Source organism: Vibrio sp. 10N.261.46.E11, assembly GCF_041472735.1.
Taxonomy (GTDB): domain Bacteria; phylum Pseudomonadota; class Gammaproteobacteria; order Enterobacterales; family Vibrionaceae; genus Vibrio.
On sequence record NZ_JBFRQW010000024.1, the window covers coordinates 57672 to 99447 of the forward strand.

Sequence of the window (41776 nt, forward strand, 5' to 3'; positions counted from 1 at the left end):
GTAGCGGTGGTCAAGAACTGCTTACGTCTTCGATTTCGGTGCCTATCATCGTTGATGATGTGGCTATTGGTTTTTTGGGCATCGACTTAAGGCTCGATGGTTTAACCAATGTTGTCACTCAATCGGATCAAAGTTTATTTGATGGTGCAGGTGCGGTTTACGTCGTTAGCTTAGACGGTTCGGTTATCGCTTCGGATGATTCAAGTATTGCGGTTGGTTCGAGTTTTCAAAGCAACAATACAAGTAACGATCTAATGACGGACTTTATCTTTGGTGGTGAGGTCACGACTCAATGGAGTGAGAATGGTGAGTGGTTACTCGCATTTGCCCCTGTTGTTGCCGCCAACCAAACTTGGGGGGTGCTGTTTGAGATCCCAAGAGAGAGTGTGGTCGCTGATGCAAACCAGTTGGATGCCATAATTAGTACTAAGTTAAGTGAAGGCATTAAAACAGAAGTGATCGCAGGTACTGTGTTTATTTTCTTTGGCTTAGCTATTATCGCATTTGCTTCGCTGTCCATCGTTAAGCCTATTCGACAGGTAGTTGAGAGACTGAACGATATTGCTTCTGGTGAAGGTGATTTAACGCAACGCTTGGAAGTGAAATCTCAAGACGAAATTGGTCAGTTGTCACAAGGGTTTAACCTGTTCTTAGACAAGCTTCAACACACTATTAAAGAGGTGATTCAGACCACTGAGCAAGTGGCGAGCACGACAAGCCAGGCGAAGGCCTCTGCATCAAGCACTCGTGAAAGTAGTGAGTCTCAGTTTAAAGAAGTGGATCTTGTGGCGACCGCGGCAGAAGAGATGACTCAGACTTCGGGCTTAGTGGTACAAAATGCTGAAATAGCCGTTGATGCCGCTTGTGAAGCGAATCGTTCTGCTCAGCAAGGCCAACAGGTTATCGAACTTTCTGCCGGTGAAATGAGAAAGCTGGTGGATCGTATGTCGAGCGCCGTGCCTATTGTTGAAGAGTTGGCTAAAAATAACGGTAACATCACTGAGATCTTAAGTGTGATTGAAGGGATCTCTGAGCAAACCAACTTACTGGCATTGAATGCCGCGATTGAAGCGGCTCGTGCAGGTGAGCAAGGTCGAGGTTTTGCCGTCGTTGCTGATGAGGTAAGAAACCTCGCAAGTCGTACACAGTCATCGGTTGGTGAAATCAGAGCGGTGATCGACAAAGTCCACGCGGGTACTCAAGATGTCGTTGAAGCGATACAAGAAGGTAATATTCTCGCTAACGACACGGCATTACATGTTCAAAAAGCGGTCGAAGATCTGGGTTCGATCTTTACTTCTATAGAAGCGATCAGTGATATGAACAACCAGATCGTGAGAGCGGCAGAAGAGCAACAATCGGTTTCCGGTGAAGTGAACCAAAGTGTCGTTAATATCCGTGATTTGAGTGCGAAGATCTTGGATCAAGCCGCAGCTTCTGAACAAGTGGGTAGCGAAATTGACCAACTGTCCCAACAGCAGCAGAAATTGGTTAATCAGTTCAAGGTTTAGTCTAGTTGTTCACTGTATAGCTTTTAAGCTTAGTTAACAATTGAATAGAAAAAGGGACAAATGAAGATTTCATTTGTCCCTTTTATTTTTCTTGGGCTCTAACGCTCTAGGGCTTGGCGATATCCGCGAAACCGATTAACGAAGTTAGTCTTCGATAAACCAGTAACCTTTATTCACCAATTCCGTCACGACTGTTACACCTGAAGGAGAAAGGTTAGTTGTTGAGTTAATTACCGAATCATCACACAGTACGTTTAGTAGCGACGAATCAGCCTGTTCAACTTTAACGACTTCCCCATTGATGTAAGCTGTGTTGCTTTCATTCTCATGGTATAGCGCCTTTAACCCCGATACTCGACAGATCTCGCCTTCTGACTCTAAGTGTTGGGCGATCTCTTCTTCTGTCCATAATGGCTCAGGAGCGACTATATCTAGCTGGTGGCGTGATTGGCTTAGCAGACACCCCATGAATTCACTGATGGTTTCAGGTTGCTCTAGTGCAGATTTCAACATGTCAGTGAGATTGCTTAAATCCGATGAACGAATTTTGCCGTAGCCTTCTTGCGTTTTGAACTCTGGATCATGCAGGTGAATATCACCCATATCATGAGCAAGTACAAAGTCGGCAAAGTTGCTGATCAGCTCTTGTTCTTTAGGGGAGCGGTAGCCAATAGAGTAGCTCATTGACGGCTCTAAAGTGTTCCCTTCATGCGGGAAACCTGGTGGGATATAAAGGATATCGCCCGGCTCTAAAGTTTCATCAATGATCGGGTCAAAACCTTCGATTTGACGAAGTGCAGAAGCTTGAACGGTCTCTTTGTATTGGCCAATATCTTTTGCGCCGACTTTCCACTGGCGTTTACCTTGGCCTTGAATGATGAATACATCGTATTGATCAATATGGGGGCCTACGCCACCTTCTGGCGCTGAATAGCAGATCATTAGATCGTCGAATAACCAGTTTGGTAACGCTTGAAACGCTTCGGTCAGCTGATTGGCTCCTTGATGCCAGTGGTTCGCTGCTTGAACGATCAATTGCCAATGTGTTTCAGTGAGTTCGCCAAATTTCTCTTCTGAGAATGGACCATGTTCTGCTGTCCATTGATTGTTGAGGTTAGAGACAAAGCGAGAATCCACTTCTTCTTCCATCGATAAACCAGCAAGTTCTTCCGGCGAAATTGGGTCGATGAAGTTTTGGAAGCCACCTTTCAAGATGGTTGGTTTTTTATGCCAGTAGTTTTCAAGAAACTCGGGCATAGAAAAGCTAAGTTGGTACATGTGAATCCTGTATGTTTTTATGCTAGATGCTAGATGCTAGATGCTAGATGCTAGATGCTAGATGCTAGTTTGGCTTGTAAATCTTGTTGGACAATCTTAATTGCTTCTAACGCAACCTTTGGGTCGATTTCGTTGCTTTCGAGCAGATAGATCAGGTCGACAGCTAACTTAACTTCTTCCGGGGCGTTATCCAGTGGTGATGATGGGTTATCAGTGTTCATTTCGCTTGGGGTTCTCTAAGTTAATCAGTCTCTCAATATTTTTCATTGAGTCTTCGCAGCGTTCTAATCGTTCTTTTGCTAATTGCCAAGCCTCGTCCGCTTTTTTCTTACTGTGGCGAGGCGCAGAATCAAACGCTAACTTGCGTACTCGTACTAAATCGACCAGTCGCTTTTGCCAATCTTGGTGCTGAGCGAGTTCGTTGTATAGGTCGTTAAGGTTTTTTCCTGACTTACTTTTTCGATCTAACCTTAAATCATGGTTGGCTAGTTCTCTTTGGATTGCAGCTATCTGATTAGTGAGTTTTTCTGTCAGGTAGTTTGCCCGAGAAGCAGTAAGTTGGTTTGTCGCTTGTTCTCGAACAATAGTGTTGTACGTTGCCTGAGTTTCGAGTGCGTAGGGCAGTAAAATAGAAGAGCTGCACTTAAACAAGGTTCTATCGAACAAGGCTTGATGATAAGCCCCTCGAGATTTATCAACCTGCGAGCAATGGCCAATTAAGGTATCAATGACGCTTTTTAATTTAGAGAAATGATTCATTTTACTTACCTTGGGCGACTGGGCTATAAGGTTACAAACCAAGCTTCGTAAGCCAGCTTAATCGCAAGTACGCTTACAACAGTAACAAAAACAGGTCGTATAAATGTAGCACCGAAACGAATAGCAGAATGTGCTCCAACAAATGCACCAGCCATCAAACAAAGCCCCATAGTTAAACCAAGAACCCAATCAATATGACCAAGAATTGCGAAGGTCACCAAAGACGTAAAGTTACTGGTAAAGTTCATGGCTTTAGATAGACCAGAAGCAAGTAAGATATTAAGACGATAAAGCGCCATCGAGCTCACAGTCCAAAAAGCGCCGGTTCCTGGGCCTGCAACACCATCATAAAAGCCGAGAATGAATCCTTGGTACTTTTGCTTTCTCTTGAGTACCGGGCACGGTTTAGGAGACACATTATGGCTCACATCTGGAGTCTTATGAAAAATGGTATAGACCGCTGCCGCAAGAATGACTAGCGGTAATACCTTCTCTAACCACTCTGTGCTTATGGCATCAACAGTCAGGGTGCCGATTGTTGCACCTATTAAAGTAGATATGAAAGCATTGACCCAACATTCAGGTTTGAACAGCTTCTTGCGATAGTAAGTAAAAGCGGCTGTTGATGAGGCGAATGTTGCGGCCAGCTTATTAGTACCGAGTGCAATGTGTGGTGGTAAACCAAGCGATAGCAAAGCTGGTACAGTTAACATTCCTCCGCCACCGGCGACAGCATCAATAAAGCCTGCAGCAAATGCAACCAAGGCAAGTATGACCAACATGGTTGGTTCAATCATTTCCATAAATAGCTAGTGTTCTCGTTATCGGCTGATAGGGCAGCCACATGAAAAACCAATGGATTAGTCATGCTGGGTTGTGAATGCAAGGGCCTAGCGATGGCAGGCCCATAACTACCACGAGGGTAGGAAAATTAGTATTTTATTGTTCTTTTAAAAGGCGGTAGCGAATCGAGTAGGGACTTTCCGTATCGCTTCGTGACTATGCGTCTATCAAGGATCGTGACTTTACCAGAATCTCGTTCTTTACGCAGCAATCTACCCACCGATTGAATGAGCTTTTTACTCGCTTCTGGAACAGTAATCTGCATAAAAGGATTACCGCCACGAGATTCAATATATTCTGAATGTGCCCGCTCTACAGGTGAGGTAGGAACCCCAAAAGGAATCTTGGTAATAACAAGGTTTTCAAGCAGCTCGCCAGGCAGATCAAGACCTTCAGAAAAGCTACCCGTTCCAAAAAGAACACTGGTTTTACCTTGGTCTATGAGCTTTTTATGTTTTTTTAGGATTTCAGTTCGTGAGGTATCCCCCTGAACCTGTAACGCCCACGACTTTTTAACGAAATCTGTTGCCAAAGCCTCGGCCACTTGGTTCATTTGCCAATAAGAAGAGAATAGAATGAGATTGGCTTTGTTGTCTTCTATTACCTTAGGCAAAATTTCAATAAGATATTCGGTAAACTGAGGTGCTTGTGGTTCGTACTTCATTGCTGGCACGACTAACTCCGCTTGGTTCTGATAATCAAACGGCGATGCCAAAGCAAGAAATTGTACGCCATCTTCTGCTTTTTGGCTGATACCTGATTGATGACAAAAAAAGCTGAAAGAGTTGAGCGCCCTCATGGTCGCAGATACTAACACTGCACCAACACAACGACTCCAAATCTGTTGGTCCAGTTGCCAACCGACTTCTAATGGTGAGACATTAACAACAAAGTCCCCCTCGCTTTCTTTGCTTAATTCAAGCCAACGAGCCAAAGGCGCCCCTTTTTCTCTCTTAGGTTCAGCCATTAATCGCCAAACTTGAGCAAGGTTTTCTGTTCTTTGTATATAGAAGCCAATTTCTGCAAGCGCAGGCTCTGCAAGCTTTGCTGAAAGCTCTCCGTCTTTAACTCGTTCTGCAATCAAGTCTGCAATTTTTGCTACGGCTTGGCTCGCCTTTTGCGTTAATTGCTTGAGATCTTTCGATTCACTTTCTAACCATTCAGGTAAATCGCCATGCTCGAAGCGATACAAGCCATCTTCAAAGTGGTTAGCGTCAAACTGTTTGCTCATTTGAGTCAGAGTCGGGATCAGTTGTTGTACTGAGTCTTGCAACTCATTTCTAAATCGATGGACACGCTTTTCGTCTGCTAGCCCCGAAAGCTTAGTGACCGATTGATTCAAACGCTCTAACCAAGAGGCAGCACCTTTTAAGCTTGCGGCAGCAGAGGAGTGATCTCTCGCTACGTGTGGCAAGTGGTGAGCTTCATCAAAAATATATATGCTATTTTCTGGCTCTGGCAGTATCACACCGCCGCCTAGGTCCGCATCAGCCATCACTAAACTGTGATTGGCGATAATCACGTCTGCTTTATCTAGCTCTGAACGCGCTTTTTGGAAAGGGCAGTCTCTGTGCGTAGGCATACTGTTGTTACAGCTGTGCTTATCACTGACAATCATCTGCCAAATCATGTTGTCGATAGGTTTTGGCCACGAATCACGGTCGCCATCCCATTTACCTTGGGTGAGGCTGCGGTACATGGTTTGGAGTTGCTCGATGTCTTTCTTTTTTGGTTTGGACTCGAACATGGCCATTTGACCGCCATCAACCCCACACGCAGCGGCCAACTTCTCTGTACAACAATAACGCTGTCTTCCTTTCGCTAAGATGAAAGAAAACTCTCTATCAGTAAGTCGTCTATATAGAGGGAGATCTTTATTGACGAGTTGTTCTTGAAGCGCAACGGTCGCTGTTGAAATGACGATTTTACGATTGTTGAGCACGGCGACAGGGATTGTTGCCATTAAATAAGCCAGTGACTTCCCGATCCCGGTACCTGCTTCAGCAACAATCATGCGATTACTTTTGTGGTATTGACCACAAAGTGTCTTCGCTATTTCTGCAACAAGGTAATTTTGAGCACGTCGAGGTACAAAGTTATCCAACTGATCTTGGAGGTTTTGATAACTGGTGCGTATAGAATTTTGAATTTTAGTAGTTAGCATACTGTGACCTACGTAACGGAGCGAGGATAGTAGCACATATCACTAGTCGGTACATTTACCGCAAAATAGCTTGCTTTTGAATCAAAGGTAGATCTCGTTCACAAAAAAAAACTGAACCTTCAGGAACTTAACGATTTTATTTATGTTACGAAATATATATATTAAAAAATAGCACGATGCAGGTGTTAAGTTCTGTGAATTGCACTTAAAGCCTGGATGGGTGGAGTATTGTACTGAATTGTTCTTTATTTGGGCTATTATATTTCCCTTTAAATTTAAGGGTAAGTTGCTCGTAAAATGATGAAAAAAAATGTAAACCTATGATTTTTATGTATTTTTGTTTTTTTAGGTTTGTTTTTAGTTTATTTGACACGCAGGATAATCTTTTGCAATCTAGACCACGAAATTTAGTGGCGGTGATTAACTACCAAAGAGTAGTAATGACCAGTCATAAAAAATAAAAGGGAACCGGGCAAGGATCTCCCATTCTTAGAAAAGGCAGTGGATTTATTATGAAAAAGACTCTATTAGCTCTAGCAGTTATGACAGCAGCTGGTTCTGCAAATGCAGCAATCGAAATTTACAACCAAGACGGCGTTTCTGTTGACCTTAAAGGCGACATCGAAGTTGTATACAGCAACGAGTACAAAAAAGGTTCTTCAATGGAACAAAAAATCGAAGATGCTGACTTCGGTTTTGATATCAAGTACATGGTAAACGAAGAGTGGAAAGTTGGCGCTTACTGGGAATTCAACGGTTCTGAGAACGCAAATGCTGAAAAAACTCGTAACGGTGATACATACGTAGCAGCATACAACGATACTCTAGGTTCAATTAAGTTTGGTCGCCTATGTACTGCTGTTGATGATCTAGGCATTGGTAAAGATGAAGCTTACGGCATCTCTACACTTCTAGATAATGCAACTAACGAGTGTGCTGACGAAGCTGTTCGTTACGACTACGACAATGGTGCTCTTTACGCAACTCTAGGTTACGTACAAGACAAAGTAAATGGCGCAAACAACAAAGAAGAGAAAGGTAAAGATACTGAGTACTTCGACGCTCGTATGGGTTACCGTTTTGCTGATTTTGATATTTCTGCTTTCGTTGCTGATTTCGACACAAACGTTGCAAAAGGCGATCACCAAGGTTACGGTGCTGAGCTAGTATTCTCTGGTATCGAGAACGTTTACCTATCTACAGCATACTACGGTGTAAACTCTGATACTGCGAACGATGACAACTCTGTAATCGCATTTGCTGCAGGTTACACTATGGGTCTTTGGGGCTTCAACACTGGTTACTCAATCGGTGACCACGACGATAAAGTTAAAGAAGAAGATCGTTGGTTCGTTAACTCTACTTACGCAATCGCACCAAACACTAAAGTGTACGCGGAAGTTGGTGGTATTGACTACGATTCAAAACGTCTTAACGACAAAGGTGCAAAATACTACAAAACAGATACTGGTCTAGCAATTGGTGTTGAAGCATCATTCTAATGACCTCGTAATCGAGTTTTAGAAAAAAAAAGCCACCTTAGGGTGGCTTTTTTGTTAGTATAAAGAGTAGTTTATTCGATTTGAAAGAGAGACATGATGAAGAAAGCATTACTAGTTTTAGGTTTATTTACAACTGTTATTGGCAGTGTAAGTGCGGCAACCCTAACACCTCAGAAAGGCGTATCTATCCTATACATTAATGGTCAAGCAGCTCCGAATAAAATCAGTAAAAATCAGATTAATGAAGGTTTTAACCAGGTTTTAGTTCGCTTTGATAAAAAATTTGGTAACAGCGGTGTTTACTCTTCGGCACCTTATGTATTGAATTTTGATGTTACTGGTGAAGAGGTTGAAATTAAATCTCCAAAAGTACGTAGCTATATGGAAGCTGAGAAGATCTTTGAAGCTGTGAATCCATCATGGGTAGTTTTGCAGGATGATGTGACTGTTAAATATCAGCAAGATGTTATTGAACGTAAGCCTGGTTTTGCACCGTTTGGTGGGCTAGAGTCTCGACTGGCTGAGCACAATGCAAGTAAGGCAGTATACTTCAAAGATGGCGTGTTACTTGATAAGCCAGCTGAAGCGGTAGTATTAGCATCTGTGGTAGATAATACGACAGCACAGACAAGCGGCAAAGCTCAGAAAGCGGTGAAACTGGCTGACGCACAGAATGTTGAGCAATTGCAGGCTTGGTATATCAAAGCCTCTAAGCAAGAACGCAAAGAATTCCGTAAATGGATGATTGACCAAGAGTAATCAATCTTCATCTAAAAAAAAGCGAGACTAATAAGAGTCTCGCTTTTGCTATATTAGTACTTTTTCTGTATCGATACTTTTTCTGTATCAGTAAGAGCTAAATCTCTTTCCATTCACCTGGCTGAAGCTGACCCACGTTCATATTGCCCATTGAGTAGCGGATTAGACGCAGGGTAGGGAAGCCTATGTTTGCCGTCATTCGTCTTACCTGACGGTTACGTCCTTCGATGATGGTAATCGCTAACCATGTTGTTGGTATCGCCGCTCTGAAGCGCACAGGAGGAGTTCTTTCCCAAACCTGAGGTTCTTGCATCACTTCTACTTCTGCAGGCAATGTCATGCCATCTTTTAGTTCAACACCTTTTCTCAATTTATCTAAATCTTTCTCAGAAGGTGCGCCTTCGACCTGTACCCAGTAAGTCTTGGGCGATTTTGAGTTCGGCTGAGTCAACTTAGCTTGAAAGATACCATCATTGGTCAAGACCAATAAACCTTCACTATCGCGGTCTAAGCGACCAGCAGCATAAACATCTTTTACGGGAATAAAATCCGCTAGCGTTTTTCTACCTTCGCCATCAGTGAACTGGCTGAGAGTATCGAAAGGCTTATTGAACAGGATTACTTTGCGATCTTCGGGTGCTACCTTAGGCTTTACGTTGGTAGGTTTGCCTTTATATCGGTGTTTGCTGGAGTGCGGTTTTTTGTGTGAACTGCCAGTGTCATTTTTGCCACTGTGTTGCTTCTGTCTATTACCGCTTTGTTTTAATGTGGTACCAGAACGAGCCGGTTTGTCTGAACGAGATGCGCTGCGTGAGCGAGTAGACATGTTAACTACCTTGCAAAAATGTAAACGAAGTGTGCTGAAAAGTTTTCACGGAAACGGAATTGAGCTATCATTTGCGCGCCTAAAAGACACAAAATAGAACAAGTTGATGGACTCTTAAGCCTGATTTGTTTAATTATACCTTCGTGTTTTATTATAACTGGCTCTTTTATTAAAACAATGCACTCACGGATTTGGCTCATGCTGTCATCAAGATTGCATGAAAAATAAGATAGAGTACGACTATCGAGTAAGCAGTTTTCACTCTTAGAGTGGCTTACTGGTCAATTTATAACACTCTCACTGCTTTAAGTGAGCTTGTAAGAACTATAGGGAAATTTCATGCCTACTGAAAAACCAACGATCATCTATACCATTACTGACGAAGCTCCGGCGCTAGCAACTTACTCTCTGCTGCCTATCATTCAATCTTTTACGGCTTCTTCTGGTATTAACGTTGATACTCGCGACATTTCACTTGCAGGGCGCATTATTGCCAACTTCCCTGACTACCTGAACGAAGAGCAACGTATTGGTGATGCATTAGCAGAACTTGGTGAATTGGCTAAGACACCAGAAGCAAACATCATCAAGCTTCCAAACATCTCTGCATCTGTTCCTCAACTTCAAGCAACAATCAAAGAGCTTCAGTCAAAAGGTTACGCACTTCCTAATTACCCAGAAGAAGCAAACACTGACGAAGAGAAAGCCGTTAAAGCGACTTACGATAAAATCAAAGGCAGTGCTGTAAATCCTGTGTTACGTGAAGGTAACTCGGATCGCCGCGCTCCACTTTCTGTTAAAAACTACGCGAAGAAGAACCCACACTCAATGGGTGCTTGGTCTGCAGATTCTAAGTCGCACGTTTCAAGTATGGACGACAAAGACTTCTTCGGTAGCGAAAAGTCAGTAACGATTGAAGGTGCTACAGAAGTGAGCATTGAGTTCGTAGGCAAAGATGGCGCGAAGAAAACACTGAAGCCAGCTTTCGCACTTCAAGATAAAGAGATCATTGATGCGTCAGTAATGAACAAAGCTGCTTTGGTTGCATTCTTTGAAAAAGAGATTGCATCAGCTAAAGAGCAAGGTGTACTGCTTTCTCTTCACATGAAAGCGACGATGATGAAAGTATCTGACCCTGTGATCTTTGGTCATGCAGTTAAGGTTTACTACAAAGACGTATTCGCTAAACACGGTGAGCTATTCGAAGAACTCGGTGTTGATGTCAACAACGGCATCGGCGATGTATACGCAAAAATTGCTGCGCTTCCTCAAGAGCAGAAAGAAGCGATTGAAGCTGACCTACAAGCGGTATACGAGACTCAACCACCACTAGCGATGGTTGATTCGGATCGCGGCATTACTAACCTACACGTTCCAAGCGACATCATTGTTGATGCATCTATGCCTGCAATGCTGCGTTCTTCAGGTCAAATGTGGGATCCAGAAGGTAAGCAGAAAGACACGAAAGCTATGATTCCTGATCGCTGCTACGCAAGCATCTACCAAGCAGTTATTGATTTCTGCAAAGAGAACGGCGCTTTCGATCCAACAACAATGGGTAGTGTACCAAACGTTGGCTTGATGGCTCAAAAAGCGGAAGAGTACGGTTCTCACGACAAGACTTTCATCCTTGAAGCTGCTGGTCAGGTTCAAGTTGTTGACGCTTCAGGCGTTGTGCTTCTAGAGCAAGACGTAGAGGAAGGCGATATCTTCCGTATGTGTCAGGTTAAAGATGCACCAATTCAAGACTGGGTTAAGCTAGCGGTAACTCGTGCTCGTGCTTCGGGTGTTCCTGCAGTATTCTGGCTAGACGCGTCTCGTGCACATGACGCACAACTTATCAAGAAAGTTGACGCTTACCTTCCTGAATATGATACCGATGGTCTTGAAATTAAGATCCTTGCTCCTTTAGAAGCTACTCAGTACTCACTGGTTCGTATCAAAGAAGGTCTAGATACTATTTCGGTTACAGGTAACGTATTACGTGATTACCTAACAGATTTGTTCCCAATCCTAGAGCTTGGTACGTCAGCTAAAATGCTATCTATTGTTCCACTTATGAACGGTGGCGGCCTGTTTGAAACAGGTGCTGGCGGCTCTGCTCCTAAGCACGTTCAACAAGTAGAGAAAGAAAACCACCTGCGTTGGGATTCTCTTGGTGAGTTCTTGGCACTAGCGGCATCTCTAGAGCACCTAAGCGTAGTAACGGGGAATGCTAAGGCACAAGTTCTCGCTGACGCGCTTGATAAAGCGACGGGTGAATTCCTAGATAACAACAAGTCTCCTTCACGTCGAGTGGGTGAGCTTGATAACCGTGGTAGCCACTACTACCTTGCAGCATACTGGGCGAAAGCGCTGGCTGAGCAAACGGTTGATGCTGACCTTGCTGCTGAGTTCGCAGGTGTTGCAACTCAATTGGCTGAAAGTGAAGAAGCTATTGTTGCTGAGCTGAATAACGCTCAAGGTCCAGCTGGCGACTTAGGTGGTTATTACCTACTTGATGATGCATTGGTTTCATCATTAATGCGCCCAAGCTCAACGCTAAACGCATTTATTGACGCATAGTGATTGGACTCATCGTTAGTAAGTCATGAACATGATTTACTAACGAGTTGCTTGGTCTGGCAGTTAAGTCACAGATAAAGTCAAAACGAAAGACGCTTTAACGATAACGTTAAAGCGTCTTTTTTTATTCATAATGCTTCATAGGCATAGACCTAGACCTAGACCTAGACCTGCTAAAGGGATCTCTCGGACGATTTGTACTGGTGAATAGCTTTTAGCTCTCAGATCGAAAAACCGCCCATTTAAGCCTGTATTACAGGTATGAAATGAGCGGTTTCAATGTTCTGCTTACCTGACAGTCGTTTATTAAGACTGATAGAGGTCTACATGTTTGGCAATCGCCTATTTTACGGCGCTGCCTTCTACAGGAACAACGGAGCTAGCATGGGAGCCTTTAGGTCCACTTTCTACTTCATAATCGACCTGTTGACCTGCCTTTAAGGTTCGATAACCTTCCATTTGTATTGTGGAGTAGTGCGCGAAAATATCGCCATCTTCACCTTCTGGACAAATAAAGCCAAACCCTTTGGCATTGTTAAACCATTTTACTGTACCTGTAGCCATGCTATACATCCCTCATGCATTTTGTTACTAACGTTGTTATATCAAATCAATGTAAGTTCGATTGATATTATTCCTATCAACTAAAGAATTTCAGCTAATAGTTTGAATCTCGTACATTGCTTACGGAAATTAACGCTACCCTGCGTAATTATTCCTTATTATTAATTTTTAACGCGTATTACTAGGTCTAGAATCATGTTACGAATTTGTATCAGAAAAACCTTTTAGCTCCAATGTAGCTAATGATTGAGTACAGTCAATAGCAAATTGGTATAAAAATGATCAATTTTAATAACAAATCACATTCGAGATTGACGGCATACTATTAACTAAATAGTAACTTAACGACGATCTTATCGTCACCATCAATAGTTGTGGTGTCTTTTTAATCAATCACATATGTTAATCCTGTTAATCGAGATCTTTTATTTGCAGCGATGGAAATGGTGGATTAGGCTCAGTATAGAGGAATATTTTTTGGTACTGTTTCTTGGTGCAGTTTCTTAGTACACCGTAATGCGTGAATGTGGTAAATTTGAGTTAACTAAACATTCACGACTTCCAAAAAATAACCCTTAGCAAAGCTAATATGAGCAGAAACTTTGAATGGGCATCTCCAGGCTCAGATTTACTGGAGAAAGAGAGAACGAAAGTAAAGCCACCGGCAATGTATAACGTTGTATTACATAACGATGACTACACGCCCATGGACTTTGTTATCGAGATCCTAGAGCGATTTTTCTCACTAGATATCGAAAAAGCAACGGAAGTGATGCTCAAGGTTCATTATGAAGGTAAAGCTATTTGTGGCACATACAGTGCTGAAATAGCGGAAACAAAGGTAGCGCAGGTAACGATGTACTCAAAGGAAAATGAGCATCCGCTACTATGTACAATGGAGCAAGTGTAAATTGCTCGAACAACACTGTTGTTCCCTTAGGAGGTACTTATGCTAAATAAAGAATTAGAGACGAGTTTAAATGGCGCATTTTCTCGTGCGCGAGACAAGCGACATGAATTCATGACTGTCGAACACCTCCTACTAGCATTATTAGAAAATGATGCGGCCAAGGAAGCGCTCCAAGCTTGTCAGGCTGATCTCGATGCTCTTCGCAATGAGCTCGATATTTTTATCGACCAAACGACCCCACTTATCCCTGAAAGCGACGAGACTCGTGAAACCCAGCCCACGCTAAGTTTTCAACGAGTACTTCAGCGCGCTGTTTTTCATGTTCAATCTTCAGGTCGCAGTGAAGTAACAGGTGCAAATGTACTTGTGGCTATTTTTAGTGAGCAAGAGTCTCATGCGGCGTATCTTCTTAAGAAAAACGACATTAGCCGCTTAGACATAGTGAACTTCATTTCACACGGTATTACCAAAGGCAGTAATGAAGGCGATAGCGGTTCATCTCCTGATTCATTTGGTGGTGCAGAGAATGCCGAAGAAGCTATTTCAGAAGATCGTCTAGAAAATTTTGCGACCAACCTTAACGAAGTAGCGAAGCAAGGTAACATTGACCCACTAATTGGTCGTGACAAAGAGCTAGAACGTACTATCCAAGTCCTATGTCGTCGTCGTAAGAATAACCCTCTACTAGTGGGTGAAGCGGGTGTAGGTAAAACTGCTATCGCTGAAGGTCTTGCATGGCGCATCGTTGAAGGCCAAGTCCCTGAAATTATTCAGAGCAGCGTAATTTACTCTTTGGATATTGGTTCATTGCTTGCGGGAACGAAATATCGTGGTGACTTTGAGAAGCGCTTTAAAGCGATTCTGAAGCAACTCGAGAAAGAAGAAGACGCTATCCTGTTCATCGATGAGATCCATACCATTATTGGTGCGGGTGCAGCATCGGGTGGCCAGGTGGATGCGGCAAACCTAATTAAACCGCTATTAAGCAGCGGAAAATTACGTTGCATCGGTTCAACGACATACCAAGAGTACAGTAGTATTTTTGAAAAGGAGCGTGCTTTAGCTCGTCGTTTCCAGAAAATTGATATTATTGAACCATCGTTAGACGATACAACCAAGATTTTGATTGGTTTGAAGCCAAAATACGAAGCTCACCACGAAGTGCGTTACACCAACAAAGCGTTGCGTGCTGCAGTGGAATTATCAGCTAAGTACATTAATGAACGTCACCTTCCTGATAAGGCGATTGATGTCATCGATGAAGCGGGCGCTCGTAGCCGTTTGGCGCCAGCAAGCCGTCGTAAGAAAACGGTAAGCGTAGCTGACATTGAGTCAATGGTTGCGAAAATGGCTCGTATTCCTGAAAAATCAGTATCATCTTCAGATAAAGATACGCTGCAGAAACTGGATGAGCGCATGAAAATGTTGGTATTCGGACAAGACCCAGCGATCGATGTATTGAGTGAAGCGATTAAGCTAACTCGTGCAGGATTAGGAGCAGACAATAAACCGGTTGGTTCATTCCTATTTGCTGGTCCTACTGGTGTCGGCAAAACCGAGGTGACGGTTCAGCTTTCTAAACTAATGGGTATTGAGCTTCTGCGCTTTGATATGTCTGAGTACGGCGAGCGTCACTCGGTAAGCCGCTTGATCGGTGCGCCTCCTGGTTATGTTGGTTATGATCAAGGTGGTCTGCTAACCGATGCTGTTATCAAGAACCCACACTCTGTTGTGCTACTTGATGAGATCGAGAAGGCACACCCAGATATCTTTAACTTGTTATTACAGGTGATGGACAACGGTACGCTAACCGACAACAACGGTCGCAAAGCAGATTTCCGCAATGTGATCCTAGTGATGACAACCAACGCTGGTGTCGCAGAAACCGAGAAGAAATCGATCGGTTTGATCCAACAAGATCATGCGCCCGACGCGATGAGCGAAATCAAGAAGGTCTTCACACCAGAGTTCCGTAACCGTCTTGATAATATCATCTGGTTCAACAGCCTTGATCCAAGTGTGATCAGTCAAGTTGTTGATAAGTTCATTGTTGAACTTCAGGTCCAACTGGACGCTCGTGGTGTATCTTTAGAGGTTTCTGAGGATGCTCGTCATTGGTTAGCTGAAAGAGGCTATGACAAGACCATGGGCGCTCGTCCGATGGGACGTGTGATTCAAGAGAAGCTTAAAAAGCCTCTTGCTAATGAGTTGCTGTTCGGGAGCTTGGTTGACGGCGGTACGGTTAAAGTATCTCTGAAAAAAGACGAACTGGACTTCATCTATGTTGGTGCGAAAGAAGAGGTTATGCATTAGGCATACTCCTTAAACACTAACCGCTTATAAAGAGCACTGAGTACAGTTAATCACGATATTAAACGCATGACTTCGGTTGTGCGTTTTTTTATGCTTGCGAGATGCGAGATGCGAGATGCGAGATACGAGATGCGAGATGCGAGGTTGACGTTGCTGGAGTGGTAAAAAGTTCAGGCGATAAAAAACGGAGCCTTGAGGGCTCCGCTTCTTATCGTATTCGGTAATTAAAAATTAACGAGCACGGAAGACGATGCGGCCTTTAGAAAGGTCGTATGGAGTCATCTCAACAGTTACTTTATCACCAGTAAGAATACGGATGTAGTTCTTGCGCATTTTACCAGAGATGTGTGCTGTCACTACGTGACCGTTTTCAAGCTCAACACGGAACATCGTGTTTGGTAGAGTATCAAGGACAGTGCCTTGCATCTCGATTACGTCTTCTTTAGCCATCTAATCCTCTTTCGAAATTTGGCGGTTTTCAACGGCTTGATTGTGCCGTTAAAATCAAAATATGTAAAGTTGTCGCGTATTCTACCCTTGCCACCGCTGATTTACTAGCCTTTGATGACGTTGAAATCGTACTTTATAGTTCATCGCAGGGCATTCATCGATTTGATAACCCAAATATAACCATTGTTTTTGTTCTTTCTGGGCATGTTGGATCTGGAATAGAACGCCAAGAGTTCCCATGGAAATGTCGATATCAGGGTCGAAGAAGGTATAAAACGCGCTCGTACAGTGAGACATGATGTCTGTAACGGCAATGCCGACTAACTGCCCCTCATCATAGATGTGCATGAACTTTGTAGCAAGCCATTCATTTTTAGAGAAATGCAGAAACTCTTCTTTCTTCGGTGGATACATGGTTCCCGAACGGTGGCGAGCGGTTATATAGCGACTATACAAGTCAAACCAGTTGTCATCCATTTCATCTTTCAGCTCCCAACGCAGCGCTTTGGCCTTGTTGAGTATTCGTCGTTGGCTCTTGGAAAACTTGACCTCGGGAATCGACAGTCGAATCGCTTGGCACGATGAGCAATTATCGCAATGTGGTTTATAAATGGTTGTTCCACTGCGGCGAAATCCATTCGCAAGTAGAACTTCATAGTTATCTGCGGTGTGCATGTGTTCATCAAGCGTGACTGCCACTCTTTCTTCGAGATGGGGTAAGTAACTGCAAGCGTGATTGTCTGTTAATCCAATTCTGATTTGTTGTAAATCTGGATTCATTAAGGCATTTCCTTTAGCCATTGTTTTTTAAAACATGCATCGTTAACGGACGTTTCTTTGAGTAATCGAAGAGAACTCAGGAATTCATCCCTATCAACCTCGATAGCGCCCAAGGATTGCAAGTGTGGGTTCATGACTTGGCAATCAATGAGTTGTCCGCCGAATTGTGTAAAGTGCTCACAAAAGTACCAAAGCGCAATTTTAGAGGCATTAGTCTTCAGGCTGAACATCGATTCACCGCAAAAGACTTGGCCTCTTTGTAACCCATAAAGCCCGCCAATCAGCTCGTCATCTTGCCAAACCTCAACTGAGTGGCAGAACCCTAATGAAGCGAGTTCACGGTAGGCTGCTTGCATGTCATTGTTTAACCAAGTTTCCTCTTCCGGTCTCAGTGAAGAGCAATAACCAATTATTCTGTCCGTCGCTTGGTTGATGCTGACACGGTAATTATGCTTTCTTTGAAATTTTTTAAGACTTTTTGATGGTTCGAATGTCTTAGGATTAAATACCGCTCGCGGTGCAGGGCTCCACCAAAGTATAGGCTCTCCTGGGCCATACCATGGAAATATACCTTGGCTATAAGCGTTCAGAATTCGTATGGGTGACAAATCACCACCGAACGCGAGTAGACCGTTGGGTTCATCAAGCGCGTCGAAGGGAGAAGGAAACTCTATACTAGTAGTATCAAGTTCGGTTAGGTATATAGTCATAAGTACCGCATTACAGATTAATCACTGACCAAGAGGTCTTTAGGAGTTTTACCATGAAGAAGTTGCTTTGGATTTTACTTGTTTTGCCCATGTTGGCAAATGCAGCTTACAACAGAAACCAAGCCAGACCAGTGAATGAGGTCGTTTACGGTGAGGTTGATACGGTCAGGTACATTACCCAACAGGAGATCGTAGAGTCGAAAGCGAATGGTTGGGAAACTTTGTTGGGTGCGGCAATTGGTGGTTTGGTTGGTAATCAGTTTGGTGGCGGCACAGGTAAAGAAGTCGCAACGGCGGTTGGTGCTGTAGCGGGGGCGGGGATCGCTCGTAATCGCGGCAATACGCAATATCGTGTGGAATATAAACTCGTTGAATTATTGGTTAAAACCAAGGATGACAATTTGGTTAACATCATTCAAGACGTTGACAATTCGATGTTGTTCAATAGAGGTGATGATGTGCGGATTCTCTATTTTTCAGATGGCGTTCGAGTTGATCTAATGTACTAGTATGCAAATGTGTTTGGTTGGCTAATTAATCGCCTTTATCGAGGGGATTAGCTCTGGAGTTCGTTGGAAAAGTTCGTTAGTCTGCAAGTACGAAGAATTATTCATCACCCGAAAATAAATACGCGCCAGTGACTTCGGGTGGTACAAGGACTATAAGAACTAATGGAAAGCCTTACGTTACAACCAATTCAGAAAGTGAGCGGGGAAGTTAACCTACCTGGCTCAAAAAGTGTTTCTAATCGTGCGCTTCTTTTGGCTGCACTTTCAACGGGAACAACTCGCCTAACAAACTTATTAGACAGTGATGACATTCGTCATATGTTGAATGCATTAACACAGTTAGGTGTTGATTATCAGTTGTCTGCAGACAAAACAGTTTGTGAAGTGACAGGTGTTGGTGGTGCATTTTCAAGTGACAAAGCCCTAGAGCTTTTCTTAGGTAACGCGGGTACAGCAATGCGTCCATTGGCTGCTGCACTTTGTTTAGGTCGCGGTGAATACGTTCTTACTGGTGAGCCACGTATGAAAGAGCGCCCAATTGGTCACTTAGTGACTGCACTGAGAGAAGCCGGTGCCGACGTTGAATACTTAGAAAACGAAAACTATCCACCATTAAAGATCACAGGTACCGGTCTGAAGAGTGGTACGGTTTCTATCGACGGTTCTATCTCTAGTCAATTCTTGACGGCATTTTTGATGGCTGCACCTTTAGCTGAAGGCGAAGTGACCATCAAAATCGAGGGTGAATTGGTTTCTAAGCCTTACATCGATATTACGCTGCATATCATGAAGCAATTTGGTGTGGATGTTATCAACAATGACTACCAAGAATTTGTGATTCCAACCGGGCAATCTTACACAGCACCCGGTGATTTCTTGGTTGAAGGTGATGCATCATCTGCGTCATATTTCCTTGCAGCCGCTGCTATCAAAGGTGGCGAGATTAAAGTGACAGGTATTGGCAAAAACAGTATCCAAGGTGATATCCAATTCGCTGATGCACTTGAGAAAATGGGTGCTGAAATTGAATGGGGTGATGACTACGTTATCTCTCGTTGTGGTGAGCTAAAAGGCATTGATATGGACTATAACCATATTCCAGATGCGGCGATGACAATTGCGACAACGGCTTTGTTTGCTAAGGGAACAACGGCAATCCGCAATGTTTACAACTGGCGTGTGAAAGAGACAGACCGCTTGGCTGCAATGGCAACAGAGCTACGTAAAGTCGGCGCTGAAGTGGAAGAGGGTGAAGATTACATCATTGTTAACCCTGTGGCTGAACTGACTCACGCGGCGATTGATACTTACGATGATCACCGCATGGCGATGTGTTTCTCATTGGTTGCTTTGAGTGACACCCCGGTGACGATCAATGATCCAGGTTGTACATCCAAGACATTCCCTGACTACTTCGATAAGCTGAAAATGCTGAGTCTATAAAAATACTAAGTCTATAAAAATGATAAGTATATAAAGGTCCAGGAACAAAAAAGCTTGCCTAGATGGCAAGCTTTTTAATTATTGCTGAATTGTAAATTCTTTCGAAAGGTGATGCGCCAAGTACTTAAACATGTTAAATACCGCGGTTGTATTTTCTGTCGGCATTCCGTTGTTGTCTAAGAAGTATTCACCTTTGAAAATGAGTACATCGTCTTTTTCTACTACGCTGTTTGCGCGCATGCCTTCAATGTAGTCATCATGTGATTGGATAATTTGGTTTGCGATAAGCAGTAAATCAAATTCTGCTATTACTTTCTTTGTCATGAGTTTATCTCTGATAACTGAATATATCGTTGAGTTTATGGTGTCGAACTAGAAATTCAATGATTTCACAACCGATTAAGAGAGTCTTTTCAAACATCCACAATTTATTTTGTGATTTATGACAAAAATAATTGAATGGGGCTCGCGTTAGATTCGCCGACAAGCTTAGTATGAGCGCGTTTAGACGTAATGCCTGATGAATAGGCTCTTGCAAGTATTCTTAGTGAGTACTTTATAGCTTCTTTATATTGTGACTCTTTTCTCTATGAGTCGTCGAATTGTCGAGCGATCAGATCCAATTTTGAAAAAAGCGGTTGATCTTCTAGTAATCTCGCACAATAGTAAAAAAAGAAGCAATGAATTTAGAATATCATGCGTAAAAGCCCACAAGTAAAATTGTTGGTGTTGAAGCATCGTGATTAAGGACGTTAGAGTCAATATGGGTAAATCGCTCGTTATAGTGGAGTCGCCAGCCAAGGCTAAAACTATCAATAAATATCTTGGCAAAGACTTTGTCGTTAAGTCGAGTGTAGGTCACGTTCGTGATTTACCAACGGCGGGTCAAAGTACAGGTCAAAAGGCTGCTGCAGTTTCAACCAAGGGTATGAGCCCAGAAGATAAAGCTCGTATCAAGAAAGAAAAAGATCGCAAAGCGCTTATTAAAAAGATGGGTATCAACCCTTATCAAGAGTGGGAAGCGAATTACCAAATCTTACCGGGCAAAGAAAAAGTCGTTGCTGAATTGCAAAAACTGGCTGAGAACGCAGACCATGTTTATCTCGCAACCGATTTGGACCGCGAAGGAGAAGCTATCGCATGGCACCTTCGTGAGATCATCGGTGGTGATGAAACGCGATACAAACGAGTGGTTTTTAACGAAATCACTAAAAATGCTATTCAGCAAGCTTTCGAAACTCCAGGCGAGCTAAATATCGACGGCGTAAACGCACAACAAGCACGACGTTTTATGGACCGTGTTGTTGGCTTTATGGTGTCACCACTGCTTTGGAAAAAAGTAGCACGAGGCCTATCCGCTGGCCGTGTTCAATCTGTAGCTGTAAAACTACTGGTTGAACGTGAGCGCGAGATCAACGCTTTTATCCCTGAAGAGTTCTGGGATGTGCATGCTGATACCAAAACGGCAGAGAAAACAGATTTCAGACTGCAAGTCGCTCAAAAAGACGGCGTTGCGTTTAAACCTGATAATGAAGCGCAAACACAAGCTGCAGTAAGCGTTTTAGAAAAAGCGCAATACGAAGTATGTAAACGTGAAGATCGCCCAACTAAGAGTAAGCCATCTGCACCTTACATCACGTCGACTCTGCAACAAGCGGCGAGCACACGTCTTGGTTACGGCGTAAAGAAAACCATGATGTTGGCTCAACGTTTGTATGAAGCGGGTTACATCACTTATATGCGTACTGACTCAACCAACTTGAGTTCAGAAGCTGTAGAAGCCGCTCGTGAATACATTGGTTCTGAGTTTGGCGCACAATACCTTCCACCGAAGGCGCTTGTATACGGCAGCAAAGAGGGCGCACAAGAGGCTCACGAAGCGATTCGTCCTTCAAGTGTCGATGTTAAGTCTGAAGACCTAAACGGCGTAGACGCGGACGCACACAAGCTTTACTCGCTGATTTGGAATCAATTTGTTGCATGTCAAATGACACCTGCGCAATACGATTCAACGACGGTAAGCGTTAAAGCTGATGAGTACACGTTAAAAGCGAAAGGTCGTATTCTTAAGTTTGATGGTTGGACTCGCGTTCAACGTCCAATGGGTAAAAATGAAGATACGATTCTTCCTGCTGTACAGGTTGGTGAAAAGCTAGACCTAATCGCATTAGACCCTAAACAGCATTTTACTAAGCCGCCAGCCCGTTTTACTGAAGCGGCGCTAGTTAAAGAGCTTGAGAAGCGTGGTATTGGTCGTCCTTCAACGTACGCATCAATCATCTCTACGATTCAAGACCGTGGTTATGTAAAAGTTGAACAGCGTCGTTTCTATGCAGAGAAGATGGGTGAAATTGTTACTGACCGTCTAGATGGCAGTTTCAATGACCTAATGAACTATGACTTTACGGCTCGTATGGAGCAGAAGTTAGACCAAATTGCAGAAGGCGAAGCAAGCTGGAAAGGCGTGCTAGATAACTTCTTCGAAGACTTTACAGGCGATTTGGAAAAAGCCGATTTAGATGAAGACGCTGGTGGCATGAAGCCAAATCATATCGTTGAAACCGATATTGAGTGTCCAACTTGTAGCCGTAAAATGGGTATTCGTACAGCTTCGACTGGCGTATTCCTAGGTTGTTCTGGTTATGCACTTCCACCAAAAGAGCGCTGTAAGACAACCATTAACCTTGGTGATGAAGACGGTATTATCAACGTTCTTGAAGAAGACGTTGAAACCGCAGCACTTCGAGCGAAAAAGCGTTGTCCGATTTGTGAAACGGCAATGGATGCTTATCTGATCGATGATAAGCGTAAGATGCATGTGTGTGGTAACAACCCTAACTGTGAAGGTTATGTGGTTGAACACGGCGAATTCAAAGTGAAAGGCTATGATGGTCCGCTTGTTGAGTGTGACAAATGTAGTTCTGACATGGTTTTGAAGAATGGTCGTTTCGGTAAATACATGGACTGTACGAGTGAAGATTGTAAGAACACTCGTAAGATTCTGAAGAATGGCGAAGTAGCGCCACCTAAAGAAGACCCAGTGCATTTCCCTGAACTCCCATGTGAAAATTCAGATGCATACTTTGTACTTCGTGATGGGGCTTCTGGTTTGTTTATGGCCGCGAGTAATTTCCCTAAATCACGTGAAACACGTGCACCATTAGTGGAAGAGCTGGTTCGTTTTAAAGACCGTATCTCACCTAAATTCCAGTATCTGGCATCAGCACCGGTTGCTGATCCTGATGGCAAGCCGACAGTAGTTCGTTTTAGTCGTAAGACAAAAGAAAACTACGTTCGTACCGAAGTGGACGGTAAACCTTCAGGTTGGACTGCTTTGTACATCGACGGTAAGTGGGAAGTTACGGATAAGCGTAAAAAGCCGAAAGAGAAGTAACTGAATGTGTGACCCGATCTGATATGGGTTGGCATTTTATTGATGAAAAAGCAGCCATTAGGCTGCTTTTTTTTGATCTAAATATGACTAATTATGCTGTCTCTCGATCGTCGGCCTTAACTGCGTCTATTTGTTAAATTCAGGTCATGAAATAAATGAAATGGGTAATAATCTTTAATTATGCAACTTTAACGTGATTGTAACTTAATTAAAATATTGTAAGTCACAGATCAGGTTTTAGTTGTATACCTGATGTGTTGCGGGTGTTAACTTAATGTTTCATGAAAACAGTGTAATGTGAGCTGCTTTAAGTCTTAGGAAAGCAATCGGCTTGCATAACACAGAATGGCGTATTAAAAATTGAAATCGACCGGAAAGTCGATAACGTATATAAAACCAAGTGCAAACAATAGTGCACACTTAACAACGTTTGGCTTAGGATATTTTCACTGCATGTGAATGGATATTCGTTAAGTACCGAAATAAGTGTTGGTGCTCATCCCCCAGAGGAAGATACCTCTTAGAGCACTAACATCGACAAGCTATAAATATATGGAGAATAAAATGGCTGGTGTATTAGGAATGATTCTTGCTGGTGGTGAAGGCTCTCGCTTAAGACCTTTAACTGAATCTCGCAGCAAACCCTCGGTTCCTTTCGGTGGTAGTTACCGCTTAATTGATTTTGCTCTGAATAACTTCGTTAATGCTGATCTAATGAAGATCTACGTATTAACACAGTTTAAGTCACAATCACTGTTCCATCACATGAAAAAAGGTTGGAATATCAGTGGTATAACCGACCGTTTTATCGACCCAATCCCTGCGCAAATGCGTACAGGTAAGCGTTGGTATGAAGGTACTGCAGATGCAATTTATCAAAACCTTCGCTTCATGCAGTTGGAAGAACCTGATCAAGTTTGTATTTTTGGATCAGATCATATTTACAAAATGGACATTAAGCAGATGCTTGATTTCCATAAAGAGAAGAAAGCGGCTTTAACTGTTTCTGCATTGCGTATGCCGCTTGCTGAAGCATCTGAATTCGGCGTTATCGAAGTGGATGCTGAAGGACGTATGATTGGTTTTGAAGAGAAACCGGCTAACCCGAAACCAATTCCAGGTGACCCGGAGTCTGCGCTTGTGTCTATGGGTAACTACGTATTTGAAGCTAACGAGTTGTTCGCAGAACTTGTTGAAGATGCAGATAAAGAAGACTCGACACATGATTTCGGAAAAGACATCATTCCAAACATGGTTCCGCGTGGTGATGTGTTTGTTTATGACTTCAGTACTAACCGTATTACTGGTGAGAAAGAAGAAGTTTATTGGCGCGATGTGGGTACGATTGACGCGTACTGGCAAGCTCATATGGATCTTCTTGAGAAAGATGCGCCATTCTCGCTATACAACCGCAAGTGGCCACTACATACATACTATCCGCCACTACCGCCGGCTACGTTTACTGATTCGGCAAACGGCCGTGTTCAGATCATCGATAGCTTAGTGTGTAATGGTAGCTACGTACGTGGTTCTCGCATTGAGAAGTGTGTATTAGGTTTCCGCAGTAATATCGCATCAGCGTGTGATATTAGTGAGAGTATCTTACTCGGCGACGTGAAGGTGGGTGAAGGTTGCGTACTTCGTCGTGTTATCGTCGATAAAGATGCAGATATCGCACCTGGAACACAGATTGGCGTAAATCTGAAAGAAGATAAAAAGCATTACCATGTCTCTGACGATGGTGTAGTAGTTATTTCCAAAGGAGCTCGAGTTGGTTACTAAGACTCTCTCGGTACTTTTTGTAGCGTCTGAAGTTGAAGGCTTGATTAAAAGTGGTGGCTTGGCTGATGTAGCCAAGGCACTGCCAAAAGCGTTACAAACACTCGAACAAGATGTTCGAGTGACCATCCCTGCTTATAGAAACATTCCAAACATTAATTCAGCTGAAGTCATTTTGTCGACCGAGCTCGATCATTGGCCTCATACTGCTTATCAAGTCAAAAAGTTGAATGTCGAAGGTGTTCAAATCTTCGCTATTGAATGTGCCAAGTATTTCGACCGCCCTGAAATGTACGCAGAGAACAATCAAGCGTATGCTGATAACGGAGAGCGCTTCTCGTTCTTCAGTACGGCTTGTTTGGATATGCTTCCTAAGCTCGCGTTTCAACCTGATATCATTCATGCAAATGACTGGCACACAGGTTTTGTGCCTTTCTTGCTTAAATCACGTTATCAACAACACGATTTCTTTGAAAATACGCGCAGTGTTATCTCGATTCACAATGCAGTTTTCAAAGGGGTGTTCGCATACGATGAACTGCAATGTCTGCCAGAGATGCACAGTTACAATGTGCCTGAAGCATCTGTAAGTGACACGCATGTCACTATGCTAAAAGCAGGGGTGATGTGTGCCGATAAGATCAATGCAGTAAGCCCAACGTATGCAGAAGAGCTGAAAACGGAGTTAGGTAGCCATGGCATGGCTGCAGAGTTCCAATATCGTTCGGCCGACTTATTTGGTATTCTCAACGGTTGTGATTATGGAGCTTGGAACCCGGAAACAGACGCTTTCCTTCCTCGTAAATTCAAAGCAACGAAACACAGCATGACTCGTGGAAAATCTGCTTGTAAGCAAAAACTGCAACAAGATGTTGGTTTACCCGTTACCGATTGTGCGGTTTATGGCATGGTTTGCCGTCTGACCAACCAAAAAGGCGTTCATTACTTACTGCCTATCATCGAGCAGTTCTTGAAAAACGAATTGCAGATCGTGATTGTCGGTACTGGTGATCCGGTTTTGGCGAGTCAATTGAAAGAGTTATCAGCACTTCATTCAGACAAGTTCTCATTCGTAGAAGCCTACAATAATGAACTAGCGCATTTGGTTGAAGCGGGCTCTGATTTTTTCTTGATGCCTTCTGAGTTTGAGCCTTGTGGCTTGAACCAAATCTACAGCATGGCTTACGGCACTTTGCCTATTGTGCGCTCTGTTGGTGGTTTAAAGGACAGTGTGAATGATTACGATCAGGATCCCGAGATAGCAACAGGCTTTGCTTTTGAAGAGCCAACACCGCAAGCATTGCTAGCGGTATTGCATCGTTCATTACTACTTTATGCTCAAAATCCATCTGAAATTAAGCGCGTTCAACTTTACGCGATGCAACAAGACTTTAGCTGGGAGGATGCGGCACAAGAATATCTTGCGATGTACCATTCTGCATTTTAACTTGTTGACTTAGCTTTAAAATTCAGTTGTTGAATAACAAACGTTTATAATAAAAGAAGGCGCTCTAATTGTAGAGTGCCTTTTTGTTTCCTGGTCAGAGCACATCACGTTTCCAAAGACAAAGCTTGCAAACTCATTTTAGTCAGGTAGAAAGGTGGTCAGGTATTCACATGACTAGTGTTGGGTTTGACACTATTATCACTTAAAATTCTTAATTGCGTGATATCCTTAGTCATCGCCTTGTGATGAGGCTTAGCTCCATAAATAAATTAAGCGATAGGTATGTCTGAGAGTTTATTATTTCATAAAACATTTACTCACCCTACGAGTGATGAGTGGGTTGTGTTTGTGCATGGCGCAGGGGGCAGTTCCTCCATTTGGTTTAAGCAGATCAAAGCGTATAAACAGCATTTCAACTTGCTTCTCATTGACTTGAGAGGGCACGGTAAATCAGACAACATACTTAAAGATCTGATTTCGAACCGTTATACGTTCAAATCAGTAACGCTCGATATTCTTAAAGTGTTAGATCATCTAAAAATCCGATCCGCACACTTTGTGGGTATGTCTTTGGGGACAATTATCGTTCGCAACGTGGCCGAACTGGCGGCAAGCAGAGTACGTTCGATGGTGCTTGGTGGTGCTGTCACTAAACTCAACACTCGATCTCAAGTCTTAATCAAATTAGGAAACCTGAGTAAGCACATCATTCCTTATATGTGGCTATACAGCCTTTTTGCTTATGTTGTGATGCCGCAAAAAAGTCAGAAAGAATCACGTCACCTGTTTATCCGCGAAGCGAAAAAGCTGTGCCAAAAAGAGTTCAAGCGCTGGTTTATCCTCACGGCTGATGTGAACCCATTGATGAAATACTTTAAAGACAGAGAGCTGCCGATTCCGACTTTGTATTTGATGGGTGAGCGCGATTACATGTTCATCAAACCCGTTAAAGAAATGGTCGAAGCGCACGAGTCGAGCGAGTTGGTAGAAATTGCCAACTGTGGACATGTATGTAATGTAGAAAATCCTGAAGAATTCAATCAACAATCAATCGCTTTTATCCAAAAGCAAATTCAGTGATTATCTGGGTTGGTTATCAAACTAGATGATCCAATAGAATTAAAATAAAAACGGGAAGCTAATTTAGCTTCCCGTTTTTATTTGGAGGAGGTATTTGATCGAATCGTGTCTGTAATAACTGAAACTTTGCTATTCAGGCGAAGCAGCGCCGCACTGCCAACAAGACCCGAATTGTGCTTCATTGATTTCATGACACTCACCACAACGCCACTCTTCATAGATGATCGAATCTTGCTGTTTTTGGTAGTCATTGACGATCGTGCGGGCTTTACTAGCGAGTTCTGGCTCATATAACCATACGTAAGGGTCTGTATCTTCGGTAAATGGGATTTCACCTTTTAAACCAAACAAACCCTCACCACGGACTTCACACGCAATATTCTCACTTTCTAACAATCCACAGATGATATGAGCTTCTGTCGGATTCGATGCACTGAAGATTTTCATTGAAATAGAACCTTATTTGGCTGCATGCGTTACGTAGTTATTTAGTTATTTAGCTCGTTAGCTATATACGTTACTCAGCGACAGGTGCTGAGCGAAATTTGTTCATCAACCATTTAGCAATAATTGGGAACACACCCAGTAAGGCAAATGACAACAGTACTGAGGGAGACACGATGCCCGAAAGTGAATCAATTTCTGCGAGTTGAGTTCCGGCATTCAAGAAAACGGCGGTACCCGGCAACATACCGATTTGGCTAGTAATATAGTAACGACTCACCGACATCGGTGTTAGCCCCATCAATAGATTGATAAGGAAAAATGGGAAAACAGGAATTAGACGTAGCGAGAATAAGTAAAATGCACCGTCTTTCTCAACGCCCTTATTGATGGTGGCTAACTTGTCGCCAAACTTGGTTTGGATCCAGTCACGTAACAAGTAACGGCTACTTAAGAAGGCGAGGGTTGCGCCAATAGCGCTCGCGAAAGACACCAGCAGTAAACTGTTCCAAAACCCAAACAGCGCAGCGCCTAACAGCGTAACAACGGCAGCGCCAGGAATTGAGAAAGCCGTAATCATGACATACGCGACAAAGTAGATAGCGGCAGCGGCAATGAAATTGCTCTCGATGTAGTCATTCAAAACAGCTTGCTGGGCTTTTGCATTTTCAAGCGTTAAGTACTGGCCGAAATTGACGCCTAACAAGACGATGATTATGACCAACACAATACCCAATATCATTTTTTTACTCATTGATACTTCCTCTAAATTTTCAATGCATACCATTAGTTTTTCAATGTATACCATTAGTATAGTTAGACAGGCATAGCATAGAATAACTTTCACCAGATATAAAAAAAGCCGCAAAAATGCGGCTTAGTTATCTAGATAGTTTGCACTGACAATGTTAATTGACGTGATTGATAAGCTCTTCACGACGTTGCTGCGGTATAACAGACCAATGTGTACCATTGATCGCGCCTTCTAGCGCCCATAACAGTTCAATACTGACAGAAGACGCATGCGATTCTTTGATGGCGTTAAATGCGTTTACAGAGCCAGATTCATATAAACGTTCTACAGAATCGATCCCTGCCTTTTTCAACATCCGCTCGGTGGCGAGTCGAAGGTTAGGCAGATCTTTGAGTCGAGTTGGTTTAGCAGAAGATTGTTCAGCTTTCTCTTCTTTAGCAAAACCTAGAGACGTAGTCGCAAGCTGCAAGATTTTCTCTTGGTCTTGCCATAAGCCTTCAGGTAAAGCGAAATATTTAGTAACGACAGGAAAACCACGTTTTTTGTAGACGTACGGTTGAAATCCTTGTTGTTCGAATTGTTGTGTTGTGCATTTGTCAGCTCGTATATGCAACTGGTCATTCACAACCAGGGCAAACATAGTGTCATCAGCAAAAAGCCCGAATCCACCAAACATTGAGCGTGACTTAATTTTTCCTAGGGGCTCAAATAATTTCATTGAGTCCTTTAGTATCGGTTTATCCATGTTATTTATCTCGGTGTATTTGAACTACGCCACCAAATAAGCAGGTCCGAGAGATTAGCAAAATGTTGCAATTAAATTGTCAATAGGCTGTAAATTACTAAAGTATTAGCAGTTACTGCATTTTGCCATCGGTAACCCCGCTACCATACCAACGAGTGGTTTAGGCCGGAAGCTTTGCGTCCCACTTTTTCAAGTGGTTTGCCCTGTGCGTGACTGGGTTATTAGAATAAAGTTTTTGTTGAATTAGGCTCACACTTCTTATTTCAAAATGTGATATTGCTTCAATTAATGATCTTTGAGGTATGCACTCAAGTGCACTTTGTTTGTTGAGAAAAAAAACGCACCTAAAGGTGCGCTTGATTAAACTAAACTCATTACATCAATTAATTTAACGTTTTAACTGTACTTCGCTCAACAATTTCAGGGTGCATTTCGAAGACGCGTTTTTCGTGATCTTTGTCTTTTATACGCTCTAGTAGTATTTCGAATGCATTTTTACCAACACGGCGCTTAGGTTGGTGAACCGTCGTTAACGGTGGAGAGAAGTATTCAGCCAGTTCGATGTTGTCGTAACCGATCACTGAGATATCTTCAGGAATGCTAATGCCTTTTTCTTGCAGGCGGCTCATTAGGCCGAGTGCCATTGTATCGTTAAAGCAGAATACCGCCGTTGGACGATCTTCCATCTCAACAATTTGTTCTGCAGCAAGAACTGCTGTATCACACTCGAAGTTGCCTTCGATGATCATATTTTCATCGGCAGAAATCTTCGCTTCATTGAGTGCGCGCTTGTAACCGGCAATACGTTCAACACACGCTGCTTTGTCTAAGTGGCCACTTAAACATGCAATCTTGGAGTGACCGCGCTCAATAAGGTATTTGGTCGCTAGGTAGCCACCTTCTTCAGAGTTATCGATGATCTTATCAGCCTGAGAGCTCTCAGGGCCCCAGTCCATGATAACTTTAGGGATGTCAGCGTGACGGTCTAACATCTCTCTTAGTTCTTCAGTTAGGTCAGAACACATAACTAAGATGCCATCTACACGTTTCTCAGCAAGCATTCGAATGTAGTCACGTTGTTTTTCGTAGATACCGCCCGTATTACATAGGATCAAAGTGTAACCTTGACGGTAGCAGTAGCTCTCAACACCATCGATAACTTCAGAGAAGAATAGGTTAGTTGATTGAGTCACTAGCATACCGATGGTGCGGGTTGTATTGCACTTCAAACTACGAGCAACGGCACTTGGCGCATAGTTCAGTTCGTCTACGGCTTTGTTTACTTTTTCTTGAGTCGCTTCAGCAACAAAGCGAGTTTTGTTGATTACGTGAGAAACGGTTGTTGTTGATACGCCGGCTAAGCGTGCGACATCTTTTATAGTGGCCATGTTTTTATCCTATTAGAAGCTACTTTCCCAAAGTACGGAATAAAGTAGCCGTTAAGCTACCTAACTAAGAGCTTAAATTTGTAGGGCTCTTTGGGTACTAAAGTGCTAAAAAACAAAAAACCGCTATTGAGCGGCTTGTCTTAACACCGAAATGCTCTGAACTTCAATAAGTGTAGCATTTCGTGAATGTTTCATATTTTATCGTTTGCGGTCACAATTTTAGACTGACTAGAAATTACTCGCAATAAAATTCACCCAGAAATCCGGGTGAATGGTCACAATTCTATTGAATTTATTTATCGAGTCGTCAAAAAAAGCTTATTCGCCAGCTAGGTATTGAATGTCTAATTTGCAGAATGCCAATAGCAGGGATGAGACTGAAGCGTAGAAACCGAATGTGTCAATGTCATGACATTTGGCGTTGAACTTTGGTACCCAAGTAAGCAGTTGCTGTTCGATAAATTGTTGTTGAACAGCGAAGGATTTCTCTAGTTCTTCTTCAAGTTCAGTTTCGTTCGAACGAATGATTAGATTACCTAGGAAATCGAGTTCGATAGCAATGTGGTCAGCGGGCTCTTTTAGGTCTTGGTTAACCACTAAGTTGTGTTTAGCCATGATCTCTTCCATATCTTTTGCTGGCTTATCGTTTAAAAGGCCAGTCTGGCCGATATACATAGAAGCGTAAGGAAGTGCGCCATGTTTATCAGTCTTTAAGAATAAGTCACAGAAGTCAGCAGACAATTCTAATTGAGCATCTTCGCGTGTTTGTAGACGGTTTAGCGCATCCACTAAGCTATCAATCGCCGGCTTTAGTGTTTCATTTTCACCTAAACCAGTTAGGAAAGAACGAATTTCAACAGAGTGGTAGTGATCAAGTTCTTCTTGAGTGAGCTCTTTAGCGAACAAGCTTGATAGCCACCAGTATATTTCTGCTCGTTGTTCGTTGAATGCTTTCGTATCTTTCATTTCTTAGATCCTGATTTAGTCTTGTGGTGTGTGTATACCTAGCATCGTCGAGTGATTTATGTATAGGCACACCAAGGCTGAATAACAAGGTTATTTGCGAAACGCAAAGTTACTCGTTAGTAGTAATGCCTATATTGAATTGCGATGGGCGACAAATAGCAAGGTTTAAGATTGTCTTGTATCAAAAAAAAATCATGTTTCTGGCTTTTATCTTCTGTAGTACTAGAATTGTTACGAGTTATGAATAGAATGGTCACTGAAACTATTAAATAAGAAAAGTGGTGTAGATGAGCTATCACGTATTAGTCGTAGAAGATGATGTGGTAACCCGCAGTAAACTGGTTGGATATTTCCAGAACGAAGGTTACACAGTGAGCGAAGCTGAAAGCGGGGCTCAAATGAGAAAAATGTTAGAAGAAAATAACGTTGACCTCATTATGTTAGACATCAACTTGCCAGGCGAAGATGGATTGATGCTAACTCGCGAATTACGCAGTCAATCAGACATTGGAATAATTTTAGTTACTGGACGCACGGATAGCATTGACAAGATCGTTGGCCTTGAAATGGGCGCAGACGATTACGTTACTAAACCCTTCGAACTTCGCGAGTTGTTGGTTCGAGTTAAAAACCTCTTGTGGCGTATTTCGGCTGCTCGTAAAACGGCAGCGGTTGCGGTAGAACAAACAGAAGACGAATCTGTGGTTCGTTTTGGTGAATGGACGTTTGATATACCTCGCCGTGCGCTAAGCAAGAACAGTGAGCCAGTGAAATTGACCAAAGCTGAATATGAACTATTGGTTGCACTCTCTTCTTACCCTAACCAAGTTTTAAGTCGTGAGCGTATCTTGAATATGATCAGTCATCGAGTGGACGCGCCGAATGATCGCACTATCGACGTGTTAATCCGTCGTATGCGCGCAAAAATGGAGTTTGACCCTAAGAACCCACAAATTTTTGTGACGGTTCACGGTGAAGGTTACATGTTTGCTGGTGACTAATTTTCCTTTGGATACCGTCCTTACTCAGTAACAATACTTGAACGTAAAAAACCGAGACATCAATGATGCCTCGGTTTTTTGTTATTGAACTTTTTAATTGTTTATCATCGGAGTACTGCTCTCGACAGGGGCATTATACCAATCACAGTAAGTAAGTGATCAAAAATAGCGTAGGAAAAAAGCTTGAGAACAAGGCAGAATTTTTCGATAAGTAGTTATTCTACAATCAAAAATTCTAACGAAGTTATCGAGGTTTTTAACAAGCTAGGATGAACAGTTACTTACTACGATTGGTATTACTTGTGTCTAGCCAATCTCGCAAGCTTTGCCAAACTAATCCCATCGTCTCATGCCAATAGCGCTCAGTCTGCTCGAGATAGATAGCCTTAGGCATATACTTATTCCATGGTTCAACAATCCCTTCTTGTGCAAGGTAGTTGGTTGGAGCTGGCAATGGTTTCATGCCAGCGGCATTGAATTCATTAAGTGCGCGAGTCATATGGCTAGCTGATGTCACGAGCACCATTTTCTTATTCTTAACGAATGCAGCGGCTTGGCGAGCTTCTTCCCACGTATCTTTCGCAGTTTCAAGCAGAATGATATCGGGTTTTGCCACGCCGAGTGCTAGCGCTACTTTAGCCATCATTTTTGCGTTGCTCACCTCAGTACCAGCACCATAACCAGACAAAATGAGTTTAGCTCCAGGGTAAAGACGTAAGATACGAATCCCTTCGCTTAAGCGCATTAAACCAGTGCGGCTAAGCTCTGATGTTGGTGGGATTTGGTCATCAACAACGTGACCACTTCCAAGAACCATAACGTAATCGACGGTATCATCGATAGGTAAAAAAGCGGTGTGTTGCCTTTCCATTGGCATTAAAAGTTGACTAGAAACAGGCTGGAAAGCGATTAGGAAAATACTACAGAGGGCTGAGAGGGTAATTAGGCAACCTGTCTTCCTTTTTGCAGTAAACATCACTAGGGCTAAACCCAGAAAAGCGAGAATTAACATTGCTGGCAGTGGCATCAGTAACGAAGACACTACTTTTTTCAGCTCAAACATATCCGAATAGTCCGAAAAAACATCACTTGGTAGTAAAAAGAGACATCGCCTCTTTATTCCTGAAATTCCTGTGACAGAATAGCAGGCACGATAGGACATAATAACTCAAGTAGCCGTGACTGAAGACCGTAATTTCGACGATATTGCCCACAAATTTGCAAAAAACATATACGGCTCTGACAAAGGAGAGATCCGTCAGTGCATCGTATGGGAAGATTTAGAAGAAGCTTTGAGCAAGTTTGAGCAATCCGCTTCGCCGTTGCATGTACTTGATGCCGGTGGTGGACTTGCACAGATGTCGCAAAAAATTGCGACACTAGGCCACAACGTTTCCCTGTGTGACCTCTCGTTTGAAATGTTGAAGCTCGCAGAAGAAAGTATCAGCGAAGCGGGTTTGCTCGAGCGATATCGATTTATTCATTCTCCGGTACAAAAAGTGGCAGAGCATCTCGAAGATAAAGTCGATTTTGTGATGTTTCATGCCGTAATGGAATGGTTAGCAGACCCTAAACAGGCTCTTGATTTATTGTTGGAACAAGTAAAACCCGGTGGTATTGCCTCGATAATGTTTTACAACCACCATGGTTTAGTCCTGAAAAATGTGATTTGTGGCAACATTCCTCATGTATTGAATGGGATGCCACACCGAAAAAGGTTTAAGCTGCAACCACAAAAAGGCTTGAAGCCTGAAGAGGTTTATCAATGGATAGAAGACGCTGGTCTAGATATCTGTGGTAAATCAGGCATTCGCTCTTTCAGTGACTACATAGGTAATATGGAGTACATGGGCGATTATCAGTTCGAAGATGTGTTGGAACTAGAAAAACAGCTATGTCGCCAAGAGCCATATCTGTCGCTAGGCCGTTATATTCACGTTTGGGCTCAAAAAACTGCGCAATAACAGCTGTGAATGTGGTAAAAGAAGCCACAACATGCGCTATGCCATCGTAAGAAGCCCGCGTCATAAAGAAATAGGCGTCATATCTAATACGTTCGATATGACGAACAACAGTAACAGGAACCACAATGAGTGAAATGACTCAAACTGCCGAAGAGCAGCCAATTGATGAGTTGGTGGGCTGGGTCAAGCAGCATGATTTTTCATTAAACTTGCCACCAGAGCGCTTAGCATTTTTGATTGCTATCGCCGTACTAAGCAATGAAAGGTTCGATGAAGAGTTGGGCGAGGGTGAACTGCACGATGCATTTACTATTGTCACTCGACTGTTTGAAGATACTGGCGAAGCGTCCGCGTTTCGTGCCAACAACGCTATCAATGAGTTGGTTAAACAGAAGTTGATCAGCCGCTTTACCAGCGAAATCACAGATGGTGCAAGCATTTATCGCTTATCGCCATTGGCGATTGGTATCTCAGATTATTACTTACGTCACCGCCAGTTCTCTAAATTAAAATTGTCTATTCAGCTTTCTATGGTTGCGGACGAGATGGCTAAAGCCATTGAAGCAGCGCAAAAAGGTGGAACTCCAGGACATTGGAGAAAGAACGTTTACGGCGTTCTCAAGTATTCTGTTGGTGAAATTTTCGATCAGATCGATCTTAACCAACGTGTTATGGATGAGCAGCAGCAAACCGTTAAGCAGCAAATTGCCGACCTTTTAAACAAAGATTGGCGAGAAGCGATCAACAACTGTGAAACCTTACTATCAGAAACCTCGTCCACGCTAAAAGAGTTGCAAGACACCTTGCAAGCAGCGGGTGATGAACTGCAAACACAGATCCTCGATATTCAAGAAATTGTTTACGGTGACGATGAACTCGAGTTCGTTGGCGAAACCCTATTCGGCTTGCAGATGAAGCTCGACCGAATTACTAGTTGGGGTCAGCAAGCGATCGATTTGTGGATCGGCTACGACCGCCATGTTCACAAGTTTATCCGTACCGCGATTGATATGGATAAAAACCGTGCCTTTAGCCAACGCTTGCGTCAGTCGGTTACCGACTACTTTGATGCGCCTTGGTTATTGACCTACGCCGATGCTGAAAAGCTTACCGATTTGCGTGATGAAGCCTTAGTACTTCGTGATGACGAAGTAATGGGCCAAGCACCAATCGACGTAGAATACGAAGAATTTGAGCAAGTGAATGATCTGCTTTCAGACCGAATAGCAGAGATGTTGAAAGCTCACAAACAGCAAGGTGCGCCAATTGATCTTGGCCTTGTGCTACGCGATTACCTCGCAGCACACCCTCGCACACATCATTTTGATTTAGCCAGAATTGTTGTCGACCAAGCCGTGCGCTTAGGTTACTCAGAGTCTGACTATCAGGCTATTCAGCCAGATTGGCAGGCAATCAACGATTTCGGTGCAAAGGTACAAGCAAATGTCATTAACAAGTACTGATGATTACATGCCAGAGAAACTGGTAAAAGCGATAGCGAACCCATTGTTTCCTGCGCTAGATAGCATGTTGCGTTCAGGCAAGCATGTTTCAACAGAAGACCTCGATAACCATGCGTTGCTTTCTGATTTTGAAGTTGAGCTTCAGCATTTTTATCAACGCTACAATACGGAACTGGTAAAAGCGCCTGAAGGTTTCTTCTATCTGCGCCCGCGTTCTACGTCTTTAATTGGCCGTAGTGTGTTGTCTGAGCTCGACATGCTGGTTGGCAAAGTATTGTGTTTCTTATACCTAAGCCCAGAGCGTTTGGCTCATGAAGGCATCTTCAGCAATCAAGAGTTGTTTGATGAACTGATGTCGTTAGCGGATGAGAAAAAACTCATGAAGCTAGCAACCAACCGTGCATCTGGTTCTGACTTGGATAAAGAAAAGCTGTTTGAAAAAGTACGTACTTCTTTACGCCGTTTGCGTCGTATCGGCATGCTGATCGTGATTGGTGAAACAGGTAAATTCCGTATCAGCGAAGCGGTGTTCCGTTTTGGTGCGGACGTTCGTGTTGGCGATGATATGAAAGAAGCACAATTACGTCTTATTCGTGATGGCGAAGCTGTTGTTCATACTCAAGAGCCTAACCAAGGTAGCTTGTTGAATGAAGAGCAAGCAGGAGCCGTATCAGAAATAGATTCAGACGTAGACGAAAACGGTCAACAAGACATTTTTAACGATCAAGCCGGCTTTGACCTTGAGTCAAACGATGGCGAACAAACAAAAGTAGAAGGTGAAGCATGATTGAAAGAGGTAAGTATCAATCATTAACCATGATCAACTGGAACGGTTTCTTTGCGCGTACTTTTGATATTGATGGATTGGTTACAACGCTTTCTGGCGGTAACGGTGCAGGTAAGTCGACCACAATGGCGGCATTCATCACTGCACTTATTCCTGACCAAAGCCTTCTGCATTTCCGTAACACAACGGAAGCGGGTAGCTCACAGTCATCACGCGATAAAGGCCTTTACGGTAAGCTTCAGCCGGGTGCATGTTATGCCGCGCTAGATGTTGTGAACTCTCGTAATCAACGCCTATTGTTTGCAGTAAAACTGCAGCAAGTTGCGGGTCGTGATAAGAAGGTCGACATCAAACCGTTCGTTATCCAAGGCCTTCCAAGCCATGTGAAGCCAACGGATGTATTGATTCAGAACGTTTCAGACATCCACGCTCGTGTGTGTCAACTGAACGACGTGAAAGCAGCGGTAGCGCAATATGAAGGGGCGCACTTTAAAGCTTTCTCTTCGATTGTTGATTACCACTCACAGATGTTTGAGTACGGTGTTGTTCCTAAGAAACTGCGTAACAGCAGTGACCGTTCTAAGTTCTACCGTTTGATTGAAGCATCACTTTACGGCGGTATCTCAAGTGCGATTACACGTTCTCTGCGTGATTACCTTCTACCGCAAAATGGCGGTGTGAAGAAAGCATTCCAAGATATGGAATCAGCACTGCGCGAAAACCGCATGACACTTGAAGCGATCAAAACGACTCAGTCGGATCGTGACTTGTTCAAGCACTTGATCACCGAATCAACCAATTACGTGGCAGCAGACTACATGCGCCATGCCAACGATCGCCGTAATAAGCTTGATCAAACCATGAAGTTCCGTGGTGAATTATTTGGTTCTCGCGAAACCTTACTTGATCAAAACAACCTGTTGAATCGTGTTCAAGAAGAACTCGAACTGCTGGTGGATCAAGAATCAGCGCTAGAGCAAGATTATCAAGCGGCTTCGGATCATCTTCAATTGGTTCAAACTGCACTTCGCCAGCAAGAGAAAATTGCACGTTACAGCGAAGATCTAGAAGAGCTTAATGATCGTCTAGAAGAGCAGATGATGGTGGTTGAAGAAGCTCAAGAGCGAGTACTTCTTGCAGAAGAGCAGGCAACCATTACTGAAGAAGAAGTGGATAGCTTGAAAACTCAGCTTGCTGATTACCAACAAGCGTTGGATGTTCAGCAGACTCGTGCGCTTCAATACCAGCAAGCGGTTCAAGCATTAGAGAAAACCAAGCAGTTGCTAGGTGATGACTCTATTACTGCAGAAAGCGCGTTGACTCTAGTTTCTGAGCTAAAAGCACAAGAAGAATCAAGCACTCAGACGCTACTGTCTACTAAACATAAGCTAGACATGTCTTCTGCTGCGTCTGCACAGTTCGACAAAGCGTTAGCTCTTGTTAAAAACATTGTTGGTGATGTTGAGCGTAAAGAAGCGTCTAACAGTGCTAATCAAGCGTTAGAGAAAGGCCGTAACGCAAAACACGTTGTTGAAAACGAACAGCAGTGGCGTGCTCAGCACCGCGACATGGCTCGTGATGTGGCGCAGCAGCGTCAAGCAAAAGAGCTTGCGACTGAATACCAAAAGCAACACAACATCTCACTGACTGACGAAGCGGTTTTCGATGAAGAACGTGAACGCCATACAATGCAGATCGAGTCTCTTGAGTACGCTCAAGAAGAGCTGCGTGAAGCGAAGAGTGAGCAACGTCGTGTGCAACAAAACCAAGACCAAGAGATTCAAAAACTTGAGTCCATTGCTCCAGCGTGGATCACGGCGAACGATGCACTTGAAGCCCTAAGAGATCAAACAGAAGCTGAGCTAGAAGATAGCCAAGCAGTAATGACTCAAATGCAGCAAGTGCTTGAAGACGAGAAATCTCAAGCGGTAGCAAAAGATCAGTTGGCTACGCGCCGAGCTGAACTTGAGCAAGAGATTGAACGCTTAGCTTCTCCAGGTGGTTCTAACGATCCTCGCCTGAAAGGCCTAGCGGATACGCTGGGTGGCGTGTTGCTTTCTGAGATCTACGATGACATTACCATTGGTGATGCACCATACTTCAGTGCGATGTATGGCCCAGCTCGTCACGCAATTGTGGTTTCGGACCTTGATGGCATTAAAGAGAAGTTGGTGGATCTCGATGATTGTCCAGAAGACCTTTACATCCTAGAAGGTGATGTAGATGCGTTTGATGACAGTTCATTTAATGCTGACGAGCTCGAAGGCGCGGTGTGTGTTCAGCTGAACGATCGCCAGATGCGTTATTCTCGTTTCCCTGAGATCCCTCTGTTTGGACGTGCGGCTCGTGAACAACGTTTAGAGAAGTTGCGTGAAGAGCGTGATGTGGTTGTGGAAAACCACGCCAAAGCAGCGTTCGATTCTCAGAAACTGAATCGCCTATACCAAGCATTCAACAGCTTTGTTGCTAAGCACCTGCATGTTGCGTTTAACGCAGACCCAGAACAAGCACTTACTGCGATTCGTGATAAGCGCAATCAAATTGTTCGTTCTCTGGCTGAGCTTAACTCTAAAGAGCAGCAACAACGTAGCCAGCTTCTACAAAGCAAGCAGGCACTTGGTGCATTAGATAAATTAGCACCAATGGTTCGTATTTTAGAAGACGAAACATTGGCTGAGCGCTTAGCTGAATTAGAAGCGCAACTAGAGCGTTTAAGTGAAGCTAAGTCTTACTTGAACACTCATGGCAAAGCGCTTACTTCATTAGAGCAAATCGTTTCTGCACTCGATGCTGACCCAGAGCAGTTCGAAGCTTTGGAAGCCGAGTATCGTCAGGCGGACAGCGCGTTACAAACTCTAAAAGGTAAAGTGTTTGCTCTTTCTGACTTAATCGAACGTCGTCACTACTTTGCTTACGCAGATTCTGTTGACCTGCTTAACAAGAGCAGCGAACTGAGCGAACAACTGAAAGCGAAGTTGGTTCAAGCAGAACAAGCTCGAACTAAAGGCCGTGATGGCTTAAAGCAAGCTCGCGAACAGATGAACCAGTACAACCAAGTATTGGCAGCACTGAAGAGCTCGCACCAAGCGAAGCAAGAGACGGTTCAAGAGTTCAAGCAAGAGCTACAAGAATTCGGTGTTAACGCTGATGAAGGTGCTGAAGAGCGCGCGGTTCGTCGTCGTGACGAGCTTCAAGAGCGTTTGCATACTTCTCGTAGCCGTAAGAGTGAATACGAACGCACGATTACCTCAACTGAACTTGAGATGAAAGCGCTGGCTAAGCGTCTTAAGAAAGTTCAGAAAGAGTACACAGAGCTTCGTACCTTCGTTGTTGCAGCAAAAGCCGGCTGGTGTTCAGTACTTCGTTTAGCTCGTGAGAATGACGTTGAACGTCGTCTGCACAAACGTGAACTGGCTTATTTAACGGCGGGCGAACTTCGCTCTATGTCGGATAAATCACTGGGTGCGCTACGTCTGGCTGTAGCTGACAATGACGACCTGCGTGATTCGCTGCGTCTCTCTGAAGACAACGCACATCCAGAGCGTAAGGTTCTGTTTTACATTGCGGTTTACCAACACCTTCGAGAGCGCATTCGCCAAGACATCATTCATACCGATGATCCGGTTGAAGCAATCGAAGAGATGGAAGTAGAGCTAGCTCGACTAACAGAAGAACTGACGCAGCGTGAAAACCGCTTAGCGATCAGCTCTGAGTCGGTAGCAAGTATCATAAAGAAAACGATTCAGCGCGAGCAGAACCGTATTCGTATGCTCAACCAAGGTCTGTCTAACATCTACTTTGGTCAGGTTAAGGGGGTACGTCTGAACGTTAAGATCCGTGAAAGCCACGAGATTTTGCTATCAGGCTTAGCGACTCAACAAGAGCAGCATAAAGACTTGTTCGAATCAACGCGCTTTACCTTCTCTGAAGCAATGGCGAAGTTGTTCCAACGTGTGAATCCACATATCGATATGGGTCAACGTTCACCACAAGTTCTTGGTGAAGAGTTACTGGATTACCGTAACTATCTAGAGCTGAGTGTTGAAGTTAACCGTGGTTCAGACGGTTGGTTACAAGCGGAATCGGGCGCACTGTCGACGGGTGAGGCGATCGGTACTGGTCAGTCAATCCTATTGATGGTTATTCAGAGCTGGGAAGAAGAGTCTCGTCGACTTCGTAGTAAAGACATCGTTCCATGTCGTTTGTTGTTCCTTGATGAAGCCGCACGTCTGGATTCTAAGTCGATCTCTACACTGTTTGAACTGTGTGACCGTTTAGGTATGCAACTCCTGATTGCAGCGCCAGAGAACATTAGCCCAGAGAAAGGTACTACCTACAAACTGGTACGTAAGGTTTTCAAAGATCACGAACACGTACACGTTGTTGGTCTGCGTGGTTTTGCTCAAAACAAAACGGTATCTCCTGTTCAAGAGCTTATCGAAACACCTTAGAAGCGTAAAACCTTTCTACCGTAAATTAATTGCCCCGAAGTACATACTTCGGGGCTTTTTTTTGGTTCATCGCGGATTAGCGGGAATTGAAAACAAAAACGGTAGTAAGTGATATGGTTTAGTCGCCAAACAAAAATCATACACAAACTACCGTTTTCATGCAGAATCATACTTTCCTATCTTCATTCTGGGAAGGCTTTCAAATAGTAAAGTCTCACCAGACAGCA

General features: G+C 43.4%; 34 protein-coding genes and 1 riboswitch (1 of these 35 running past the window's edge). Of the genes, 17 read left to right on the forward strand and 17 right to left on the reverse strand.

The window, feature by feature from the left end:
* A protein-coding gene (locus AB4407_RS08480; protein ID WP_372120230.1) for a methyl-accepting chemotaxis protein crosses the window boundary here: on the forward strand, positions 1 to 1511 show its 3' portion. Its footprint begins 607 nt before the window's first position; only the last 1511 of its 2118 coding nucleotides appear in the window; the start codon falls outside the window, past its left edge; the stop codon is at positions 1509 to 1511.
* 144 nt (positions 1512 to 1655) lie between these two features.
* Here AB4407_RS08480 and AB4407_RS08485 read toward each other — a convergent pair whose 3' ends face one another.
* The 5 genes from AB4407_RS08485 to dinG form a co-directional block, all read right to left on the reverse strand.
* Positions 1656 to 2789: a JmjC domain-containing protein gene (locus AB4407_RS08485; RefSeq protein WP_372120232.1), complete on the reverse strand. Its 1134-nt coding sequence runs from the start codon at positions 2787 to 2789 to the stop codon at positions 1656 to 1658.
* Positions 2790 to 2839: 50 nt separating this feature from the next.
* Positions 2840 to 3010, reverse strand: coding sequence for a pleiotropic regulatory protein RsmS (gene rsmS, locus AB4407_RS08490; protein WP_009846328.1), 171 nt, complete (start codon positions 3008 to 3010; stop codon positions 2840 to 2842).
* The gene (locus AB4407_RS08495; protein ID WP_009846329.1) at positions 3000 to 3548 is read right to left on the reverse strand and encodes a primosomal replication protein; all 549 of its coding nucleotides are present in this window, start codon (positions 3546 to 3548) and stop codon (positions 3000 to 3002) included. The genes rsmS and AB4407_RS08495 overlap by 11 nt, the downstream gene beginning before the upstream one ends.
* Positions 3549 to 3571: 23 nt before the next feature.
* Positions 3572 to 4351 carry a TSUP family transporter gene (locus AB4407_RS08500; RefSeq protein WP_009846330.1) on the reverse strand — a complete coding sequence of 260 codons (780 nt, stop codon included), beginning with the start codon at positions 4349 to 4351 and terminating at the stop codon, positions 3572 to 3574.
* Positions 4352 to 4479: 128 nt separating this feature from the next.
* A complete protein-coding gene (gene dinG / locus AB4407_RS08505) occupies positions 4480 to 6555 on the reverse strand; it encodes an ATP-dependent DNA helicase DinG (RefSeq protein WP_372120234.1) in 2076 nt (691 codons plus the stop codon).
* 512 nt (positions 6556 to 7067) lie between these two features.
* On the opposite strand from dinG, the gene AB4407_RS08510 reads away from it, so the two are divergent.
* On the forward strand, positions 7068 to 8057 hold the full coding sequence (locus tag AB4407_RS08510) for a porin (RefSeq protein ID WP_372120236.1): 990 nt from the start codon (positions 7068 to 7070) through the stop codon (positions 8055 to 8057).
* Between the two features lie 93 nt (positions 8058 to 8150).
* A complete protein-coding gene (locus AB4407_RS08515) occupies positions 8151 to 8816 on the forward strand; it encodes a DUF2057 family protein (protein WP_372120238.1) in 666 nt (221 codons plus the stop codon).
* 97 nt (positions 8817 to 8913) lie between these two features.
* Here the strand turns inward: AB4407_RS08515 and AB4407_RS08520 are convergent, their stop codons facing one another.
* Positions 8914 to 9642, reverse strand: coding sequence for a pseudouridine synthase (locus tag AB4407_RS08520; protein ID WP_372120240.1), 729 nt, complete (start codon positions 9640 to 9642; stop codon positions 8914 to 8916).
* A 339-nt stretch (positions 9643 to 9981) separates the two neighbouring features.
* Between AB4407_RS08520 and AB4407_RS08525 the strand changes: the two genes are divergently transcribed.
* Positions 9982 to 12207 carry an NADP-dependent isocitrate dehydrogenase gene (locus AB4407_RS08525; protein ID WP_372120241.1) on the forward strand — a complete coding sequence of 742 codons (2226 nt, stop codon included), beginning with the start codon at positions 9982 to 9984 and terminating at the stop codon, positions 12205 to 12207.
* Between the two features lie 342 nt (positions 12208 to 12549).
* Here the strand turns inward: AB4407_RS08525 and cspD are convergent, their stop codons facing one another.
* The gene (cspD, locus tag AB4407_RS08530; protein ID WP_009846336.1) at positions 12550 to 12771 is read right to left on the reverse strand and encodes a cold shock domain-containing protein CspD; all 222 of its coding nucleotides are present in this window, start codon (positions 12769 to 12771) and stop codon (positions 12550 to 12552) included.
* A gap of 589 nt (positions 12772 to 13360) precedes the next feature.
* Here cspD and clpS point away from each other — a divergent pair.
* On the forward strand, positions 13361 to 13681 hold the full coding sequence (gene clpS / locus AB4407_RS08535) for an ATP-dependent Clp protease adapter ClpS (protein ID WP_009846337.1): 321 nt from the start codon (positions 13361 to 13363) through the stop codon (positions 13679 to 13681).
* Between the two features lie 39 nt (positions 13682 to 13720).
* A complete protein-coding gene (clpA, locus tag AB4407_RS08540; RefSeq protein WP_372120242.1) occupies positions 13721 to 15994 on the forward strand; it encodes an ATP-dependent Clp protease ATP-binding subunit ClpA in 2274 nt (757 codons plus the stop codon).
* A gap of 231 nt (positions 15995 to 16225) precedes the next feature.
* On the opposite strand, the gene infA is transcribed toward clpA, so the two are convergent.
* From infA to aat, 3 genes are all read right to left on the reverse strand, one after another.
* Positions 16226 to 16444, reverse strand: coding sequence for a translation initiation factor IF-1 (infA, locus tag AB4407_RS08545; RefSeq protein WP_001040192.1), 219 nt, complete (start codon positions 16442 to 16444; stop codon positions 16226 to 16228).
* 81 nt (positions 16445 to 16525) lie between these two features.
* Entirely contained in the window at positions 16526 to 17224 is a 699-nt protein-coding gene (locus tag AB4407_RS08550) for an arginyltransferase (protein WP_029223169.1), read from the reverse strand.
* Positions 17224 to 17934: a leucyl/phenylalanyl-tRNA--protein transferase gene (gene aat / locus AB4407_RS08555; protein WP_372120243.1), complete on the reverse strand. Its 711-nt coding sequence runs from the start codon at positions 17932 to 17934 to the stop codon at positions 17224 to 17226. Before aat ends, AB4407_RS08550 begins: the two co-directional genes overlap by 1 nt.
* A gap of 53 nt (positions 17935 to 17987) precedes the next feature.
* Between aat and AB4407_RS08560 the strand changes: the two genes are divergently transcribed.
* Together AB4407_RS08560 and aroA are read left to right on the forward strand one after the other, a co-directional pair.
* Positions 17988 to 18443, forward strand: a complete 456-nt coding sequence (locus tag AB4407_RS08560) for a glycine zipper 2TM domain-containing protein (protein ID WP_372120244.1) — start codon at positions 17988 to 17990, stop codon at positions 18441 to 18443.
* Positions 18444 to 18605: 162 nt separating this feature from the next.
* The gene (gene aroA, locus AB4407_RS08565) at positions 18606 to 19886 is read left to right on the forward strand and encodes a 3-phosphoshikimate 1-carboxyvinyltransferase (RefSeq protein WP_012603609.1); all 1281 of its coding nucleotides are present in this window, start codon (positions 18606 to 18608) and stop codon (positions 19884 to 19886) included.
* A gap of 78 nt (positions 19887 to 19964) precedes the next feature.
* Here the strand turns inward: aroA and AB4407_RS08570 are convergent, their stop codons facing one another.
* Positions 19965 to 20210 (reverse strand): YciN family protein, encoded by a 246-nt coding sequence (locus AB4407_RS08570; protein ID WP_009846345.1) that lies wholly within the window; start codon positions 20208 to 20210, stop codon positions 19965 to 19967.
* A gap of 439 nt (positions 20211 to 20649) precedes the next feature.
* Between AB4407_RS08570 and topA the strand changes: the two genes are divergently transcribed.
* The 4 genes from topA (at position 20650) to AB4407_RS08590 (ending at position 27586) form a co-directional block, all read left to right on the forward strand.
* Positions 20650 to 23280 carry a type I DNA topoisomerase gene (topA, locus tag AB4407_RS08575; RefSeq protein ID WP_012603610.1) on the forward strand — a complete coding sequence of 877 codons (2631 nt, stop codon included), beginning with the start codon at positions 20650 to 20652 and terminating at the stop codon, positions 23278 to 23280.
* Positions 23281 to 23832: 552 nt separating this feature from the next.
* Complete coding sequence (gene glgC / locus AB4407_RS08580) at positions 23833 to 25062, forward strand: glucose-1-phosphate adenylyltransferase (protein WP_080518005.1); 1230 nt, start codon at positions 23833 to 23835, stop codon at positions 25060 to 25062.
* Positions 25052 to 26506, forward strand: a complete 1455-nt coding sequence (gene glgA / locus AB4407_RS08585; RefSeq protein ID WP_372120245.1) for a glycogen synthase GlgA — start codon at positions 25052 to 25054, stop codon at positions 26504 to 26506. The genes glgC and glgA overlap by 11 nt, the downstream gene beginning before the upstream one ends.
* A 282-nt stretch (positions 26507 to 26788) precedes the next feature.
* Positions 26789 to 27586 (forward strand): alpha/beta fold hydrolase, encoded by a 798-nt coding sequence (locus AB4407_RS08590; protein WP_009846349.1) that lies wholly within the window; start codon positions 26789 to 26791, stop codon positions 27584 to 27586.
* Between the two features lie 129 nt (positions 27587 to 27715).
* On the opposite strand, the gene AB4407_RS08595 is transcribed toward AB4407_RS08590, so the two are convergent.
* The 5 genes from AB4407_RS08595 to torD all read right to left on the reverse strand — a co-directional run bounded on the left by AB4407_RS08595 (position 27716) and on the right by torD (position 31883).
* A complete protein-coding gene (locus tag AB4407_RS08595) occupies positions 27716 to 28033 on the reverse strand; it encodes a DUF2007 domain-containing protein (protein WP_009846350.1) in 318 nt (105 codons plus the stop codon).
* A 70-nt stretch (positions 28034 to 28103) separates the two neighbouring features.
* Positions 28104 to 28784 (reverse strand): TVP38/TMEM64 family protein, encoded by a 681-nt coding sequence (locus AB4407_RS08600; protein ID WP_372120246.1) that lies wholly within the window; start codon positions 28782 to 28784, stop codon positions 28104 to 28106.
* Between the two features lie 154 nt (positions 28785 to 28938).
* Positions 28939 to 29529 carry a TfoX/Sxy family DNA transformation protein gene (locus tag AB4407_RS08605; protein WP_009846352.1) on the reverse strand — a complete coding sequence of 197 codons (591 nt, stop codon included), beginning with the start codon at positions 29527 to 29529 and terminating at the stop codon, positions 28939 to 28941.
* A gap of 127 nt (positions 29530 to 29656) precedes the next feature.
* Positions 29657 to 29742, reverse strand: a riboswitch (cyclic di-GMP riboswitch).
* Between the two features lie 170 nt (positions 29743 to 29912).
* Positions 29913 to 30917: a substrate-binding domain-containing protein gene (gene purR, locus AB4407_RS08610; protein ID WP_210473289.1), complete on the reverse strand. Its 1005-nt coding sequence runs from the start codon at positions 30915 to 30917 to the stop codon at positions 29913 to 29915.
* 318 nt (positions 30918 to 31235) lie between these two features.
* The gene (torD, locus tag AB4407_RS08615; protein WP_372120247.1) at positions 31236 to 31883 is read right to left on the reverse strand and encodes a molecular chaperone TorD; all 648 of its coding nucleotides are present in this window, start codon (positions 31881 to 31883) and stop codon (positions 31236 to 31238) included.
* A gap of 287 nt (positions 31884 to 32170) precedes the next feature.
* Here torD and torR point away from each other — a divergent pair, with 287 nt between their 5' ends.
* A complete protein-coding gene (gene torR, locus AB4407_RS08620; protein ID WP_009846355.1) occupies positions 32171 to 32884 on the forward strand; it encodes a two-component system response regulator TorR in 714 nt (237 codons plus the stop codon).
* A 277-nt stretch (positions 32885 to 33161) separates the two neighbouring features.
* Here torR and elyC read toward each other — a convergent pair whose 3' ends face one another.
* Positions 33162 to 33947 (reverse strand): envelope biogenesis factor ElyC, encoded by a 786-nt coding sequence (gene elyC / locus AB4407_RS08625; RefSeq protein WP_372120248.1) that lies wholly within the window; start codon positions 33945 to 33947, stop codon positions 33162 to 33164.
* 115 nt (positions 33948 to 34062) lie between these two features.
* Between elyC and cmoM the strand changes: the two genes are divergently transcribed.
* From cmoM to mukB, 4 genes are all read left to right on the forward strand, one after another.
* The gene (gene cmoM, locus AB4407_RS08630; RefSeq protein WP_372120249.1) at positions 34063 to 34848 is read left to right on the forward strand and encodes a tRNA uridine 5-oxyacetic acid(34) methyltransferase CmoM; all 786 of its coding nucleotides are present in this window, start codon (positions 34063 to 34065) and stop codon (positions 34846 to 34848) included.
* A 125-nt stretch (positions 34849 to 34973) separates the two neighbouring features.
* Positions 34974 to 36311: a chromosome partition protein MukF gene (gene mukF, locus AB4407_RS08635; RefSeq protein WP_017055049.1), complete on the forward strand. Its 1338-nt coding sequence runs from the start codon at positions 34974 to 34976 to the stop codon at positions 36309 to 36311.
* Positions 36292 to 37098, forward strand: coding sequence for a chromosome partition protein MukE (gene mukE / locus AB4407_RS08640; protein ID WP_372120250.1), 807 nt, complete (start codon positions 36292 to 36294; stop codon positions 37096 to 37098). Before mukF ends, mukE begins: the two co-directional genes overlap by 20 nt.
* Positions 37095 to 41549 (forward strand): chromosome partition protein MukB, encoded by a 4455-nt coding sequence (gene mukB, locus AB4407_RS08645; RefSeq protein ID WP_372120251.1) that lies wholly within the window; start codon positions 37095 to 37097, stop codon positions 41547 to 41549. The genes mukE and mukB overlap by 4 nt, the downstream gene beginning before the upstream one ends.
* The last annotated feature ends 227 nt before the right edge of the window (positions 41550 to 41776 follow it).

Excerpts from the sequence above, each read along its gene's own strand:
- AB4407_RS08485 (WP_372120232.1), bottom strand. The coding sequence starts at position 2,789 with ATGTACCAACTTAGCTTTTCTATGCCCGAGTTTCTTGAAAACTACTGG.
- rsmS (WP_009846328.1), bottom strand. The coding sequence starts at position 3,010 with ATGAACACTGATAACCCATCATCACCACTGGATAACGCCCCGGAAGAA.
- AB4407_RS08495 (WP_009846329.1), bottom strand. The coding sequence starts at position 3,548 with ATGAATCATTTCTCTAAATTAAAAAGCGTCATTGATACCTTAATTGGC.
- AB4407_RS08500 (WP_009846330.1), bottom strand. The coding sequence starts at position 4,351 with ATGGAAATGATTGAACCAACCATGTTGGTCATACTTGCCTTGGTTGCA.
- dinG (WP_372120234.1), bottom strand. The coding sequence starts at position 6,555 with ATGCTAACTACTAAAATTCAAAATTCTATACGCACCAGTTATCAAAAC.
- AB4407_RS08510 (WP_372120236.1), top strand. The coding sequence starts at position 7,068 with ATGAAAAAGACTCTATTAGCTCTAGCAGTTATGACAGCAGCTGGTTCT.
- AB4407_RS08515 (WP_372120238.1), top strand. The coding sequence starts at position 8,151 with ATGATGAAGAAAGCATTACTAGTTTTAGGTTTATTTACAACTGTTATT.
- AB4407_RS08520 (WP_372120240.1), bottom strand. The coding sequence starts at position 9,642 with ATGTCTACTCGCTCACGCAGCGCATCTCGTTCAGACAAACCGGCTCGT.
- AB4407_RS08525 (WP_372120241.1), top strand. The coding sequence starts at position 9,982 with ATGCCTACTGAAAAACCAACGATCATCTATACCATTACTGACGAAGCT.
- cspD (WP_009846336.1), bottom strand. The coding sequence starts at position 12,771 with ATGGCTACAGGTACAGTAAAATGGTTTAACAATGCCAAAGGGTTTGGC.
- clpS (WP_009846337.1), top strand. The coding sequence starts at position 13,361 with ATGAGCAGAAACTTTGAATGGGCATCTCCAGGCTCAGATTTACTGGAG.
- clpA (WP_372120242.1), top strand. The coding sequence starts at position 13,721 with ATGCTAAATAAAGAATTAGAGACGAGTTTAAATGGCGCATTTTCTCGT.
- infA (WP_001040192.1), bottom strand. The coding sequence starts at position 16,444 with ATGGCTAAAGAAGACGTAATCGAGATGCAAGGCACTGTCCTTGATACT.
- AB4407_RS08550 (WP_029223169.1), bottom strand. The coding sequence starts at position 17,224 with ATGAATCCAGATTTACAACAAATCAGAATTGGATTAACAGACAATCAC.
- aat (WP_372120243.1), bottom strand. The coding sequence starts at position 17,934 with ATGACTATATACCTAACCGAACTTGATACTACTAGTATAGAGTTTCCT.
- AB4407_RS08560 (WP_372120244.1), top strand. The coding sequence starts at position 17,988 with ATGAAGAAGTTGCTTTGGATTTTACTTGTTTTGCCCATGTTGGCAAAT.
- aroA (WP_012603609.1), top strand. The coding sequence starts at position 18,606 with ATGGAAAGCCTTACGTTACAACCAATTCAGAAAGTGAGCGGGGAAGTT.
- AB4407_RS08570 (WP_009846345.1), bottom strand. The coding sequence starts at position 20,210 with ATGACAAAGAAAGTAATAGCAGAATTTGATTTACTGCTTATCGCAAAC.
- topA (WP_012603610.1), top strand. The coding sequence starts at position 20,650 with ATGGGTAAATCGCTCGTTATAGTGGAGTCGCCAGCCAAGGCTAAAACT.
- glgC (WP_080518005.1), top strand. The coding sequence starts at position 23,833 with ATGGAGAATAAAATGGCTGGTGTATTAGGAATGATTCTTGCTGGTGGT.
- AB4407_RS08590 (WP_009846349.1), top strand. The coding sequence starts at position 26,789 with ATGTCTGAGAGTTTATTATTTCATAAAACATTTACTCACCCTACGAGT.
- AB4407_RS08595 (WP_009846350.1), bottom strand. The coding sequence starts at position 28,033 with ATGAAAATCTTCAGTGCATCGAATCCGACAGAAGCTCATATCATCTGT.
- AB4407_RS08600 (WP_372120246.1), bottom strand. The coding sequence starts at position 28,784 with ATGAGTAAAAAAATGATATTGGGTATTGTGTTGGTCATAATCATCGTC.
- AB4407_RS08605 (WP_009846352.1), bottom strand. The coding sequence starts at position 29,529 with ATGGATAAACCGATACTAAAGGACTCAATGAAATTATTTGAGCCCCTA.
- purR (WP_210473289.1), bottom strand. The coding sequence starts at position 30,917 with ATGGCCACTATAAAAGATGTCGCACGCTTAGCCGGCGTATCAACAACA.
- torD (WP_372120247.1), bottom strand. The coding sequence starts at position 31,883 with ATGAAAGATACGAAAGCATTCAACGAACAACGAGCAGAAATATACTGG.
- torR (WP_009846355.1), top strand. The coding sequence starts at position 32,171 with ATGAGCTATCACGTATTAGTCGTAGAAGATGATGTGGTAACCCGCAGT.
- elyC (WP_372120248.1), bottom strand. The coding sequence starts at position 33,947 with ATGTTTGAGCTGAAAAAAGTAGTGTCTTCGTTACTGATGCCACTGCCA.
- mukF (WP_017055049.1), top strand. The coding sequence starts at position 34,974 with ATGAGTGAAATGACTCAAACTGCCGAAGAGCAGCCAATTGATGAGTTG.
- mukE (WP_372120250.1), top strand. The coding sequence starts at position 36,292 with ATGTCATTAACAAGTACTGATGATTACATGCCAGAGAAACTGGTAAAA.
- mukB (WP_372120251.1), top strand. The coding sequence starts at position 37,095 with ATGATTGAAAGAGGTAAGTATCAATCATTAACCATGATCAACTGGAAC.